Source organism: Arthrobacter sp. ISL-72 (assembly GCF_018613755.1).
In the GTDB taxonomy this organism is placed as follows: Bacteria; Actinomycetota; Actinomycetes; order Actinomycetales; family Micrococcaceae; genus Arthrobacter.
The window spans coordinates 223,491-276,376 of sequence record NZ_JAGGPP010000006.1; the positions used below are offsets into that span (position 1 = coordinate 223,491).

The 52,886-nt window shown below is 66.0% G+C and carries 52 protein-coding genes and 2 pseudogenes (1 of these 54 only partly in view); 39 read left to right on the plus strand and 15 right to left on the minus strand.

The window, feature by feature from the left end:
- The 13 genes from rpsD to nusB all read left to right on the plus strand — a co-directional run.
- Positions 1-451 carry the 3' portion of a 30S ribosomal protein S4 gene (gene rpsD, locus J7I92_RS06400; RefSeq protein ID WP_011692125.1) on the plus strand. The gene continues 176 nt to the left of window position 1, outside the view, so only the last 451 of its 627 coding nucleotides appear in the window; its start codon lies beyond the left edge, outside the window; its stop codon occupies positions 449-451.
- A gap of 145 nt (positions 452-596) precedes the next feature.
- The gene (locus tag J7I92_RS06405; RefSeq protein ID WP_011692124.1) at positions 597-971 is read left to right on the plus strand and encodes a DUF948 domain-containing protein; all 375 of its coding nucleotides are present in this window, start codon (positions 597-599) and stop codon (positions 969-971) included.
- 18 nt (positions 972-989) lie between these two features.
- Complete coding sequence (locus tag J7I92_RS06410) at positions 990-1,220, plus strand: DUF6167 family protein (RefSeq protein WP_251039528.1); 231 nt, start codon at positions 990-992, stop codon at positions 1,218-1,220.
- Between the two features lie 178 nt (positions 1,221-1,398).
- Complete coding sequence (gene alaS / locus J7I92_RS06415) at positions 1,399-4,077, plus strand: alanine--tRNA ligase (RefSeq protein ID WP_214838648.1); 2,679 nt, start codon at positions 1,399-1,401, stop codon at positions 4,075-4,077.
- A gap of 7 nt (positions 4,078-4,084) precedes the next feature.
- Complete coding sequence (gene ruvX, locus J7I92_RS06420; RefSeq protein WP_214838650.1) at positions 4,085-4,684, plus strand: Holliday junction resolvase RuvX; 600 nt, start codon at positions 4,085-4,087, stop codon at positions 4,682-4,684.
- Positions 4,681-6,345, plus strand: coding sequence for an endolytic transglycosylase MltG (gene mltG / locus J7I92_RS06425; protein WP_214838652.1), 1,665 nt, complete (start codon positions 4,681-4,683; stop codon positions 6,343-6,345). Before ruvX ends, mltG begins: the two co-directional genes overlap by 4 nt.
- Positions 6,342-7,202, plus strand: a complete 861-nt coding sequence (locus J7I92_RS06430) for a shikimate dehydrogenase (protein WP_214839065.1) — start codon at positions 6,342-6,344, stop codon at positions 7,200-7,202. Before mltG ends, J7I92_RS06430 begins: the two co-directional genes overlap by 4 nt.
- Before the next feature lie 26 nt (positions 7,203-7,228).
- Positions 7,229-8,428: a chorismate synthase gene (aroC, locus tag J7I92_RS06435; RefSeq protein WP_214838654.1), complete on the plus strand. Its 1,200-nt coding sequence runs from the start codon at positions 7,229-7,231 to the stop codon at positions 8,426-8,428.
- Complete coding sequence (locus J7I92_RS06440; RefSeq protein ID WP_311380177.1) at positions 8,428-9,027, plus strand: shikimate kinase; 600 nt, start codon at positions 8,428-8,430, stop codon at positions 9,025-9,027. Before aroC ends, J7I92_RS06440 begins: the two co-directional genes overlap by 1 nt.
- A complete protein-coding gene (gene aroB / locus J7I92_RS06445; RefSeq protein WP_214838656.1) occupies positions 9,024-10,115 on the plus strand; it encodes a 3-dehydroquinate synthase in 1,092 nt (363 codons plus the stop codon). The genes J7I92_RS06440 and aroB overlap by 4 nt, the downstream gene beginning before the upstream one ends.
- Entirely contained in the window at positions 10,115-10,645 is a 531-nt protein-coding gene (locus J7I92_RS06450; protein ID WP_396020358.1) for a tetratricopeptide repeat protein, read from the plus strand. The genes aroB and J7I92_RS06450 overlap by 1 nt, the downstream gene beginning before the upstream one ends.
- 143 nt (positions 10,646-10,788) lie before the next feature.
- Entirely contained in the window at positions 10,789-11,352 is a 564-nt protein-coding gene (gene efp, locus J7I92_RS06455; protein ID WP_214838658.1) for an elongation factor P, read from the plus strand.
- Positions 11,352-11,762: a transcription antitermination factor NusB gene (nusB, locus tag J7I92_RS06460; protein ID WP_043481810.1), complete on the plus strand. Its 411-nt coding sequence runs from the start codon at positions 11,352-11,354 to the stop codon at positions 11,760-11,762. Before efp ends, nusB begins: the two co-directional genes overlap by 1 nt.
- A 75-nt stretch (positions 11,763-11,837) precedes the next feature.
- Here nusB and J7I92_RS06465 read toward each other — a convergent pair whose 3' ends face one another.
- A complete protein-coding gene (locus J7I92_RS06465; RefSeq protein ID WP_251039529.1) occupies positions 11,838-13,100 on the minus strand; it encodes a PrsW family intramembrane metalloprotease in 1,263 nt (420 codons plus the stop codon).
- 206 nt (positions 13,101-13,306) lie between these two features.
- Here J7I92_RS06465 and pyrR point away from each other — a divergent pair, with 206 nt between their 5' ends.
- From pyrR to metK, 12 genes are all read left to right on the plus strand, one after another.
- A complete protein-coding gene (gene pyrR, locus J7I92_RS06470) occupies positions 13,307-13,891 on the plus strand; it encodes a bifunctional pyr operon transcriptional regulator/uracil phosphoribosyltransferase PyrR (RefSeq protein WP_214838660.1) in 585 nt (194 codons plus the stop codon).
- Entirely contained in the window at positions 13,888-14,916 is a 1,029-nt protein-coding gene (locus J7I92_RS06475) for an aspartate carbamoyltransferase catalytic subunit (RefSeq protein WP_214838661.1), read from the plus strand. The genes pyrR and J7I92_RS06475 overlap by 4 nt, the downstream gene beginning before the upstream one ends.
- Positions 14,916-16,310 (plus strand): dihydroorotase, encoded by a 1,395-nt coding sequence (locus tag J7I92_RS06480; protein WP_214838663.1) that lies wholly within the window; start codon positions 14,916-14,918, stop codon positions 16,308-16,310. Before J7I92_RS06475 ends, J7I92_RS06480 begins: the two co-directional genes overlap by 1 nt.
- Positions 16,310-16,828 (plus strand): hypothetical protein, encoded by a 519-nt coding sequence (locus J7I92_RS06485; RefSeq protein WP_214838666.1) that lies wholly within the window; start codon positions 16,310-16,312, stop codon positions 16,826-16,828. The genes J7I92_RS06480 and J7I92_RS06485 overlap by 1 nt, the downstream gene beginning before the upstream one ends.
- Entirely contained in the window at positions 16,809-18,104 is a 1,296-nt protein-coding gene (gene carA / locus J7I92_RS06490; RefSeq protein WP_214838668.1) for a glutamine-hydrolyzing carbamoyl-phosphate synthase small subunit, read from the plus strand. Before J7I92_RS06485 ends, carA begins: the two co-directional genes overlap by 20 nt.
- A complete protein-coding gene (carB, locus tag J7I92_RS06495; protein WP_214838670.1) occupies positions 18,104-21,403 on the plus strand; it encodes a carbamoyl-phosphate synthase large subunit in 3,300 nt (1,099 codons plus the stop codon). The genes carA and carB overlap by 1 nt, the downstream gene beginning before the upstream one ends.
- Complete coding sequence (pyrF, locus tag J7I92_RS06500; protein ID WP_214838672.1) at positions 21,396-22,262, plus strand: orotidine-5'-phosphate decarboxylase; 867 nt, start codon at positions 21,396-21,398, stop codon at positions 22,260-22,262. Before carB ends, pyrF begins: the two co-directional genes overlap by 8 nt.
- Before the next feature lie 92 nt (positions 22,263-22,354).
- The gene (mihF, locus tag J7I92_RS06505) at positions 22,355-22,705 is read left to right on the plus strand and encodes an integration host factor, actinobacterial type (RefSeq protein WP_214839071.1); all 351 of its coding nucleotides are present in this window, start codon (positions 22,355-22,357) and stop codon (positions 22,703-22,705) included.
- Positions 22,702-23,274 carry a guanylate kinase gene (gene gmk, locus J7I92_RS06510; protein WP_214838674.1) on the plus strand — a complete coding sequence of 191 codons (573 nt, stop codon included), beginning with the start codon at positions 22,702-22,704 and terminating at the stop codon, positions 23,272-23,274. The genes mihF and gmk overlap by 4 nt, the downstream gene beginning before the upstream one ends.
- Before the next feature lie 39 nt (positions 23,275-23,313).
- A complete protein-coding gene (rpoZ, locus tag J7I92_RS06515; protein ID WP_214838676.1) occupies positions 23,314-23,574 on the plus strand; it encodes a DNA-directed RNA polymerase subunit omega in 261 nt (86 codons plus the stop codon).
- Positions 23,575-23,613: 39 nt separating this feature from the next.
- Positions 23,614-24,849 (plus strand): bifunctional phosphopantothenoylcysteine decarboxylase/phosphopantothenate--cysteine ligase CoaBC, encoded by a 1,236-nt coding sequence (coaBC, locus tag J7I92_RS06520; protein ID WP_214838678.1) that lies wholly within the window; start codon positions 23,614-23,616, stop codon positions 24,847-24,849.
- A 79-nt stretch (positions 24,850-24,928) separates the two neighbouring features.
- Complete coding sequence (metK, locus tag J7I92_RS06525) at positions 24,929-26,164, plus strand: methionine adenosyltransferase (RefSeq protein ID WP_214838680.1); 1,236 nt, start codon at positions 24,929-24,931, stop codon at positions 26,162-26,164.
- A gap of 153 nt (positions 26,165-26,317) precedes the next feature.
- On the opposite strand, the gene J7I92_RS23750 is transcribed toward metK, so the two are convergent.
- Positions 26,318-26,470 carry a hypothetical protein gene (locus J7I92_RS23750; RefSeq protein ID WP_251039531.1) on the minus strand — a complete coding sequence of 51 codons (153 nt, stop codon included), beginning with the start codon at positions 26,468-26,470 and terminating at the stop codon, positions 26,318-26,320.
- A 24-nt stretch (positions 26,471-26,494) separates the two neighbouring features.
- Here J7I92_RS23750 and J7I92_RS06530 point away from each other — a divergent pair, with 24 nt between their 5' ends.
- The gene (locus tag J7I92_RS06530) at positions 26,495-28,468 is read left to right on the plus strand and encodes a primosomal protein N' (protein ID WP_311380178.1); all 1,974 of its coding nucleotides are present in this window, start codon (positions 26,495-26,497) and stop codon (positions 28,466-28,468) included.
- A gap of 23 nt (positions 28,469-28,491) precedes the next feature.
- Here J7I92_RS06530 and J7I92_RS06535 read toward each other — a convergent pair whose 3' ends face one another.
- The 4 genes from J7I92_RS06535 to J7I92_RS06550 form a co-directional block, all read right to left on the minus strand.
- Entirely contained in the window at positions 28,492-29,571 is a 1,080-nt protein-coding gene (locus J7I92_RS06535; RefSeq protein ID WP_214838682.1) for a glycosyltransferase family 1 protein, read from the minus strand.
- Complete coding sequence (locus tag J7I92_RS06540) at positions 29,568-30,497, minus strand: alpha/beta fold hydrolase (RefSeq protein ID WP_214838684.1); 930 nt, start codon at positions 30,495-30,497, stop codon at positions 29,568-29,570. Before J7I92_RS06540 ends, J7I92_RS06535 begins: the two co-directional genes overlap by 4 nt.
- 10 nt (positions 30,498-30,507) lie before the next feature.
- Positions 30,508-31,383, minus strand: a complete 876-nt coding sequence (locus J7I92_RS06545) for an aldo/keto reductase (protein WP_214838685.1) — start codon at positions 31,381-31,383, stop codon at positions 30,508-30,510.
- Between the two features lie 94 nt (positions 31,384-31,477).
- The gene (locus tag J7I92_RS06550; protein WP_214838686.1) at positions 31,478-32,440 is read right to left on the minus strand and encodes a sugar-binding transcriptional regulator; all 963 of its coding nucleotides are present in this window, start codon (positions 32,438-32,440) and stop codon (positions 31,478-31,480) included.
- Between the two features lie 125 nt (positions 32,441-32,565).
- Here J7I92_RS06550 and J7I92_RS06555 point away from each other — a divergent pair, with 125 nt between their 5' ends.
- The 8 genes from J7I92_RS06555 to J7I92_RS06590 all read left to right on the plus strand — a co-directional run bounded on the left by J7I92_RS06555 (position 32,566) and on the right by J7I92_RS06590 (position 44,182).
- Positions 32,566-34,365, plus strand: coding sequence for a glycerol-3-phosphate dehydrogenase/oxidase (locus J7I92_RS06555; protein WP_214838687.1), 1,800 nt, complete (start codon positions 32,566-32,568; stop codon positions 34,363-34,365).
- Between the two features lie 157 nt (positions 34,366-34,522).
- Positions 34,523-35,272 carry an MIP/aquaporin family protein gene (locus J7I92_RS06560; protein ID WP_214838688.1) on the plus strand — a complete coding sequence of 250 codons (750 nt, stop codon included), beginning with the start codon at positions 34,523-34,525 and terminating at the stop codon, positions 35,270-35,272.
- Between the two features lie 69 nt (positions 35,273-35,341).
- The gene (gene glpK / locus J7I92_RS06565) at positions 35,342-36,856 is read left to right on the plus strand and encodes a glycerol kinase GlpK (protein ID WP_214838689.1); all 1,515 of its coding nucleotides are present in this window, start codon (positions 35,342-35,344) and stop codon (positions 36,854-36,856) included.
- Between the two features lie 339 nt (positions 36,857-37,195).
- A complete protein-coding gene (gene leuS, locus J7I92_RS06570) occupies positions 37,196-39,727 on the plus strand; it encodes a leucine--tRNA ligase (RefSeq protein WP_214838691.1) in 2,532 nt (843 codons plus the stop codon).
- 67 nt (positions 39,728-39,794) lie between these two features.
- The gene (locus tag J7I92_RS06575) at positions 39,795-40,814 is read left to right on the plus strand and encodes a DegV family protein (protein WP_214839073.1); all 1,020 of its coding nucleotides are present in this window, start codon (positions 39,795-39,797) and stop codon (positions 40,812-40,814) included.
- Positions 40,815-40,898: 84 nt separating this feature from the next.
- Positions 40,899-41,084 (plus strand): hypothetical protein, encoded by a 186-nt coding sequence (locus tag J7I92_RS06580; RefSeq protein ID WP_214838693.1) that lies wholly within the window; start codon positions 40,899-40,901, stop codon positions 41,082-41,084.
- A gap of 106 nt (positions 41,085-41,190) precedes the next feature.
- The gene (locus J7I92_RS06585; RefSeq protein WP_214838694.1) at positions 41,191-42,165 is read left to right on the plus strand and encodes a helix-hairpin-helix domain-containing protein; all 975 of its coding nucleotides are present in this window, start codon (positions 41,191-41,193) and stop codon (positions 42,163-42,165) included.
- Positions 42,166-42,304: 139 nt separating this feature from the next.
- The gene (locus J7I92_RS06590) at positions 42,305-44,182 is read left to right on the plus strand and encodes a ComEC/Rec2 family competence protein (protein ID WP_311380179.1); all 1,878 of its coding nucleotides are present in this window, start codon (positions 42,305-42,307) and stop codon (positions 44,180-44,182) included.
- A 326-nt stretch (positions 44,183-44,508) separates the two neighbouring features.
- Here the strand turns inward: J7I92_RS06590 and J7I92_RS06595 are convergent, their stop codons facing one another.
- The 3 genes from J7I92_RS06595 to J7I92_RS06605 form a co-directional block, all read right to left on the minus strand.
- A complete protein-coding gene (locus tag J7I92_RS06595) occupies positions 44,509-44,883 on the minus strand; it encodes an ATP-binding protein (protein ID WP_251039533.1) in 375 nt (124 codons plus the stop codon).
- Positions 44,876-45,208: an STAS domain-containing protein gene (locus J7I92_RS06600; protein ID WP_214838698.1), complete on the minus strand. Its 333-nt coding sequence runs from the start codon at positions 45,206-45,208 to the stop codon at positions 44,876-44,878. The genes J7I92_RS06595 and J7I92_RS06600 overlap by 8 nt, the downstream gene beginning before the upstream one ends.
- Before the next feature lie 165 nt (positions 45,209-45,373).
- Complete coding sequence (locus J7I92_RS06605) at positions 45,374-46,045, minus strand: hypothetical protein (RefSeq protein ID WP_214838700.1); 672 nt, start codon at positions 46,043-46,045, stop codon at positions 45,374-45,376.
- Between the two features lie 379 nt (positions 46,046-46,424).
- On the opposite strand from J7I92_RS06605, the pseudogene J7I92_RS24520 reads away from it, so the two are divergent.
- Positions 46,425-46,555 (plus strand): annotated as a pseudogene (locus tag J7I92_RS24520) (IS481 family transposase); the annotation flags it as partial.
- 112 nt (positions 46,556-46,667) lie between these two features.
- Here the strand turns inward: J7I92_RS24520 and J7I92_RS06610 are convergent.
- Complete coding sequence (locus J7I92_RS06610; RefSeq protein WP_214838702.1) at positions 46,668-47,075, minus strand: DUF3618 domain-containing protein; 408 nt, start codon at positions 47,073-47,075, stop codon at positions 46,668-46,670.
- Entirely contained in the window at positions 47,072-47,485 is a 414-nt protein-coding gene (locus J7I92_RS06615; protein ID WP_214838704.1) for a phage holin family protein, read from the minus strand. The genes J7I92_RS06610 and J7I92_RS06615 overlap by 4 nt, the downstream gene beginning before the upstream one ends.
- 206 nt (positions 47,486-47,691) lie before the next feature.
- On the opposite strand from J7I92_RS06615, the gene J7I92_RS06620 reads away from it, so the two are divergent.
- Together J7I92_RS06620 and J7I92_RS06625 are read left to right on the plus strand one after the other, a co-directional pair.
- Positions 47,692-47,985 (plus strand): DUF4235 domain-containing protein, encoded by a 294-nt coding sequence (locus J7I92_RS06620; RefSeq protein ID WP_214838707.1) that lies wholly within the window; start codon positions 47,692-47,694, stop codon positions 47,983-47,985.
- 525 nt (positions 47,986-48,510) lie between these two features.
- Positions 48,511-49,335 carry a DUF2382 domain-containing protein gene (locus tag J7I92_RS06625; RefSeq protein WP_214838709.1) on the plus strand — a complete coding sequence of 275 codons (825 nt, stop codon included), beginning with the start codon at positions 48,511-48,513 and terminating at the stop codon, positions 49,333-49,335.
- Between the two features lie 168 nt (positions 49,336-49,503).
- Here the strand turns inward: J7I92_RS06625 and J7I92_RS06630 are convergent, their stop codons facing one another.
- Complete coding sequence (locus tag J7I92_RS06630) at positions 49,504-49,710, minus strand: hypothetical protein (RefSeq protein WP_214838711.1); 207 nt, start codon at positions 49,708-49,710, stop codon at positions 49,504-49,506.
- A 265-nt stretch (positions 49,711-49,975) separates the two neighbouring features.
- Between J7I92_RS06630 and J7I92_RS23755 the strand changes: the two genes are divergently transcribed.
- Together J7I92_RS23755 and J7I92_RS23760 are read left to right on the plus strand one after the other, a co-directional pair.
- On the plus strand, positions 49,976-50,188 hold the full coding sequence (locus tag J7I92_RS23755) for an ATP-binding protein (RefSeq protein WP_251039534.1): 213 nt from the start codon (positions 49,976-49,978) through the stop codon (positions 50,186-50,188).
- 105 nt (positions 50,189-50,293) lie between these two features.
- The gene (locus tag J7I92_RS23760) at positions 50,294-50,737 is read left to right on the plus strand and encodes a hypothetical protein (RefSeq protein WP_251039535.1); all 444 of its coding nucleotides are present in this window, start codon (positions 50,294-50,296) and stop codon (positions 50,735-50,737) included.
- 1,215 nt (positions 50,738-51,952) lie between these two features.
- Here J7I92_RS23760 and J7I92_RS06640 read toward each other — a convergent pair.
- From J7I92_RS06640 to J7I92_RS06650, 3 genes and pseudogenes are all read right to left on the minus strand, one after another.
- Positions 51,953-52,366, minus strand: a complete 414-nt coding sequence (locus J7I92_RS06640; protein WP_214838713.1) for a nuclear transport factor 2 family protein — start codon at positions 52,364-52,366, stop codon at positions 51,953-51,955.
- 118 nt (positions 52,367-52,484) lie between these two features.
- A complete protein-coding gene (locus J7I92_RS06645; RefSeq protein ID WP_214838715.1) occupies positions 52,485-52,691 on the minus strand; it encodes an N-acetyltransferase in 207 nt (68 codons plus the stop codon).
- A 9-nt stretch (positions 52,692-52,700) separates the two neighbouring features.
- Positions 52,701-52,886: pseudogene (locus J7I92_RS06650) on the minus strand (GNAT family N-acetyltransferase); the annotation flags it as partial.

Sequence of the window (52,886 nt, forward strand, 5' to 3'; positions counted from 1 at the left end):
TCTGCGCGCCCAGTACGGCATCCGCGAAGCCCAGATGACCCGTGCCTTCGAAGAAGCACGCCGCACCAAGGGCCTGACCGGTGAAAACCTGATCGAACTGCTCGAAATGCGTCTCGACGCCCTCGTGCTGCGTGCCGGCTTCGCCCGCACCATCGCCCAGGCCCGCCAGCTGGTTGTGCACCGCCACATCCTGGTTGACGGCATCCGCGTTGACCGCCCGTCCTTCCGCGTCGGCGAGGGCCAGCTGGTCCACGTTCACAGCCGCAGCGAAACCATGCCTCCGTTCCAGGTTGCAGCAGCCGGCGCGCACCGCGACGTCCTGCCCCAGGTTCCGGCATACCTGGACGTCAAGCTCGACGCCCTGCAGGCACGCCTGGTTCGCCGCCCGAAGCGCTCCGAGGTTCCCGTAACATGCGAAGAGCAGCTCGTCGTCGAATTCTACGCACGCTAAATAAACGCAGCGTATACAAAGAAGCCCGTGGCAAGCGCCGCGGGCTTCTTTGTATGTAAGGTACTGGGGGGACTTCCGCATTTGCGGCCATGATGCCGCCGCGGAACCCGCAGCAGTCCACGGAATCACAAGGAGATGAACGTCTATGTCTGGTGGCGATATTGCCGGCCTGATCGCAGCAGGGGTGTTTGCACTCCTCGTGCTGCTTCTCGCCGTGCCCATCCTGAAACTCGGACGGGTTTTCGACGAAGTCCGGACATCCATCCGCTCGATCAGCGACGGCGCCACCCCGCTCATGGATGAAGTCACAGCCACGGTTTCCACGACGAACCAGCAGCTGAAAAAGGTCGACGGCATCTCGTCCAACGTCTCCGACGCCTCAGCCAACATTTCCGCGCTTTCGTCCCTCGTGGCCGCAACCGTGGGATCGCCGTTGATCAAGGTGGCAGCCTTCAGCTACGGCGTCCGCTCCGCCCTGTCTGCCCGCAAGAAACCCGCCACCGGCCGCCGCAGCCGCTAACCCAGACGGAGAGCACTCATGAAAAGAATTCTCTGGATGGGGATCGGCGTCGCCATTGGCGTTATCGCCTTCCGCAAAATCAGCGAGGCCCAGTCCGCCCTGGGCCCCGAAGGCCTCAACCGGGCGGTTGGCCGGCTGGCCGACGGCATCTACGACTTCGCGGACGCAGTCCGGGACGGCATGCAGGAGCGGGAAACCGACCTGCGGGCCGCACTTGGCATCGACAGCCAGGATGTTGTGCGGCGTTAGCCGGCACCACCGCACCCCGCAGGCACTCCGCGGCCGCGCGGAAATCGAATCGCCCGCCATGGGGGAGAATTAAAAGGGTTGCCCGGGCTCGCGCCAGGGGGCAGCCACGCGTTGAAGTGCGTGAACTACATGCATCAGAACTACACGCAGTACACCAAGAAGGGTAAGTAACCAGGTTATGAAGTCGCAGGAGATCACCAAGCGCTGGATCGACTTTTTTGTCAGCAAGGGCCACACGGCGGTGCCTTCCGCATCCCTGGTCTCCAGCGACCCCTCCCTGCTGTTCACGGTGGCCGGCATGGTGCCGTTCATTCCGTACCTGACCGCCCGCGAAGAAGCGCCCTACAACCGGGCCACCAGCGTGCAGAAGTGCATCCGCACCGGCGACATCGAAGAAGTCGGCAAGACGGCACGCCATGGCACCTTCTTCCAGATGTGCGGCAACTTCTCCTTCGGCGACTACTTCAAGGAAGACGCCATCAAGTTCGCCTGGGAACTGCTCACCACGGGCGTTGACGACGGCGGCTACGGCCTGCCGCCCGAAAAGCTCTGGGTCACCGTCTACGAAGAGGACGACGATGCCGAGCAGCTGTGGCTGAAGAACACCGGCATGCCTGCCGACCGGATCCAGCGCATGGGCAAGGCGGACAACTACTGGTCCACCGGCCAGCCCGGCCCGGCCGGCCCCTGCTCCGAAATCTACTATGACCGCGGCCCCGGCTACGGCGTAGAAGGCGGGCCCATCGCCGACGAGAACCGCTACGTCGAAATCTGGAACCTCGTGTTCATGCAGTACCAGATCGACAACGTCCGCTCCAAGGTTGACTTTGACATCGTGGGTGAACTGCCCAAGAAGAACATCGACACCGGCCTCGGCATGGAACGCCTGGCGATGATCCTGCAGGGCGTCGAGAACATGTACGAGACCGACCAGGTCCGCCCCGTGATCGACAAGGCAGCGGAGCTGTCCGGTAAGGAGTACACCTCTGCCGAGTCCGACGACGATCCCCACCACACCGACGACGTCCGGATGCGCGTCGTGGCGGACCACATCCGCTCCGCCCTGATGCTGATCGCCGACGGCGTCACCCCCTCCAACGAAGGCCGCGGCTACGTCCTGCGCCGCTTGATCCGGCGCGCAGTGCGCTCGATGCGCCTCCTCGGCGTCGAAAAGGCCTGCCTGCCGGAGCTCTTCCCGGCATCCCGGGACGCGATGAAGGGCGTCTACCCGGTGGTGGAGACCGACTTCGACCGCATCAGCCGCATCGCCTACGCCGAAGAGAAGGCGTTCCTGCGGACCATCGCATCGGGCACGGCCCGCCTCGAGGACGCCGTGAAGGAGTCCAAGGCGGCAGGCCAGCCGCTGTCCGGCGCAGATGCCTTCGCCCTGCACGACACCTACGGGTTCCCGATTGACCTGACGCTGGAAATGGCGGAGGAAGCCGGCCTGAAGGTTGACGAGCCCGAATTCCGGAAGCTCATGCTTGAACAGCGCCAGCGCGCCCAGGCCGACGCCAAGGGCAAGAAGGGCTCGCACGCGGACCTCAGCGCCTTCCAGGAACTGCTGGGTGAAGGCGAGACCGTCTTCACCGGCTACACGGAGCTGTCCGGCGAGTCGAAGGTGCGTGGCATTCTTTCCGGCGGCCGCAAGGTTTCCCAGGCATCCACCGGGGATGAAATCGAGCTTGTGCTCGCGGAGACCCCGTTCTATGCAGAGGCCGGCGGCCAGGCAGCGGACACGGGACTCATCACCGGCGACGGGTTCGTCGTCGAAGTCCTGGACGTCCAGCGCCCCGTCAAGGGACTCAGCGTCCACAAGGCGGTGGTCCGCGAAGGCGAAATCGGGGCGGACTCCCTGGTGCAGGCCGCCGTGGACCGCGAACGGCGCCACTCCGCAGAGCAGGCGCACACCGGCACGCACATCGTGCACGCCGCCCTCCACCAGATCCTCGGCCCGGAGGCGCTGCAGCGCGGTTCGTACAACAAAGCCGGCTACCTTCGCTTCGACTTCGCCTGGGGCGAGGGCCTCAGCGCCGCGACCCGCTCGGAGATCGAAGAAGTATCCAACCTCGCCATCCGCAACAACTTCCAGGTTGAAACCAAGGTCATGGCCCTGGCCGAGGCCAAGGCACTCGGCGCCATGGCGCTGTTCGGCGAGAACTACGGCAACGAGGTCCGAGTCGTGGAGATCGACGGCGCATGGTCCCGTGAGCTCTGCGGCGGCACCCACGTAGCCAACACCTCCCTGATCGGCAGCCTGTCGCTGCTGGGGGATCAGTCCGTCGGTTCGGGAAACCGCCGCGTGGAAGCCTTCGTGGGCATGGAGGCGTTCCGCCACCTCGCCGCAGAGCGCGCCCTGGTCACGGAGCTCACCGAAATGCTGAAGGTGCCGTCGGGCCTGCTGGCAGACCGGATCGCCACCACCCTGACCAAGCTCAAGACGGTCGAGAAGGAACTGGAGCGCCTGCGCAAGGAGCAGCTCACCGCTGCCGCAGCCCAGCTGGCCGGCACCGCCAAGGACGCTGCCGGGGTGAAGGTCATCGCGCACGACGCCGGACAGGTCAGCGGCGCGGACGACCTCCGCGGACTGGCCCTCGACCTCCGCGGCAGGCTTGGCTCAGAGGCCGCCGCCGTGGCAGTGGCCGGTGTCAGCAATGACCGTCCTGTGATCCTGGTTGCCACCAACGAGGAAGCGCGCGCTGCGGGCGTGAAGGCCGGCGCCCTCGTCCGACTCGCTGCCGGAATCCTCGGCGGCGGCGGCGGCGGAAAGGACGACGTCGCCCAGGGCGGCGGCACCGACGCCGCGAAGGTGCCGGCGGCGCTTACCGCCGTCGTGGACGCCATCACGAGGCGATAACCGAACCGTGAATCAATCTGCTGCACCCGACGCCTACCCCCGGGGCACCAAACTGGGGGTGGACGTGGGCACCGTCCGCGTGGGCGTCGCCGTCTGCGATCCCGACGGCATCCTGGCCACACCGCTGAAAACCCTGTCACGGGACGTCAAGAAGAACACGGATGTGCGTGTGCTGGCGGCCCTTGCGGCGGAGCTTGGCGTGGTGCAGATCTTCGTCGGCCTGCCGCGCACCCTCAAAGGGGAAGAGCACGCATCGGCGCGGATGGCTACCGACTACGCGGAACTGCTGGCGGAGGCGGTGGCGAGGCAGGGTTCAACCCTTTCCGTGCGGCTGATTGACGAGCGTTTAAGCACTGTGACAGCGCACCGCAACCTGCATGAAGCTGGCATGAGCAGCCGGAATCACCGTAAGGTAGTGGATCAGGTTGCCGCTGCAGGTATCTTGCAGCATGCGATCGACATGCAAAAAGCCAGGGGAACGGATGTTGGACACCGCGTGTTTGCGGTTTCCCAGCCGGGGCTTTCCGGGGACGCCGCAGCCGAAGAAGCTGGGCAGGCAGTTACCGGAAACAACGTGCAATCTTCAGACGATGGAAGGCTACAGTGAGCCCGGTCAACAGCGGCGAGTCCTTACGCGAAGAAATCAGTGACTCCGGACGACAGCTGACACGCAAGGAAATTCGGGCCAGGGAGAAGTCCCTCGCGACCGAAGGCCATGACGTGGTCCCTCCGCAGGCCTTTGAAACCGGACATCCGCCCGTACAGCCGGCAGTACCCGACGCCGCCCCCGCGATGCCGGCGGAGCCCCCTACCGTCCAGCAGCAGGAAGTCCCCGCGGCTTATGCGGCCCCGGTGCACCACAACGTTCCCGTTGAGCAGGTGGAGCCCGTCCACCACGAAGTTCCGGTCCAGCAGGTGGAGCCGGTCCAGCACGACGTTCCCGTCCAGCACGTGGAGCCGGCGCACCACGAGGTACCCGCGGACGTTGACCTCCACAGCCATCCCGGCAGCCACGATGCGCACGCCGAGCTGCACGGCGGGGCCGGACACCACGATGATGTAGAGCACCATGAGGACGAGGCCCACCATGTCTACGATGACGCCGACGTCTACTTGGCGGGGGATCACCACCCCGAGCACCACTATGACGAACCGGGACACCCGCTGATCGCGGCCGGCTCGACCATGACCGTTGCCCCGGCCAAGTCCAAGAAGGTCCGGCGCCGCCGCCGCTGGCTGGCCCTGCTGCTGACATTGGCGGTCTTCGTCACCGCACTCGTGGTGGGAGCCCAGTTCCTTAAGCCGCTCCTGGGCGGGAATACCGTCGCAGACTTCCCGGGTCCCGGCACGGGCGAGGTCACCGTATCCGTTGAGCCCGGCGAAGGCACCCGTTCCGTCGCCACCAAGCTCGCGGACCAGAAGGTCATCGCCAACCCGGACACGTTCCTGCACGAACTCACCGCTTCCGGCGGCACTGTTGCCCCGGGGCAATTCCAGTTCCGCCAGGAAATGAAGAACTCCGACGCCGTGGCTGTGCTGCTGGGCAAGGCTGACGCCAAAGTGATGTATTTTGCCCTGAGCGCCGGGCTCCGGGTCAATGAATCACTGCAGGCAATAGCCGAGGGATCCGGCATTCCCGTTGCCGAACTCAAGGCGCTCAGCGATGCGCCTGCCCAGTTCGGGCTGCCCGGGAAGGCCAAGAACCTTGAAGGGTACCTGGCCCCCGGCGAGCACCGCTTCCCGCTGGGGACGTCGGCTAAGGAGATCCTCCAGAACCTGGTCACCACCACGGTGGACGAGCTCAAGGCGCAGGGAGTCACCGATCCCGCGAAGCAGTATGACGTCGTCACGGTCGCCAGCATCGTGCAGGCCGAAGGCGGGCAGGCCGAATACGGTGATGTTGCCGGTGCCATCTACAACCGGCTGAAGCCGAACAACACCGAAACGGCCGGCCTGATCCAGTCCGATGCCACCGTGACCTACGGCTTGGGGATCAAGAGCTTCCACATCGACGAGGACCAAAAAGCCGACAAGTCGAACCCGTACAACACGTACGCCAACCAGGGGCTTCCGGTGGGTCCTATTGGATCACCGGGCAAGAACGCCATCGATGCGGCGGCCAAGCCGAAGACCAACGAGTACATGTACTGGGTGACCATCAACCTGGACACAAAGGAGACCAAGTTCTCCAAGACGCTGGCTGAACACAACGTGTATGTCGAGCAGTACAACTCCTGGTGCGCAGCCAACGCGGGACGCTGCACGTGACCTCCAGGGCTGCTGTCCTGGGGCATCCGATCAGTCATTCGAAGTCCCCTGCCCTTCATCGGGCTGCCTATTCCCACCTGGGCGTGGACATTGAATACTCCGCCATCGATGTGACCGTTCCGGACCTTCCAGCCTTCATGGCTGCAGTCCGGGCCGAAGCCGGCTGGCGCGGGCTGTCCGTCACCATGCCGCTCAAGACCGCGATGGTCTCGGAAGTGGACGAAGTCCGCGGAGTGGCCGGCATTCTCGGCGTCGTGAACACTGTCGTGTTCGAGTCCGGGGGGTCCTCCGTTCGCGCGATCGGCTACAACACCGACGTCGCAGGCATCGTCAACGCCGTGCGGCACGCAGGGGTAGCGGCCGCGCCGTCCGCCGTGGTGCTGGGAGGCGGCGGGACCGCTGCCGCAGCGGTCGCCGCGCTTCGGGATCTCGGGGCGCCCTCCGCTGATGTTTTCGTGCGCGACGTCGCACGTGCCGCTGAAGCCCGCGCCGCTTCTGCGGGTGTGGGCCTTCCCGTCCGGGTCCTCCCGCTGGCTGGCGCGGCCGCTGCAGTGGCGGCTGCCGACGTCGTCATTTCCACCCTTCCGCCCCGCGCTGCCGACAGCTTGGCGGACGAGCTAGCCGGCCTCCACACCGCGACGCCTGGGGTCCTGCTTGACGTCGCCTATGACCCCTGGCCAAGCCGGATCGCCTCCGCCTGGCAGGACGGGGGAGGCGCCGTGGTCCCCGGGCTGGAGATGCTGCTGTACCAGGCGGTGGAGCAAGTGAAGTTTTTCAGCGGCCTTGGCGACGACGTCACGGCCGATGTCATAGATGTGATGTGTGACTCAGTCGGGGCACCCCGACGAGTGTTGTAACCGCCCTACGTGGCAGGATGGATTGTATGTTGCGTTGGTTGACTGCCGGTGAATCCCACGGTCCGGCACTGGTCGGAATAATTGAAGGCGTGCCCGCCGGTGTTGAACTCACCAGCGGACAGATCGCCGATGCCCTGGCCCGACGGCGCCTCGGCTATGGCCGTGGTGCCCGGATGAAGTTTGAGCAGGACGTTGTGACCGTCCTTGGCGGAGTGCGCCACGGCATCACCCAGGGCGGCCCGGTGGCCATCCAGGTGGGCAACACCGAATGGCCCAAGTGGGAGCAGATCATGGCTGCCGATCCCGTGGACGCCGAGGTCCTCGCCGACCAGGCACGCAACGCGCCCCTGACCCGGCCACGCCCCGGCCACGCCGACTTCACGGGCATGCAGAAGTACGGCTTCGACGAGGCCCGCCCGGTGCTGGAGCGTGCCAGCGCCCGCGAAACCGCCACCCGTGTTGCCCTGGGCACCGTGGCGGCCCAGTTCCTGAAGCAGTTGGGAATCGAACTTGTCAGCCACACGGTTTCCATCGCCAGTGTTACCGTGCCCGAAGGACGGCCGCTGCCGGTTCCTGCCAACGTGATCGCCCTTGACGCGGATCCCCTCCGCTGCTTCGACCGCGAAACCTCGGATGCCATGGTGGCCGAGGTGGACGCCGCCCACAAGGAGGGCGAAACCCTCGGCGGCGTGGTGGAGGTCCTGGCCTACGGCCTTCCGCCGGGACTCGGCAGCTACGTCCACTGGGACCGCCGCCTGGACTCCCGCCTTGCCGCTGCCCTCATGGGCATCCAGGCCATCAAGGGTGTGGAAGTGGGTGACGGTTTCCTCACCGCCTCGCGCCGGGGCTCCGCGGCGCACGACGAAATCGTCAAGGACTCCGACGGCCGGATCATCCGTACCAGCAACCGGGCCGGCGGCATCGAAGGCGGCATGAGCATCGGTGACGTCCTGCGCGTCCGTGCTGCCATGAAGCCCATTGCCACCGTTCCGCGCGCCCTCAGGACCATCGACGTGAGCACCGGGGAGCCCGCCAAGGCACACCACCAGCGCTCCGATGTCTGTGCCGTCCCCGCTGCGGGCGTGGTGGCCGAGGCCATGGTGGCGCTGGTCCTCGCCGAGGCAGTGGCCGAAAAGTTCGGCGGTGATTCCGTCGCGGAGACGGAACGCAATATCAAGGGTTACCTGGACAACATTCCGGCGTCCCTGGACTCGATCGGCCTGTAGTGCCGGCCAGCAGCAGGAACGGCGCAGCGCCGCGCCGGCCCATCGCGCTCATCGGCCCCATGGCCGTGGGCAAGTCCGCCATCGGAAACCAGCTGGCGCAGCAGCTGGGTGCGGCGTTCGTCGACACCGACGTGGTGATTGTGGAGAACCACGGCACCATTGCGGATATCTTCACCGCTCGTGGCGAGAGTGCTTTCCGGGAGATCGAGGCCCGGACGGTGGCTCGGGCGATTGAAGATGCCCGGCACACCAGTACCGTCATCTCCCTGGGCGGCGGCGCGGTCCTGGACTCGGGCACCCAGCAGCTGTTGGGTCAGTGCACTGTGGTCTACCTGGAGTGCGACGCTGACACCGTGTCGGAGCGCATCGCCAGGAATTCGGGCCGGCCGCTCCTGGCCGGTGATGCCATGGGCCGCTGGCGCGCATTGTTCGTCACACGGCAACCGGTGTATGAACGGCTCGCCGATCTTGTCTTCGATGTCCGCAACGGCTCCGTTGCGGATCTGGGGCACCGGCTGGAAGAGGCGCTGCGTGAATACGCAGCGGCACAGACTGCGGCGGCGGAGCCAGTGGCCGCAACACAGGAAGTTGAAAAGTGAGTAGCGAATCAACCGTCATCAAAGTCACCGGCAAGTCTGCTGCTGACAACTACGACGTCGTTGTGGGCCGCGGCCTGCTCGAACGCCTTCCGGAGCTGCTGGGGGAGCGCGTCAAGCGCGTCCTGGTCATCCACCCGCGGGCCCTCCGGCTTACCGGCGACACTGTCCGCGATGAACTGGCCTCGGCCGGGTTCACTGCGCTGACCGCCGAGATCCCGGACGCCGAAGAAGGCAAGCACATCCAGGTGGCGGCGTTCTGCTGGCAGGTCCTGGGACAAAACGACTTCACCCGGTCCGACGCCGTCGTGGCAGTCGGCGGCGGCGCTGTTACGGACCTGGCAGGATTCGTGGCGGCCACCTGGCTCCGCGGCGTCAAGGTCATCCACATGCCCACCAGCCTGCTTGGCATGGTGGACGCATCAGTCGGCGGAAAGACCGGCATCAACACGGCGGAGGGCAAGAACCTCGTGGGCGCTTTCCACCCGCCTGCTGCCGTGCTCGCCGACCTTGATACGCTCACCACCCTGCCGAAGAACGAGCTGATTTCGGGGATGGCAGAGGTCATCAAATGCGGCTTCATTGCCGATCCCGCCATCCTGGACCTGGTCGAGAAGGATCCGTCCGCAGTTACGGACCCGCAGTCCGCGGTCCTCCGCGAGCTGATCGAACGCGCCATCGCGGTCAAGGCCGAGGTCGTCTCGGAGGACCTCAAGGAGTCCGGGCGGCGCGAAATCCTCAACTACGGGCACACCCTGGGGCACGCGATCGAGCTGGTGGAGCGCTATTCCTGGCGCCACGGCGCGGCCGTATCCGTGGGGATGATGTTCGCTGCCGAACTGGCCCGCAGCGTGGGGCGCCTCAGCGACGGTGACGCCGACCGCCACCGCACCATCCTGGAAACCCTGGGCCTGCCCATCACCTACCGGCGTGACCGCTGGCAGGGCCTCCTGGACGGCATGCGCCGGGACAAGAAGTCCCGCGGCGACCTGCTGCGCTTCGTTGTGCTCGACGGCATTGCCCGGCCTGGCATCCTGGACGTCCCGGACACGTCCCTGTTGTTCGCCGCCTACCAGGAGATTGCCTCTTGATGACCGACGTCATGATTGATTCCATCGGCGGCACCAGCGAGTGGCCGGACGCAGGGTTCCCGGGAATCAAGATCAACCCGGACACCCTGCTGCCGGGGATCGTCAATGAAGAGGCCTGCAGCTCGGCGCTTGAGGCGTCCTCCGATCCGGCGGACCGCATCATGGTCCTGCTGGTGGAGGGCCACGCCGCCGATGCGGCGGAGCTCCTGGCCGAGGCCCGGTACAGCGATCCCGAATCCTTCCGGCTCCGCGCCTTCGAGGCCGAAGTCCTGCGTGTTGCCAGGCGTTTCGACCGGGCCGTTGACCTGTTCCGGCAGCTCCTGGGCGAGGTCCAGGGCACCGAACTGGAAGCACTGGCGCACCAGCACCTGGGGCGTGCGTATTACGCCGCCGGCAACACCGCAGCGGCCGTTGACGAGTTCGCCAAGGCCCTGGACCTGCGGGTGGCAGGGGCCGCGGACGCGGCGCTGATCTACTCATCCACCGTTGCGCTGCAGCGGGCCCGGAACGTCCTGGAAATGGCGTCCTAGGGGCCGTCGCGCGAGCCTGCCGGCATTACCGGTAGAATGGTTCTTGGATTTTTGACAAATACTCGCTGGCGGCCTTTCGGCATGCCCGCCTGACATAACCGGCTGGCGGCTAGAAGCGGTCAGATAGAAACCAGAGGATATCAGTGGCAACCACAAACGACATCAAGAACGGAACCGTGCTGAAGCTTGAGGGCCAGCTCTGGAACATCATCGAGTTCCAGCACGTCAAGCCGGGCAAGGGCGGCGCGTTCGTCCGCACCAAGATGCGCAACGTGATGTCCGGCAAGGTGGTCGACAAGACCTTCAACGCCGGCCTCAAGATCGAGACTGCCACGGTTGACCGCCGCGATTACCAGTACCTCTACCAGGACGGCGCCGACTTCGTGTTCATGGACACCCAGGACTACGACCAGATCACCGTTTCCGGCGCCACCGTGGGCGACGCCACCAACTTCATGCTGGAAAACCAGATGGTCAACATCGCCATCCACGAAGGCACCCCCCTCTACATCGAGCTTCCCCCGAGCGTTGTGCTCGAAATCACCTACACCGAGCCGGGCCTGCAGGGCGACCGCTCCTCGGCAGGCACCAAGCCCGCCACGGTGGAGACCGGCTACGAAATCCAGGTTCCGCTGTTCGTCGAGCAGGGCACCAAAGTCAAGGTCGACACCCGTGACGGCAGCTACCTCGGCCGGGTCAACGACTAGTGAGCGCCCGCGGTAAGGCCCGTAACCGGGCCCTGGATGTTCTCTTTGAGGCGGAGCAGCGCTCCCTCTCTGCTTTTGATGTGCTGCGCTCCCGCCGCGAACAAACCGATCAGATCGTCAACCCCTACACCCTCGAGATCGTTGAAGGCGTGGTGTCCCACCAGGCCGCCATCGACGAATTCCTGGAAACCTACTCGCAGGGGTGGACACTGGAACGCATGCCCTCGGTGGACCGCATCATCCTGCGGATCGGCACCTGGGAACTGCTCTACAACGACGACGTTCCCGACGGCGTGGCAGTCAGCGAGGCGGTTGCCCTGGCCAAGACGCTGTCAACGGACGAGTCGCCGTCGTTCATCAACGGCCTGCTGGGCAGGCTCCAGCAGCTGAAGCCCTCGCTGCTGGCATAGCCGCTGAGGTATTGGCAACGAAAAGGACCGGCATCCGCCTTCTGGCGGGTGCCGGTCCTTTTTCCTTGCCGGCGCTTAGCGCAGCATGGCGTCCCGACGGGCGACGATCTCTGCCAGTTGGTGGTGCTCGTCGAGCTGGTGGACGGGAACGTCGCGGCCGCTGAGGATGCGTTGCCGGATGAAGGCCAGCCGGGTTGCCGCGACCAGGAACGCCTTCATCTGCGGTCCCCGGCCGAACTGCTTCGCCCAGCGCACGGCGGACCGGCGGCCGCTGGCGGTTGCCAGCATCTCCACCTCAGGCGGCGTGAACCACCCGGCGGCGGAATATTCCTGCAGCCGCTGCCGGGTCAGCCGGTTCTCCGCCACCCGCAGCAGCACAATGACGACGACGGCCAGCACGAAGATGGGCACCTGGACCACGATGTACTGAACCAGGAAGTCCCGCCCCATGCTGTTCCACGTGCTGTGCAGGAGCATCGCCGGAACCAGCCCGACGGCAAACGCCACCACGGACATTCCCCGGTGCCAGCGGCGTGCCGCAAAACCGAGGATGGGCCCGGTGGTTCCGGTGAAGATCGCGTGGGCAAACGGGGACATGACACCCCTCAGGAAAAACACGACGGCGAAGTCGGCGCCGGGCGTGCTCGATTCGGCGATGGCCCGCCCGAAGTACAGGATGTTCTCGGTGAAGGCGAAACCGCCGGCAATCGTGAAGGCAAACACCACGCCGTCCACGGGGCCGTCGAAGTGCTTCCGCGCAAGCACCAGGAGAAGCAGCAGGCCCAGGGACTTGGCGAATTCCTCCACCACCGGCGCCTGGACCGTCACGGCGAAGGTCTGATAGTCCATGCCGACCGGCGGCTGGGCGGCCAGGGAAAAGAAGGGCTGGATGAGCATCGTGACCGAGATGGACACCGCGGCACCCCACAGGAAGGCGAACAGCAGCAGGCGCTTCGGTTCGGGTTCCCAGCGGTCAATCACGTACACGGCCAGCAGCACGGCGCCCAGGGGAACAAGCGACGCGATGAACCCGACCACGAAGCCGGTGACTCCCGTGCTGCCCAGAAGGTAGGGGAGGACCAGGAAAAGGCTCGCGAAGGCAAGGAATCCGCCGCCTGCAACGAGTCCGATCACCCCGGCACTGCTGCGGCCGGCAGTAGCGGCAGGTGGAATCACCGTGCTGACGGCACGTGCGGAGTTCGCGGGCGCCGCCAGATAGTGATCCGGCTGGACGTGGCCCAGCCAGGTGGGATTTGCCTGCTGGGGCAAGAGTGGCCGATGCCCGTAGCGGTGACCGGCGGCGGGATCGTGCTGCGGCCAGGGCGCGTTCGATGTCATAGGACTGAGCCTATGTCGCCTCCCGGCAGCTTCCAAGGCGGCGGGAGCGTGGAAAGCCACGGCCTCACCGGCGACGGAGTGTGATGTTAAACGCCCCCATGGCAGCCGGCATCCAGCCGGACCGCGAAAGCCGGTGTGGTAATTTTGAAGAGCAAATGTTCCTTTTTTAATTCCGTCCCGTGAGGCGGGGAAAGGGGAGACGAGCGTTGACATCAGTCACAGAAGCACCGGTTCCGGCCAGGGTTGTGCTCAACTCTGCGGACATTGAACGTGCTCTCACTCGTATCGCCCATGAGATCCTCGAAGCCAACAAAGGTTCCCAGGATCTGGTGCTGCTGGGCATTCCGCGCCGCGGCTATCCGCTGGCGGTCCGCCTTGCCAGGAAAATCGCCGCCGCCGATCCCACCGTGGACGCCGCCGCCATCGTAGGCCAGCTGGACGTCACCATGTTCCGGGACGATCTCTCCCACCAGCCCACGCGGCCCCCGTATCCCACCCAGCTGCCGCGCACCGGCATCGACAACAAGGTGGTGGTCCTGATCGACGACGTCCTCTACTCCGGCAGGACCATCCGTGCAGCCCTGGACGCACTCGTGGACCTGGGCCGCCCGCGCATCGTCCGGCTCGCCGTCATGATCGACCGCGGCCACCGTGAACTGCCCATCCGCGCCGACCACGTCGGCAAGAACCTTCCCACCTCATCCTCCGAGAAGGTCCGGGTCCGGCTCGAAGAAACCGACTCCGTCGACGGCACGCCGGTCAACGAAGTGGTCATCGAGGCAGGCGCATGAAGCACCTCCTTTCCACCGAGGACCTCAGCCTCAGCAACGCCATCCGCATCCTCGACACCGCAGAGGAAATGTCCGCCGTGGGGGACCGGGAAGTCAAGAAGCTCCCCGCCCTCCGCGGGCGCACGGTGGTGAACCTCTTCTTCGAGGATTCCACCCGCACGCGGATCTCGTTCGAAGCGGCAGCAAAGCGGCTCTCCGCGGACGTCATCAACTTCGCCGCCAAAGGATCCTCCGTTTCCAAGGGCGAGTCCCTCAAGGACACGGCCCAGACGCTGGCTGCCATGGGGGCGGACGCCGTCGTCATCCGCCACTGGGCTTCCGGCGCGCCGCACCGGCTGGCCGCCACGGACTGGATCGACGCCGCCGTCATCAACGCCGGCGACGGCACCCATGAACACCCCACCCAGGCACTGCTGGACGCATTCACGATGCGCCGGCACTGGGCCACGCTCAACGGAACCTCGTCGGCCGGCGCAGACCTGAGGGGCATGCGCGTCGCCATCGCGGGAGACGTGCTCCACTCCAGGGTGGCCCGCTCGAATGTCTGGCTGCTCCGCACCCTCGGCGCCGAGGTCACCCTGGTGGCGCCGCCCACCCTGCTGCCCATCGGCGTCGGGCAATGGCCCTGCAGCGTCAGCTACAACATGGACGAAACCCTCGAAAAGGGCGTCGACGCCGTGATGATGCTCCGCGTGCAGGGCGAACGGATGAACGCGTCTTTCTTCCCCACGACACGCGAGTACTCCCGCCGCTGGGGCTTCGACGACAACCGCCTCCGCACCCTCGACCGCCTGGGCCTGAAGGACACCATCATCATGCACCCCGGTCCCATGAACCGCGGCCTGGAAATTTCCTCCGCGGCCGCGGACTCCCACCGGTCCACCGTGCTGGCTCAGGTGCGCAACGGCGTGTCCATCCGGATGGCCGCCCTGTACCTGCTGCTCTCCGGGGACACCCGCGAACCGGCCGCAACCCCGGCCGCCTATTCCACCAACGCCGCCTATTCCACCAAGGAGAGCCACTGATGGCACACGATCACCAGGACGCAGCCACCAGCGGGGCCTACCTCATCCGCGGCGCGGCCATTCTCGGCGGCGCCGCCGAAGACCTCCTGATCCGTGACGGCATCATCGCCGAACGCGGCCAGGACCTGGCGGGCACGGACGCAGCGGAAGGCGCCACCGTCATCGAAGCAGCCGGCCTGGTGGCCCTGCCGGGCATGGTGGACATTCACACGCACCTCCGCGAACCGGGACGCGAGGACGCCGAAACGGTGGAGACCGGCACCCGCGCCGCCGCCCTGGGCGGCTACACCGCCGTGCACGCCATGGCCAACAGCAACCCCGTTGCCGACACCGCCGGCGTCGTGGAGCAGGTGCACAGCCTGGGCCGTGCCGCCGGCTGGGTGGACGTCCGCCCCGTCGGTGCCGTCACCGTCGGCCTGGCGGGCGAGCAGCTGGCCGAACTCGGCGCCATGGCCGACTCCCGCGCCGAAGTCCGCGTCTTCTCCGACGACGGCATCTGCGTGCACGACCCCGTGATCATGCGCCGCGCCCTCGAATACGTCAAGGCGTTCGACGGCGTCGTGGCGCAGCACGCGCAGGAGCCCCGGCTCACCGCCGGCGCGCAGATGAACGAAGGCGACGTCTCCGCCGTACTGGGCCTGACCGGCTGGCCCGCGGTGGCTGAGGAAAGCATCATTGCCCGCGACGTCCTGCTGGCCCAGCACGTCGGCTCCCGGCTGCACGTCTGCCACGTCTCCACGGCAGGTTCGGTGGAAATCATCCGCTGGGCCAAAGCCCGCGGGATCAATGTCACTGCCGAAGTGACGCCCCACCACCTGCTGCTCACCGACGAACTGGTCCGCAGCTACGACCCCGTCTACAAGGTCAACCCGCCGCTGCGCACTGACTCCGATGTCCAGGCACTGCGCGCCGCCCTGGCCGACGGCACCATCGACGTCGTCGGCACCGACCACGCCCCGCACCCCAGCGAGCACAAGGAATGCGAATGGGCGCAGGCGGCCATGGGCATGACGGGACTCGAAACGGCGCTGTCCGTGGTCCAGGACACCATGATCGAAACCGGCCTGATGGGCTGGGAAGACTTCGCCCGGGTCACGTCCACCGATCCCGCGGCTATCGGCCGGGTGGCGGACCAGGGACGTCCGCTGGAGGCCGGCGAGCCCGCCAACGTCACACTGGTGGACCCGGCTGCGCGCTGGACCGTGGACCCTTCTAAGATGGCAACCATGGGCCGTAACTCTCCGTTCGCCGGAAGGGAACTCCCGGGCAAGGTCGTGGCGACGTTCTTCAAGGGCCACCCCACCGTCCTGAACGGCGAACTCAACACGCCGTACCGGCACCCGGCCTACAGGGAAACAACCGGGCCCGCCACAGCCCCCGCCGGCGGGTACTGATGGACAAAATATTCCCCGGACTCGCCATGCTGGCGATCATCGCGGTGGTGTTCGTGCTGCTCTTCATCGGGTGGCGGAACCGCCTGAGGCGCCAGTCCGACGTCGAACAGCTCCCTGCCCTACCGGCGGAACTTAGCCTGCCGCTGGCCTCCGCCGACGGCCAGTACGTCGCCACCACCACGGCCGGCGACTGGCTGGACCGGATCGCCGTCCAGGGCCTGGGAATCCGCACCACCGCGGAACTCACCGTCCACCCTGAAGGCGTGCTGTTCGAGCGTTCCGGCGCCGGCCCGGTCTTCATTCCGGCGGACAGGCTCACCGGGGTCCGCCAGGACAGCGGCATGGCCGGGAAGTTCGTCGAAAAGGACGGGCTCCTGGTAATCAGCTGGACACTGGGAAACCGTGAACTGGACACCGGCTTCCGGACCCGGCGCGCCGACGACAAACCGGCCGTCCTCAAAGCCTTTCAAGAATTGATCTCCGCAGCCCCTCAGGCAGATGCCGATAGTGGAAAGTAACAACGTGACAGAGACAGAAGTGACAGCAAACGCAGGTACCGCACCTGAAGCCCAGATTTCCACCCCGGCAGTGCTGGTGCTCGAGGACGGCCGCATGTTCCGCGGCAGCAGCTACGGCGCCACCGGCACCGCCCTGGGCGAGGCGGTCTTCGCCACCGGCATGACCGGCTACCAGGAGACCATCACCGATCCCTCCTACGCCCGCCAGCTGGTGGTCCAGACCGCCCCGCATATCGGCAACACCGGCGTCAACGGCGAGGACGCCGAATCCCGCCGCATCTGGGTGGCCGGCTACATCGTCCGCGACGCCGCCCGCCGCCCGTCCAACTGGCGCTCGGAGCGTCCCCTGGACGAGGAACTGGTCAAGCAGGGCATCGTCGGAATCCAGGGTGTGGACACCCGCGCCATCACCCGCCACCTGCGCGAGCACAAGACCATGCGCGCCGGCATCTTCTCCGGCGAGTCCGCCCAGGCCTCGGACAAGGAACTGCTCGACGCCGTGCTGGCCAGCGCCCCGATGGAAGGCTCCCGCCTGGCTGAGGAAGTCAGCGTCGAGGAGTCCTACATCGTGGAGCCCAAGGACTGGGGCTGGGACGGCGAGCCGCGATTCAGCATCGCCGCGATCGACCTCGGCATCAAGCGGATGACACCCATCCGCTTCGCCGAGCGCGGAGTCCGCGTCCACGTCCTGCCCGCCACGGCCACCCTGGCGGACGTCAAGGCCGTGAACCCGGACGGTTTCTTTATGTCCAACGGCCCCGGCGACCCCGCCACCGCCGACAACCAGGTCCAGCTGCTCCGCTCGGTGCTGGATGAGAAGCTGCCGTACTTCGGCATCTGCTTCGGCAACCAGATCCTCGGCCGCGCCCTGGGCTTCGGAACGTACAAGCTCCGCTACGGACACCGCGGCATCAACCAGCCCGTCATGGACCGCCGCACCGGCAAGGTGGAAATCACCTCGCAGAACCACGGCTTTGCCGTGGACGCTCCGCTCGACGGCGCCACCCAGGCTCCCGAGGAGCGGTACGGCCGCGTCGAGGTCAGCCACGTCAGCCTGAACGACGACGTCGTGGAAGGCCTCTCCTGCCTGGACATCCCCGCCTTCTCGGTGCAGTACCACCCGGAAGCCGCCTCCGGGCCGCATGACGCCGCCTACCTTTTCGACCGCTTCATCGAGCTGATGGAGGGCACCCGGGACGGCCGCACGGCCAACCTGTCGGAGAAGCCCGCAGACGTTCAGACCACCACCGATTCCAAGACTGAGGACAAGAAGTAATGCCCAAGAGAACTGACCTTAAGAGCGTCCTGGTCATTGGTTCCGGCCCCATCGTGATCGGCCAGGCCGCCGAGTTCGACTACTCCGGCACCCAGGCTCTCCGCGTCCTCAAGGACGAAGGCCTGCGCGTTATCCTGGTCAACTCCAACCCGGCCACCATCATGACGGACCCCGAGTTCGCCGATGCCACCTACGTGGAGCCCATCACCCCCGAGGTGGTGGAGAAGATCATCGCCAAGGAACGCCCTGACGCGGTCCTGCCCACCCTGGGCGGCCAGACGGCCCTCAACACCGCCATCGCGCTGGACAAGAACGGCGTGCTGGAAAAGTACAACGTGGAGCTGATCGGTGCGAACATCGCCGCGATCGAACTCGGCGAAGACCGGGAGAAGTTCAAGGGCGTCGTGGAGCGCTGCGGTGCGGAGTCCGCCCGCAGCCACATCATCCACAGCATGGATGAAGCGCTGAAGGCCGCCGTCGACCTGGGCTACCCCATGGTGGTCCGCCCGTCCTTCACCATGGGCGGTCTCGGTTCCGGCCTGGCGTACAACGAGGACGACCTGCGCCGGATCGTGGGCCAGGGCCTGCAGTACAGCCCCACCAGCGAGGTGCTGCTCGAAGAGAGCATCCTCGGCTGGAAGGAATACGAGCTCGAAATGATGCGGGACAAGAACGACAACGTGGTGGTTGTCTGCTCCATCGAGAACTTCGACCCCGTGGGCGTCCACACCGGCGACTCCATCACGGTGGCTCCCGCCCTGACCCTGACCGACCGCGAATACCAGCGCCTGCGCGACATCTCCATCGCGGTCATCCGCGAAGTGGGCGTGGACACCGGCGGCTGCAACATCCAGTTCGCCGTCGAGCCGGACACGGGCCGCGTCGTCGTGATCGAAATGAACCCCCGCGTCTCCCGGTCCTCGGCGCTGGCCTCCAAGGCTACCGGCTTCGCCATCGCCAAGATCGCCACCAAGCTGTCCCTGGGCTACACGCTGGATGAGATCCCCAACGACATCACCCAGAAGACCCCGGCGTCCTTCGAGCCGACACTCGACTACGTCGTGGTCAAGGTTCCGCGCTTCGCGTTCGAGAAGTTCCCGGCAGCCGACCCCACGCTGACCACCACCATGAAGTCGGTGGGCGAGGCCATGGCCATGGGCCGTAACTTCACCGAGGCCCTGCAGAAGGCGCTGCGCTCCCTCGAGCAGAAGGGCTCGCAGCTGGACTTCAGCCACGTCCCGGAATACGAAGTCGCCGAGCTCATCGAAAAGGCCAAGCGGCCCACCACCGAGCGCCTGCACCAGGTGCAGCGCGCCCTCCTCGGCGGCGCCACCGTGGACCAGCTCTTCGAGGCCACCAAGATCGATCCCTGGTACCTGGACCAGCTGCAGCTGCTCAACGAGATCTCCCAGGAGATCCGCAAGTCCACCGCCCTGACCCAGGAAATGCTGCAGCGCGCCAAGCGCCACGGCTTCTCCGATGAGCAGATCGGAGCGCTCACGAACAACCCGGAGGCCGTGGTGCGCGGCGTCCGCCAGGCCCTGGGGATCCGTCCGGTCTACAAGACGGTGGACACCTGCGCAGCGGAATTCGCCGCCTACACCCCGTACCACTACTCCTCGTACGACGAGGAGGACGAGGTGGCGCTGCACGCCAAGCCGTCCGTGATCATCCTGGGTTCGGGCCCGAACCGCATCGGCCAGGGCATTGAGTTCGATTACTCCTGCGTCCACGCCTCGATGGCGCTCCGCAAGGCCGGCTACGAGACCGTTATGGTCAACTGCAACCCGGAAACCGTCTCCACCGACTATGACGTCTCCACCCGCCTCTACTTCGAGCCGCTGACCCTTGAGGATGTCCTCGAAGTCATCGCTGCTGAAGAGCGCACCGGCGGCGTCATGGGCGTTTTCGTCCAGCTCGGCGGCCAGACCCCGCTCAAGCTGGCCCAGCAGCTGGCCGACGCCGGTGTGCCGATCCTGGGCACGTCACCGGAAGCGATCGACCTCGCCGAGCACCGCGGCGCATTCTCGCGCGTGCTGGACGAAGCCGGGCTGATTTCGCCCAAGAACGGCACCGCAGTGTCCTTCGAGGACGCGAAGAAGATCGCCGACGAAATCGGCTACCCCGTCCTGGTCCGCCCGTCCTACGTGCTGGGCGGCCGCGGCATGGAGATCGTCTACGACGAAGCCAACCTCTCCCGCTACATCGCCAACGCGACGGAAATCACCACCGAACATCCCGTGCTGATCGACCGCTTCCTGGAGGACGCCGTCGAGATCGACGTCGACGCCCTCTACGACGGAACCGAGATGTACCTCGGCGGCATTATGGAGCACATCGAAGAGGCCGGCATCCACTCCGGCGACTCCGCGTGCGTGCTGCCTCCCATCACGCTCGGCAACAACGTGATCGAACGGGTCCGGACCGCCACCCTGGCCATCGCCGAGGGCGTGGGCGTCCGCGGGCTCATCAACATCCAGTTCGCCCTGGCGTCCGACGTCCTGTACGTCCTTGAAGCCAACCCGCGCGCGTCCCGCACGGTGCCGTTCGTCTCCAAGGCCACCGGCGTGCAGATGGCCAAGGCCGCGGCGCTGATCGGCACCGGCGTGACCATCAACCAGCTCCGCAGCGCCTACAAGATGCTGCCGGAAACCGGCGACGGCTCCAACCTGCCGTTCGACGCACCGGTCTCGGTCAAGGAAGCCGTGCTGCCGTTCAGCCGCTTCCGCACGCCGGAAGGCAAGGTTGTGGACTCCCTCCTCGGCCCGGAAATGCGCTCCACCGGCGAGGTCATGGGCATCGACAAGCACTTCGACACGGCCTTCGCGAAGAGCCAGGCGGCCGCCAACAACGCGCTGCCCACCGAAGGGAAGATCTTCGTGTCCGTGGCCAACCGGGACAAGCGCTCGGTGATCATGGGCGTGAAGCGCCTTTCGGACCTCGGCTTCGAGATCGTCTCCACCGGCGGCACTGCCGATGTCCTGCGCCGCAACGGCATCCAGGCCACCCCGGTCCGCAAGGTCGCCGAGGGCAGCAGCGCCGAGGGTGAAGGCACCATTGCCGACCTCATCATCGCCGGCGAGATCGACATGGTCTTCAACACGCCGTCCGGCGGCGAAGCCCGCATCGACGGCTACGAACTGCGCGCCGCGGCAACCTCCATCGGCATCCCCTGCATCACCACGGTGGCCGAGTTCAACGCCGCCGTCCAGGCCATCGAGGCGCAGCGCACCTATGAGTGGTCCGTCACCAGCCTGCAGGAGCACGCCGAGAACCTGAAGGCCCTGCAGAATGGCTGAGCCTGAAGCAGCACCCACGGCCGGCCGGGAGCCGTTCGGCTCCCGGCTCAGCCGGGCCATGGCCCACCGCGGTCCGCTGTGCGTCGGCATTGACCCGCACCCGGGACTCCTGAAGGCCTGGGGACTAAACGACGACGCCGCCGGCCTGGAGCGTTTCTCGCTGACCGTCGTCGAGGCGGTGGGTTCGCTCGCTGCCGCCGTGAAGCCGCAGGTGGCCCTGTACGAGCGGCACGGCTCCGCGGGAATTGCCGTGCTGGAACGCACGCTTGCATCGGCGGCCGACGCCGGTGTCCTGACCATTGCCGACGCCAAGCGCGGCGACATCGGTTCCACCATGGCGGCGTACGCGGACGCGTGGCTCCGGGACGGCTCGTCGCTGGCCGCGGATTCCGTGACCTTGAGCCCGTACCTTGGCTTCGAGTCCCTGCGCCCTGCCCTGGACCTTGCTGCCGAGTACGGCCGCGGCGTTTTTGTCCTGGCGCTCACGTCCAATCCGGAAGGCGCCTCCGTCCAGCACGTGGGCGGCGTCGACTCCGTCGCCCGGCGGATCGTAGAGGCGGCAGCAGGCGAGAACAGCCGGTACCCTGGTGCCCTGGGCTCCGTGGGCCTGGTGGTCGGCGCGACGGTGGGCGGGGCCCTGCAGGACCTGCAGCTGGACCTGGCAGCGGTGCGCGGAATCATCCTCGCACCAGGGCTCGGTGCCCAGGGAGCCACGGCCGCGGACCTGAAGGAAACGTTCGGCTCCGCCTATGCCCAGGTCCTTGGTACGTCGAGCCGCGACATCCTCTCAGCCGGTCCCGCCGTAGGCGCACTGCGGGACGCGGCGCGGCGCACCCTGGAACCGCTGCTGGCCCGCTGATCCATTGATTTCTGCGCCAGGCTAGGGGTAGGTTCAGGATGACTCCAACGGCCGTTGCCTTGGATCAGGGTGACGATTCGGGGGTGACTGAAGTGAGTTTGCGGCCCCTGACGGAGCAGGAACGCGCGGAAGCTTTGGGGAAGGCGGCGGCGGCCAGGGCCGCACGCGCCGAGGCCAAGGAGCAGCTGAAGTCCGGGACCCTGTCCGTCGCTGACCTGATCAGTTCCGGCGACGGAGATTCCGCCATGGCGCGAATGAAGGTTTCCGAGATGCTCGAAGCCCTGCCCGGAATTGGCCGGGTCAGGGCTGCGGCCATCATGGACGAACTCGGTATTGCCGCGTCCCGGAGGCTGCGGGGACTCGGCATTCACCAGCGCCGGGCGCTGGTAGATTTTATGAACGAGAATCACGTCCATCCGAATAACGCCAAAAGGAATATGTGAGCAAGAAACCGGGACTGACAGTCCTCGCCGGTCCGACGGCTGTTGGTAAAGGCACCGTGTCCACCTACATCCGGGACAACTACCCCGAAGTCTGGCTTTCCGTCTCAGCAACCACCCGCCCGCCGCGTCCTGGTGAGACGGACGGGGTTCACTACTTTTTCAAGTCCGCCACAGAGTTCGACGCGCTGGTGGCCGACGGGGAGCTGCTGGAGTGGGCCGTGGTCCATGGCCGGAACCGCTACGGCACGCTCCGCAGCACCGTTGACGCCGCCATCGCAGACGGCCGGTCCGTGCTGCTGGAGATCGACCTGCAGGGTGCGCGCCAGGTCAAGCAGGCCGTTCCGGACGCGCAGTTCGTCTTCCTGGCCCCGCCCAGCTGGGAGGAAATGGTCCGCCGCCTGGTGGGCCGCGGCACGGAAAGCGCGGAGGAACAGCAGCAAAGACTGGAAACCGCTAAACTAGAACTTGCCGCTGAGCCGGAGTTCGATCACACCGTCATCAATGATGACGTTCGACGCGCAGCGGACGAGCTTGTTTCACTCATGGGGCTCACCCCGCACCCGCACTAGCCGCCGGGTCGGATCGGCCCGTTAGAATTTGGAGAATTCGTGTCCACGAACCTTGAAGGCATCATCAACCCGCCGATCGACGAGCTGCTGACGGCAGCTGATTCCAAGTACGGCTTGGTGATCTTCGGTGCCAAGCGTGCACGTCAGATCAACGCATACTACGCCCAGCTGCACGAGGGCCTGTTCGAATACGTTGGCCCGCTGGTCGACACCAAGCTGAACGAGAAGTCGCTGTCCATCGCCCTGCGCGAGATCAACGAAGGCAAGCTCGTTTCCACGCCGATCGAACCTGCAGAGTAGATCTCAGCAAAATACAGACTGCCTGTTGACGGAGGTCACGTGCGCATAGTCCTCGGAGTCGGGGGAGGGATTGCCGCCTACAAGGTGGCATCGCTCCTCCGGCTTTTTACTGAAGCCGGGCATAACGTCACGGTGATTCCCACGGAGGCTGCCAACCGCTTTGTCGGGGTGGCAACCTGGGAGGCCCTTTCCGGTAATCCGGTCAGCAACAGCGTCTTCGCCGACGTCCCGTCCGTCAACCATGTCCGCCTGGGGCATGAGGCAGATCTCATTGTTGTGGCTCCGGCGACGGCGGACCTTCTGGCCCGCGCGGCCGGCGGCCACGCCGACGACCTCCTGACCAACACCCTCCTGATGGCCAGCGGGCCGGTGCTGATGGCACCGGCCATGCACACCGAAATGTGGCGGCACGCCGCCACCCAGGCGAACGTGGAGACGCTGCGCAGCCGGGGCATTACGGTCCTCGAACCCGCCAGCGGACGGCTCACCGGATCCGACTCCGGCCCCGGCCGGCTGCCCGAGCCGGAGGCCATTTTCGACGCCGCCATGGCCCTGATGCAGGACACCGGCGTTCCGGCGCAGCTGCCGCTGGCCGGGCGGACCGTCACGGTCAGCGCCGGCGGCACGAGGGAACCCCTGGATCCGGTCCGGTTCCTCGGCAACCGCTCGTCGGGGAAGCAGGGGGTCGCGCTTGCGGTGGCCGCGCGCGATGCCGGGGCGAGCGTCCGGCTGATTGCCGCCCACATGGAAGTGCCTGCGCCCGCCGGCGTCGAGGTGGTCCACGTGGAAACAGCGCTGCAGCTCCGGGAAGCGGCGCTGCGCGCGGCAGCCGATTCCGACGTCGTGATCATGGCAGCCGCCGTGGCGGACTTCCGGCCCGCGGACGTTTCGGATACCAAGATCAAGAAGCGTGACGGGACCGCGGATCCTGTCATCAGCCTGCTGCGCAACCCGGACATCCTGCAGGAGCTTGTGGAAGTCCGCGGGGCGCACAAGCCCGGGCAGCTGATCGTGGGTTTTGCGGCTGAAACCGGCGACGCGCACGGGGACGTCCTCGCCTACGCCGAAGCCAAGCTGCGGCGGAAGGGCTGTGACCTCCTGGTGGTCAACCATGTGGGCGAGGGCCTGGTGTTCGGCCAGGACCGGAATTCCGTGATCATCCTCTCGCGCCTCGGCTCCGAACCACAGGCAGCGTCCGGTTCTAAGGATGATGTTGCGGCCGCCGTCATTGACCGCATCAGCTCCGAGCTGAGCCGCGTTTCTCCACGAGCGTGACAGGCCGCCTGCGCAAGGCCTCCTTAGCAGGGGGACACATGCCGCGGCCCGAACGATTCCCAACCAGTAAGGTAGTTGAGTGACTTTACCGCTGCACATTCCCGCATCCCACGGCGCCACGCCGCCCTCCCTTCGGCTCTTCACGTCGGAGTCCGTGACCGAAGGCCATCCGGACAAGATCTGCGACCAGATCAGTGATGCGATCCTGGATGCCCTGCTCGACAAGGACCCGGAGTCCCGCGTGGCCGTCGAGACGCTGGCCACCACCGGCCTGGTGCACGTGGCGGGCGAAGTCACCACCGACGCCTACGTGGAGATCCCGCAGATTGTGCGCGAAACCATCCTCGGGATCGGGTACGACTCCTCGGCCAACGGTTTCGACGGTGCCCGCTGCGGCGTCTCCGTGTCCATCGGCCAGCAGTCCAACGACATCGCCGGCGGCGTGTTCAATTCCCTGGAAGCCCGCGAGGGCCGCCAGGAAGACGACTACGACCTCCAGGGCGCCGGCGACCAGGGCCTGATGTTCGGTTACGCCAGCGACGAGACGCCCTCCTACATGCCGGTGCCGATCTGGATCGCGCACCGCCTCTCCGAGCGGCTCACCGAAGTCCGCAAGAACGGCGAGCTCCCGTACCTCCGCCCGGACGGCAAGACCCAGGCCACCATCGGTTACGACGGCGACCGCCCGGTTTCGGTTGAAACCATCGTGATCTCCAGCCAGCACGCCGAAGGCGCCAGCCTCGAGCAGCTGCGGGCCGACCTCGCTACGCACGTGATCGATCCGGTGCTGGCAGCAGCCAACCTGGACATCTCACGCACCCGCAACATCCTCAACCCCGCCGGTGCCTTTGTAATCGGAGGTCCGGTGGGCGACGCCGGCCTGACCGGGCGCAAGATCATCGTGGACACTTACGGCGGCATGGCACGCCACGGCGGCGGTGCGTTCTCCGGCAAGGACCCGTCGAAGGTGGACCGCTCCGCAGCGTACGCCATGCGGTGGGTGGCCAAGAACGTCGTGGCCGCCGGACTCGCCAAGCGGGCCGAAATCCAGATCGCCTACGCCATCGGCCAGGCCCGTCCCGTCGGCACCTACGTGGAGACCTTCGGCACGGAAACTGTGGACCCGGCGCGGATCAGCGAGGCCATTTCGGAAATCTTCGACCTGCGTCCGCGCGCCATCATCGACGCACTGGACCTCAAGCGCCCGATCTACGCCAAAACCGCAGCGCACGGACACTTCGGCCGCGACGATCCCGATTTCACCTGGGAACGGCTGGACCGGGTGGACGACCTCAAGGCATTCTTCAACGCCTGAGAAGCGCCACCGGACCGCGCCGCTTGTGGGGAATGCGGGTGTGGAATACGCGTGTGGAATAAATGTCAGCGCCACGTGTTTGGCTGTAGCAGGGTCACCGTCCGGGCGGCCCTGCTACAGTGTTTTTGCTGATCGGAGGTTGGTCCCATCGCTTCACTCCCTGGCGGCGGATCCGCCACCGACGAGCCGCTCCAGCTCTCGCTCCTCCAAGGGTTCCCGGCGGGACGCCCGCAGTCTCCCGCCGGTCCCGCCCTGGCCTCCGCGCTGCCCGTCGCCCGGGTCCTCATCGAGTCGTCGCTGCCCCATCTGGACAGGCCCTTCGACTACAGCGTGCCGGCCACCCTTGACGAGGCAGCCCAGCCGGGCGCCCGCGTCAAGGTCAAGTTCAACGGCCAGGAGCTCGGCGGCTACCTCCTGGACCGGATAGCCGAATCCGATGCCGGGCACACCCTCGTGCCGCTCCACAAGGTGGTCTCACCCGTACGCGTGCTCACGCCGGCGCTGGCCGAACTCGCCGGCAAAGTGGCTGCCCGCTATGCCGGCACGGTCAGCGACGTGCTGCGTGTTGCCGTCCCGCCGCGGGTCGCCAGGCTCGAGAAGGAGCTGACCGCGGACGGCATCCTCGCTGCAAACCCTCCTGCCGCCGGCGCGGAGGCCGAGAAGCCGGAGCCGCATGAAACCCTTGTTCCTTCCACTACTGGTATCTGGTCGCGTTACGCCAACGGGGCCGCCTTCCTCAAGCACCTTGGCGCCGGTGAGTCGCCGCGGGCCGTGCTCAGCGCGCTGCAGGGCTTTGGGCCGGACGGCTGGCCTGCGCTTCTTGCCGGTGCCGTGGCAGCGGTCCGTGCGTCCGGCCGCGGCGCGGTTGTGGTGGTTCCCGATTACCGCGACCTGGACCGTGTTGAGGAGGCTCTGGCAGGCCTGCTGCCGCGGGAGGACATCGCCCGGCTCGCCGCCGACGACGGCCCGACGCCGCGCTACCGCAGTTACCTGCGGCTGCTCACCGGCAGCGCCGGGGTTGCCGTGGGCACGCGCTCGGCGGCGTACGCCCCGGTGCACAACCTGGGTCTTGTGGTGTGCTGGGACGACGGCGATGACCTCCACATCGAGCAGCGGTCGCCCTACGCCCACACCCGCGAGGTCCTGCTCCTGCGCGCCGAACAGGAAGGCGCGGCCTGCCTGCTCGCTGCCCACACACGCAGCACGGAACTGCAGCGGCTCGTGGAGTCCGGCTGGGCCAGGCCGGTGGAAGCCGGCCGTCCGGAGGTCCGCCGGACAGTTCCCCGCGTGGTGAACACCGCGGACAGCTTTGAACAGGAACGCGACCCGCTGGCCCGGATCGCCAGGCTGCCCGGTGCTGCCTGGCGTGCCGCCAAGGAAGGCCTGGAGCGCGGCCCGGTCCTGGTCCAAGTGGCCCGTTCCGGCTATGCGCCCTCGCTTGTCTGCGATTCGTGCCGGGAACCGGCCGGGTGCCCTGCCTGCAGCGGTCCCCTGGCTGTTGCCGGCGCCGCCGGCAGTTCTGCCGTGCCGCAGTGCCGCTGGTGTTCGGCTCCCGCGCCGGCGTGGCGCTGCAGCCATTGCAGCAGCCCTCGGCTGCGGCGTGCCGCCACCGGTGTGCTGCGTACCGCGGAGGAACTGGGCCGGGCCTTTCCGGGGAAGCCCGTCGTCACGTCGTCGGGCGACCAGGTCAAAGCCAGCGTGCCGGACACTCAAGCCCTCGTGGTCGCCACCGTGGGAGCTGAGCCGGTGGCGGCCGGCGGATATGCGGCGGCACTGCTGCTGGACGGCGACTCGCTGCTGCGCCGCGAAAACCTCCGCGCAGGGGAGGACGCCGTCCGGCGCTGGTTCAACGCCGCGGCACTGGTCAAGCCGGCGCCGGAGGGCGGCCTGGTGGTCATCACCGCCGATGACACGGCCGGGGTGGGCGCACTGCTCCGCTGGGACGCCGGTGGGTATGCCCGGCGCGAACTCTCACTTCGGAAGGAGCTCCAGCTGCCCCCGGCGGTTAGGATCGCCTCGGTAACCGGCGGCCGGACCGCCGTCGGACACTTTACGGACGCAATTGAACAGCAGCTGGCGAGGCAGGGCATGTCCCTCCGCGCCGCCGGGCCGGCACCGCTGCTGCTGACCGACGCCCGCGCAGCCCGCGGCGAGGCCGGCGAAGATGTCCGGACACTGCTGTTCATTCCGTATGCGCAGGCTGCGGAGGCGACGCGCGTCATGCGGGCCGTCAAGGCAGCTGCGGCGGCGCGGCGCAGCGATGATCCCGTCCAATTGCGGCTCGACGGCGTGGACGTGCTGTAGCTGACGGTTCCCGCGGGCCGGGGCTAGCGCCGGTTATTGATGCGGGCGGCCTCTTCGGCCAGCTGCACCAGCTGGCGCGCCGAATGGTCCCAGCTGAATTCCGCCGCCCGTTCCGCGGAACGCCGTGACTGTGCCTGCCACACTTCAGGTTCCTCAAGCTTGCGGACGGCCGCGGCAAACTCGGAGGGAGAATCCGGGTGCACATAGCTCACGGCGTCGTGCCCTACTTCCCGGAAAATGGGGGTGTCGCTGGCGATGACGGGCGTGCCGTGTGACATCGCCTCCACCAGCGGCAGGCCGTAGCCCTCCGCACGGGACAGACTGATCAGGGCAGTGGTGCGGGCCAGCAGCTCCTCGTACTCGGCGTCCGTGACACCGTTGTGGAAGACGACGTTGGCGCCCGGAGGGACCAACGCCTCCAGCTCGGCCCGGCGCTGCGGCGTGATGCGGCTCAGCAGGTGCAGTGTCATGTCGGGAAGTTCGGCCATGCCCAGGACCATGGTTTCCACGTTTTTGTACGGCATGAAGGAGCCCATGTACAACAAGGTCCTGTCCGCGCCCGCTTCGGGGTCCCGCGGCGTGTGTCCGTGCTGCGGTGCGTTGCCGACGATCCGCACGGGCCGTTTGGTGAGCCTGTACTTGGCGATCAGCGCCTCGGTGGTGTGGCTGATCGTGGCCACGACGTCCGCCCGGTTCAGGAGCATCCGCTGCGGCCAGTAGGCCTTGTGGTAAAGGCGCCACAGCAGCCTTACCGGTGCGGGCAGGAAGCCCGGCGGCGCCGGGTGCTCGTAGTAGATGAGATCGTGAAGGGTCAGCACCAGCCCGTATTTGCGGCCGAACGTTCCCATGGTCTGCATCGGGCACACCACAACGTCGGCACCCAGTTTATTGACCTTGGCGGCCACGAACAGCTCGGCGGGGGAGAGCGGGCTGTTGATGAGCGTGTAGGGCACATCCGGGAGAAGGGCCAGCTGCCGGGGGTCGCTGATGAGCATCGACACGTCGGCGATCTTGGCCGTGGCGGCGATAAGGCTGGCACCGTACCTGCTGATGCCGTCGTGGTGGTCCAGGCGGGTGAAGCGGGCGTCGATAATGATTTTCACGCGGGATGGTCCTTCAGGAAGCGTCTGATGAAATCGGCTGCCAGTTCGGGGGTCTCGTAATGGATCAGGTGCCCGACGCCGGGAATGACCTCGAGCGTGCCGTCCGGCAGCAGTGCCGCCAGTTTGTGCTGGTCCGGGAGCATCGCGATCTCGTCCTTCTCCCCGGCAATCAGCAGCACCGGCAGGGCCAGGTCCCGGGCCACTTCGGAAACGTTGCTGCCGACGGAAGCCTTGAAGGACGCCAGCAGGCTGTCCCGGTTGGCGAAGGCGGAGAAATAGGCGTTGTGCTGACCGTGGATGAAACGCAGCAGCTGCTTGTCCCGGGTCTTGGCCATGGCCATGCTCATGACCCTGACAATGAGCCGGCTGCGAAGCAGGGAAAGCCCCAGGGCCCGGGGGAGCCGGGCGGCGGCTTCGTAGTAGAGGATGGCCAGTTTCGTCATGATGCCCTTGGGGCCCTCGAGCGCCGGCGCGGCGATGGGGTTGATCAGGATGAGCGGGAAGACGGCGCCGGGGTTGGCCGCTACGAAGTGGCTGACAATGATGGATCCGAAGGAATGCCCCAGCAGGACGGTTTCGGGGCCCAGTCCCAAGGCCGCCATGAAGTCGCTGATGAACTGCCCGTAGCGCGTGACGCTGTGCTCACTGCCCGCAAAGGCATCGGAGCTGCCGAAGCCGGGGAGGTCGGGCATGATGAGCCGCATTTCGGGCAGCTGGTCGGCCACCCGGAGCAGGCCGTGGTGGTCGCCGCGGAAGCCGTGGACCACCAGGATGGTCCTGGTCTCAGCCGTGACCCGCACCGGCTCGTAGACCCAGTAGTCCACGTTGCAGCCCTGCAGGTCCACGTTGCCGGCCCGTGTCCTGGCGTCGAGCTGCCCGCTGAAGAGAGGCGGAGCCTGCGCGGGCCCCGTAACAACTTGTTCCATGGGTTGATTCCTAATTGACGTGGTCCGGGTGGGATCCGGTGCGGCGGCCGCGCTCGAGGGAGGCCAGGGCGGCCATATCTGTGTCGCTCAATGTGAAGCCGAAGACGTCCAGGTTCTGCCGGAGGCGGGCGTAGGAGCTCGCCTTCGGGATGACGATGTTGCCCAGCTGCAGGTGCCATCTCAGGATGATCTGGGCGGCGGTCCGGTGGTGCTCGGCAGCGAGCGCCAGTACCACCGGATCCTCCAGCACGTGGCCCCGGCCCAGCGGGCTCCAGGCCTCGGTGCGGATGCCAAGCCGGGCGTGCATCTCCCGGAGCTCGTCCTGCTGAAGCCAGGGGTGGAGTTCCACCTGGTTCACGGCCGGGACCACTTCGGCGCCGTCCAGCAGGCGTTCGAGGTGGGCGGGCTGGAAATTCGACACGCCGATGGCGCGGATCCTGCCCTCGCGGTAGAGGGTTTCCATGGCCCGGTAGCTTTCGGTGAAGAGCCCGCGCCTGGCACAGGGCCAGTGGATGAGGTACAGGTCAATGTATTCCATGCCCAGATTGGACATGGACGTGGCGAAGGCCCGCATGGTGGCATCGTAGCCGTGGTCGTCGTTCCACACTTTGGTGGTGACGAAGAGGTCTTCGCGGGAAAGCGGCGGGGCTGCTTCGCCGGAACCGCCGCCGGGTCCGCCGCCCGCATAGCCGGACAACGCGCCGATGGCCTTTCCCACCCCGGTTTCGTTTCCGTACATCGCCGCCGTGTCGAAGTGCCGGTAGCCGGCTTCAAGGGCCATGGTCACAAGGCCGGCTGCGTCGGCCGGAGGAACCTTGTAGAGCCCGAAGCCCAGCTGGTCGATCAGCACACCGTTGTTGAGGCTAAGCCGGGGCGAGGTTTTCATAGCACTGACTCTACCGACTCTGCCCCGTCCCCTCTTCGGGGACAGGCCGGAGCGGGAGGCCGAGTGCAGGCCGGCAGGGCGGTTGCGGCGGGCTTCAGGAGAGCCCGTCGAAATCGACCAGCCGGCGCGCGGTGGCCTCATCCAGGATGAGGTCCGTGGCCAGTCCCGCGGCGAGCGCGCCGCGCAGTCCGTTGATCTTGGAGGCCCCGGACACCACACAGATCCTGCGGCGGACCAGCCGCAGCTGTGCCAGGGCCGGACCCGTGGATCTTTCGTTGAGTGTGATGCCGTCCGAGGAACCGTCGCCGCGGAAGAACACTGTGGCGACGTCGCCCACCACATCCGAGCTGGCCAAAATGCTCAGGTCGTTTTCGTCGAGGTAGCCGCCGGCATAGACATGGCTGGGATAGTCGGCGTCCACCGACCCGACGCCGAAGATCGCAATGCTCATGCGGGACTGGAGTTCGAGGATCCGCTGGACGCTGCGTTCATTCCACATGGCCGTTTTGGTGGCCGCATGGTCGAAGAAAGCCGGAACCGGAAACTGCTCAACACGCGCACCGTACGCACTGCCGAACCGGCGCATGATGTCGCTGGCGTAAGTGATGCCCGTGGTCTGCATGTTTCCCGCGCCGTTGAGCTGGACGATCACGCTGTCGTGGGTGATCTTGCGGGTGAGGTGCCGGCTGACGGCGCTGAGCGTGGATCCCCAGGCGACGCCAATGATGGCGTTGGAGTCAACCAGGGGTCCGATGGTGCGTGCAGCCTGCATGGCCACTCTGTCAAGGGTTTCCGCTTCATTGAGGGTGTCCACGACCGGTACGACGTGGACATCCACCCTGTATTGGGCGCGGATCATGTGTTCGAGTTCGGGCCCGGTATCGAGCGGATTGCGGATCTGGATCTGCACCAGCCCGCTCTCCCGGGCAGCCGAAAGAAGCCGGGAAACCGTGGATCTTGAGGTCCGCAGCTCCCTGGCTATGGCGTCCATGGTGAGGTCCTGCAGGTAATACAGTTGTGCAGCCCTGAGGGCTTCTGAGTGGCGTGAGCGCGGCATTCTTCTTCCGTTCTGCACGTTTGTGCATAGTGCTTGACTCCATTTTCCATTACTCCAAACAATAGTGATGAACGGCGCCGCGCTGTGATGCGCGCCGCACAGGACCAACCCCCAAGGGAGCAGATTTGGGAACCCACGATTCATCCCGCCATCCGACCCATAGCCTTCAGCGTGATTCGGTACAGAGGCTGCGCCAGCGGCCCCGCGCCCAGGTCCTGATCATTGGCGGCGGCATCAACGGAGTAGGCACATTCCGGGATCTGGCACTGCAGGGTGTGGATGTGACGCTGGTCGAACGGGGTGACTACTGCCAGGGTGCCAGCGGTGCATCGTCGCACATGATCCACGGTGGAATCCGGTACCTGGAGAACGGTGAGTTCCGCCTGGTCCAGGAGTCCGTCGTCGAACGCAACCGGCTACTGCGCATCGCCCCCCACTACGTCAAACCGCTCCAGACCACTATCCCCATCTTCAGCACCTTCTCGGGTGTCCTTTCCGCGCCGCTGCGGTTCCTGACCCACAAGCAGCAGGGCAAGCCGAAGGAACGCGGTGCTTTCCTGATCAAGCTGGGCCTGAGCATGTACGATTTCTTCTCCCGTGACGGCGGCACGGTGCCGCGCCACCAGTTCCGCGGCCGGAAGCGCGCCCTCGCCGAGCTTCCGCGGCTGCACCCAGGCATCAAATACGCAGCCACCTACTTCGACGCCTCGGTCCATAACCCCGAGCGGCTCACCCTGGATGTGCTGCAGGACGGCGAGAAGGCCGGAATGAGCGGCCCCAGCGATGCGCGGGCCAGCAACTACCTTTCGCTGGTATCGATGGGCGAAGGTGCAGGCAGCGCAACCGGCGGCAGCACCGTCCAGCTACGCGATGAACTCACCGGCGAGGTGTTCGACTTCACCGCTGACGTCATCGTCAACACCACCGGCGCTTGGGTGGACCTGACCAACCGGGCCATGGGGGCCGCGTCCGCTTTCATGGGCGGCACCAAAGGCTCGCACGTCGTGCTGGACCACCCGGAGCTCCTCAAAGCCTGCAGCGGCCGTGAAATCTTTTTTGAACACACTGACGGACGGATCGTCCTCATCTATCCGATGGGTGACCGCGTCCTGGTGGGCACCACGGACGTAGAGGCGGACATGGCCGAGGACGCCGTCTGCACGGACGCCGAGATTGACTACTTCTTCGACCTGATCGGCCACGTCTTCCCGCAGATCGCCGTCAACCGGGACCAAATTGTGTACACCTTCTCCGGGGTGCGGCCGCTGCCGAAGCATGACGCGACGCAGCCGGGCTTCGTCAGCCGGGATTACCGGATTGAGCGCCGTCCCGCGGCGGCCGGCGGCCCGGGAACGGGAGCCGGCAGCGCCGCCGTCGTACTCAGCCTGGTGGGCGGCAAATGGACCACTTTCCGGGCGCTGGCCGAACACCTGACAAACGATGTGCTCAAGGAACTGGGCCTGGAGCGGAAAGTCTCGACGGCGAAACTCGCCATCGGCGGCGGCGCCGGTTTCCCGGACAGCCAGGCCGGCGTTGAGCAGTGGATCAAGGCGCACATGTCCGCCGGCCGCGACGCCGACCGGATCTCCGGTCTGCTGACCCGCTACGGAACCCGCGCCGAAGAGGTTCTTGGCTTCCTCGACGCAGGCCCGGACAGGCTGCTGCGTTCCACCCGCGAACTCAGTGTCCGCGAGCTTGAATTCATGGCGCAAAGGGAGCAGGTCGGGCACCTTGTCGACGTCCTCATCCGCCGCACATCACTGGCCTTCCGCGGCCTGGTGACCGGTGAACTCCTTAATGAGGCGGCGGATGTGCTTGCCGGTCCGCTGGGCTGGAACGCCGCCGCCAAGGCCGCCGAAATCCACTACGCGCAGGAGGTGCTGGAGCGCTTCCACCGCGTCCAGGTCCACAGCCTGGTCGCGTAAAAGGCTTGTGTGCCCCGGCGGGAGCCCGGGCGCAAGGGCTGCGCGGTTTGCCAAGGAGCAGCCGGCGCAGCAGCCGACCGGCATCGCACCATAGGTGCCGGCCCCACGGCCCTTCAAATTCGCGAAGGGCCGAAAACAGAAAATAGAGGAGTCAAAGATGTCTCTTGGAATTGTTTTTCTTTCCGAAGTATTCGGAACCGCAATGCTGACCCTGCTGGGTTGCGGCGTTGTGGCCAACGTCGCGCTCAAAGGCACCAAGGGCAACAACGGCGGATTCCTGATGGTCACGTGGGGATGGGGCATCGCGGTCTTCTCCGGTGTCTATGTGGCCGCCCAGTCGGGCGCACATTTGAACCCCGCCGTCACCCTGGGCCTGCTGGTCAACGGCAAGACGGAATATGCTCCCGGCGTGAGTGTCGATTTCGCGTCCACGCTCACCTACTTCGGCGGCGAATTCCTCGGCGCGTTCCTGGGCGCCGTCGTGATGTGGCTGGCCCACAAGCAGCACTTTGATGTCGAACCGGAACCTGCCAGCAAGCTGGCTGTCTTTTCCACCGGTCCTGCCATCCGCTCCACGCCGTGGAACCTGATCACCGAGATCATCGGCACGTTCGTGCTGGTCTTCGTCATCCTGACGTTCGGCGGCACCCCTTCCGGCCTGGGCCCGCTCGCGGTGGCCCTGCTGGTTGTCGGCATCGGCGTATCGCTCGGCGGGCCTACCGGCTACGCCATCAACCCTGCCCGTGACCTCGGCCCCCGCATCGCCCACGCACTGCTCCCCATCAAGGGCAAGGGCTCCAGCGACTGGAGCTACTCCTGGGTCCCGGTTGTCGGCCCGCTGGTTGGCGGAACCCTGGCCGGCGCTGTTGCAGCAGTGGTGCCGATCATTGCCAACGCCGCCTCCTGATCCCGGCCGCCCGTCACCTCAGCAAACACTCAGACACCCACACAAGAGACAACAGACAAGGACGTCAACATGAACCAGTACGTAATCGCCATCGACCAGGGCACCACCAGCACGCGGGCGATCGTCTTCGACCACAGCGGCAGCATCGTCTCCTCAGGCCAGATGGAACACGAGCAGATCTTCCCGCAGGCCGGCTGGGTGGAGCACGACCCCGCCGAAATCTGGGACAACACCCGGGAAGTCATTGCCTCTGCCCTGTCCAAGGCGAACCTGACCCGTCACGACATTGCCGCCGTCGGCATCACCAACCAGCGCGAAACAGCCGTCGTCTGGGACAAGACCACGGGCAAGGCCATCTACAACGCCATCGTCTGGCAGGACACCCGGACCCAGAGCATCGTGGATGAACTGGCCAGGGACGGCGGCCCGGAGCGTTTCAAGCAGAAGGTGGGCCTCCCGCTGGCCACCTACTTCTCCGGCACCAAGATCAAATGGATCCTGGACAACGTGGAGGGTGCACGCGCCAAAGCGGAAGCCGGTGACCTGGTCTTCGGCAACACCGACTGCTGGGTGCTGTGGAACCTCACCGGCGGGGTGGACGGCGGCGTCCACGTCACCGACGTCACCAACGCCTCCCGCACCATGTTCATGGACCTGGAGACTCTGTCCTGGGACCAGGACATCCTGGACGCCTTCGGGGTCCCGGCCTCCATGATGCCCGCCATCAGGTCCTCCTCCGAGGTCTACGGCACCGTCCACACCTCGCAGCTGCTGCGGGAAACGCCGGTTTCGGGCATCCTCGGAGACCAGCAGGCGGCCACGTTCGGCCAGGCGGCGTTCGAGGCCGGGGAAGCCAAGAACACCTACGGAACGGGCTGCTTCCTGATCTTCAACACCGGCGAGGAAATCGTCCACTCGAAGAACGGGCTCCTCACCACCGTCGGCTACAAGCTGGGGGATGAGGCCACGCACTATGCGCTGGAGGGATCCATCGCGGTCACCGGATCCCTCATCCAGTGGCTGCGGGACAACCTCGGCATGATCAGCAGCGCCCCGGAGGTGGAGACGCTCGCGGCGGCGGTCAAGGACAACGGCGGCGTCTACATCGTGCCCGCGTTCTCGGGATTGTTCGCGCCGTACTGGCGCTCCGATGCCCGCGGCGCAATTGTGGGCCTGACCCGGTTCGTGAACAAGAACCACATTGCCCGCGCGGCGCTGGAAGCCACCGCTTTCCAGACCCGAGAGGTGCTTGACGCCGTCAACGCCGACTCCGGCGTTCCGCTGACGGAGTTGAAGGTCGACGGCGGCATGGTCGCCAATGACGCACTGATGCAGTTCCAGGCAGACATCCTTGGTGTTCCGGTGATCCGCCCGAAGGTTGTGGAGACCACTGCCCTCGGTGCTGCCTACGCCGCCGGCCTGGCCGTCGGGTTCTGGAAGGACCTGGGGGAGTGCTCGGCCAACTGGTCCGAGGACAAGCGCTGGGAGCCGCAGCTGGACCAGGCTGAGCAGGACCGTCAGCTGCGCCTCTGGCGGAAGGCCGTCACGAAGTCCATGGACTGGGTCGACGAGGACGTGAGGTAGCCTGACCTGTCGATGATGGCAGCCGCACCTGCCCACCACACCCGGGCGAGGTGCGGCTGCCCATCAACTCATCCGTCAGCTATTTAGCCGCCCGTGGCGACTTACGTTCAGCCGGTGGTGCGCGTGCGCTAAAGTAGTTCTATGCGTGCGATCCTTCTGCTTAGCTAGCCGCCCGGTATCCCGGAACCAACTCGGATTACCGCGCGGCCGCCCCTCCATGTCGAGGGGCTTTTGTGTGTCTGGAGCCCTCCGGGGCCGGCAGCAGGGGATTAGGGGGCCGGGGCGGAACAGCAACGCCCGGGCCGTACGAAAAGCGGTACAGAACAGAAGAGGGCAGCAGTGAGCGTTCAGCCGGAGACAGAGACCGGAACAGCAGCAGTCGCGACGGATGGGCCCGAGGAGGGAACCTACAGTTTCGCCGCGATGGAGGCCAAGTGGCCGCAGGTGTGGGAAGACCTCAAGGTGTTCACCCCCAACGACGACGGCTCGCGTGAGCGCCGCTACGTGCTCGACATGTTCCCCTACCCCTCGGGCGACCTGCACATGGGCCACGCGGAAGCGTTTGCCATGGGCGACGTCGTCGCGCGTTACCTTCGGCAGAAGGGCTACGACGTCCTGCACCCGATCGGCTGGGACTCCTTCGGCCTGCCCGCGGAGAACGCCGCCATCAAGCGCAACGCGCACCCGAGCGAGTGGACCTACGCGAACATCGATACCCAGGCGGCGTCCTTCAAGCGATACGCGATCTCCGCCGACTGGTCGCGGCGCCTGCACACCTCGGACCCGGGGTACTACCGCTGGACCCAGTGGCTCTTTAAGCGCTTCTACGAGCGCGGCCTGGCGTACCGCAAGGATTCCCCGGTCAACTGGTGCCCCAAGGACCAGACGGTGCTGGCCAACGAGCAGGTGGTCAACGGGGCCTGCGAACGCTGCGGCACCGCCGTCACCAAGAAGTCCCTGAACCAGTGGTACTTCAAGATCACCGAGTACGCCGACCGGCTGCTGGATGACATGGACGAACTGCGCGGCCGCTGGCCCGAACGCGTCCTGGCCATGCAGAAGAACTGGATCGGCCGGTCCGAAGGCGCCCACGTCAACTTCGTCATCGAGGCCGATGGCGGCAAGCCCGCCAAGGACGTCACCGTCTTCACCACCCGCCCGGACACCCTGTACGGCGCTACCTTCTTCGTCGTCGCAGCCGATGCCCCGCTGGCCGTCGAACTGGTGACCGACGAGCACGCCGCTGCCCTGGACGCGTACCGCGAACAGGTCAAGGCACTGACCGAAATCGAACGTCAGTCCACGGAGCGGGAAAAGACCGGTGTCTTCACCGGCCGCTACGCCGTCAACCCGCTGAACGGCGAAAAGCTGCCGGTCTGGGCAGCGGACTACGTGCTGGCTGACTACGGCACCGGCGCCATCATGGCCGTCCCGGCGCATGACCAGCGCGACCTCGACTTCGCCAGGACCTTCGACCTGCCGGTCCGTGCGGTGCTGGATACCGGCGAGGATGATCCCGCGGTTTCCGGCAAGGCGACGGCGGGGGAGGGCACCCTGATCAACTCCGGCGCCCTGAACGGCCTGCCGAAGGCCGAGGCGATCCCGGCCGCCATTTCCATGCTGGAGAAGCAGGGCACAGGCGAAAAGTTCGTCAACTTCCGCCTCCGCGACTGGCTGCTCAGCCGCCAGCGGTTCTGGGGCACGCCCATCCCGATCATCCACTGCCCGGCCTGTGGCGAGGTTCCCGTTCCCGACGAGCAGCTGCCGGTCACTCTGCCGGCCGACCTGCGCGGTGAAGACCTGTCCCCGAAGGGCACGTCCCCGCTGGCCGCCGCCGAAGCCTGGGTCAACGTGGAGTGCCCCAACTGCCACGGGCCCGCCAAGCGCGACACCGACACCATGGACACGTTCGTTGATTCGTCCTGGTACTTCCTGCGGTTCGTCTCGCCGCAGTTCACCGAGGGTCCCTTCGACCCGGCGAAGATCAACGAGTGGATGCCTGTGGGGCAGTACGTGGGCGGCGTGGAGCACGCCATCCTGCACCTGCTGTACGCACGGTTCTTCACCAAGGTCATCCACGACCTGGGCATGATCGACGCCGACGAGCCGTTCAGCGCCCTGCTTAACCAGGGCCAGGTGCTCAACGGCGGCAAAGCCATGAGCAAGTCCTTGGGCAATGGTGTTGACCTCGGTGAGCAGCTGGACAAATACGGCGTCGACGCCGTTCGGCTCACCATGATCTTCGCCTCCCCGCCGGAAGACGATGTCGACTGGGCGGACGTTTCGCCGTCGGGCTCCGCGAAGTTCCTGGCCCGTGCCTGGCGGCTGGCGCAGGACGTCACCAGCGCTCCCGGCGCGGACGCCGCAGCGGGCGACCGTGCGCTCCGGTCCGTCACGCACCGCACCATTGCCGACGCCGCGGCGCTGCTGGACAACAACAAGTTCAACGTGGTGGTCGCCAAGCTGATGGAGCTGGTCAACGCAACCCGCAAAACTATCGACGCAGCCGCCGGCCCCGGCGCCGCTGATCCCGCCGTGCGTGAAGCGGCGGAAGCCATTGCCGTCATCCTGAGCCTCTTCGCGCCCTACACGGCCGAGGACATGTGGAACGTCCTGGGGCATCCCGCGTCGGTGGCGAACGCCGGGTGGCCGGCGCATGACGAAGCGCTGCTGGTGCAGGAAACCGTGACCGCCGTGGTCCAGGTCCAGGGCAAGGTCCGCGACCGCCTCGAAGTCTCTCCGGAGATTGGCGAGGACGAGCTGCGCGAACTGGCACTCGCTTCGGAGAACGTCCAGCGGGCCCTCGACGGACGCGGCATCCGCACGGTCATCGTGCGTGCCCCTAAACTGGTCAACATCGTCCCGGCCTAGCAGGGACACCGGCCGCCGGCCACACCGGCGGCCGGCTTGACGCTTGACCGGACACCAGGGGGACGCCGTGAACGACCGGGAGCCGGCCGGCTGGCCATGGCTGAGGGAGCAGCTCGAGCGCCTGCGGCAGTCTTCCCGAACGGGAGCTGCATCCGGTGCTGCCGTGGAGGCCACGGCGCCGTCCGCCGTCGTCCGCACCGCGGTGGTCACCGACTCCGCCGCCGCCCTGCCCGCTGACTGGGTGAAGGACTTCGCCGCGGACGGCCGGCTGACAGTGGTTCCCATGCCCGTGATGGTGGGCGAGGAGATCTACGGCGAGGGCGAAGACGACATCACTGACACCATCGCCGTGGCATTGGCCACCGGGCTGGCGGTGAAGACGTCCCGGCCCTCGCCCGGCCAGTTCGAGCAGGCGTACCTCGCTGCCCTGCGGCACGGGTTCGAAGCGGTGGTGTCCCTGCATATCTCAGGAGCCCTTTCCGGCACGGCCGACGCCGCCCGGCTGGCGGCATCCCGCGTGGGCATCCCCGTGGAAGTGGTCGATTCCAAATCCGTGGGCATGGCCCTGGGCATGGCAGTGCAAAGCGCCGTTGTGGCCGCCGCGGACGGGCGCGGGGCTGCGGAAGTGCGCGCCTTCGCCGAAGAGCGGCTGGCACGCACCAAAGTGTACTTTTACGTTCCCAGCCTGGAGCAGCTGCGCCGCGGCGGCCGCATTGGGGCGGCTGCCTCGATGTGGGGAACCATGTTCGCCATCAAGCCGATCCTTGCGGTGGATGGCGGGAAGATCGTTCCGCTGGAAAAGGTCAGGTCAGCGGCAAGGGCCGTCGCGCGCCTTGAGGAAATCGTCGTCTCCGACGCCGGCGCGCGGCCGGCCGGGCAGGCACGGCTGGCGGTCCACCACTTCGGCAACCCCGGCGAAGCAGCGGAACTCGCCGCCCGGCTGTCGGCCTCGCTCCCGGAGGTGCCCGCGGCGCAGATCAGTTCGCTGCCGGCGGTGCTCGCCGCACACGCCGGACTCGGGGTGCTTGCAGTGATCGTGGGCGAGAGCAGCACTCCGCGGACGGATGCGGCGCCGGCAGGCAGCTGAACCGGCTGCCGGGCGCAGGGCAGGGACCACTGGTTACCGGGCCGTGCTGGTAGTACAGTCTCCCCACCGACCAAGGAGGCTCCCATGTCAATGCAGGTCCACCACGTTGCACAGTTCGACAAGGACGTGTCGGAAGAAGTGACGCAGTGGTTGAAGTATCTCAAGGGCCAGGTGACGCACGTCCAGTTCCTCACCACGACAGTTCCCGACCCCAAAGCCCCGGAGAGCTGGCGCGTCCAGTACGAGGCCTACATCACCTACCAGAAATAGCCTGCCACTGCAGACTGCGGGCGCTGCAGATAGCCAGCGTGCTCCGGCTTTCCACATACGGCGACTCCGCCTGTCTGTTCTCCGTTGGTTCTCCTAGCGTGGGGGTATGTCACGCCGGAACGCCGAAGCGCGCAGGCCCGCCGGAGCCACCAGCGCACGGCGGCGCCTGACGGCCTCCCTGGGAGATTCGGGAAACGGCCAAGCGGGTGACGATCCGGTGAACGGCAACGTAAACCTGCCGGGCCTTTTGGCGCAGGGCACCGGAGCTGCCGGCCGGGAGCCGTTCATGTACGACGGCGGGTCAAAGTACGACGGCGGGCCTAACGACGACGGCGCGGCGCAACGGGCAGGGGGATCGGCCGAGGCATTCGCGGGTGGCGGGATGCACGGACCCACGAAGCTCAGGTGGCGTACCGGGGTTCGGGTCGCGGTACTGCTGGGCATGCTGAGTCTTCTGCTGGGCGGCTGGTTCTGGTGGGACGTCGCCAGCAGCCGTCCGCACGTGGTCCCGCTAAGCGATGTCAGCACTCCGGAGGCCAGCGGAAGGGTGGAAGAGGACGGTTCCTCCTCGTCGGGCGGGCAGGCCCCGGGCGCTGCATCCGGCGCGAAGATCGTGGTCCACGTGGCGGGGGCGGTGAACAAGGCCGGCGTTGTGGAGCTGCCGGAAGGCAGCCGGATCCATGAGGCGATCGGCGCGGCGGGTGGAGGCGCTCCCGGGGCGGACCTGAACCGGCTGAACCTTGCCGCGGTCCTCGCCGACGGCCAGAAGATCCACGTTCCGCAGCTTGGCGAGCCTGTGGATGGCCCCGGCGCGGAACCTGTCGACGGTGCAGGCGGTTCGGGCGGTGCCGGACAAGGCGGCGGACCAGACGGTGCCGGACCGGGCGGCACCGTCGACCTTAATTCAGCCACAGCGGAGGAACTGGGGGTACTGCCGCGAGTGGGTCCCGTCCTGGCCCAGCGCATCGTGGACTGGCGGAAGGAGCATGGACGGTTCAGCACTGTTGAGGAACTCGACGCCGTGGACGGCGTGGGCCCCAAGATGCTGGAGACGCTGCTGCCACTCGTGCGGGTTTCCTGAGATGGGCAGCCGCTGGCAGCGTTTTGTCGACGCCGCTGTAAGCGGGGACTCCCACGGCCTGCCTCCGGCTGGACCGGGGGACTCCAGGCCCGCGCGGCCCGCCCCATCGGCTGCCCGCTCGGCCGGGATCAGGAGCTTCGTGCCGCAAACAGCCGCCGGCCTGATGGGCTTCCTGGCGGCACTCCTCCTTCCGGATCAGGCCGAGAGTGCACAGGGAGCGCGGAAAGCCGCTACCACCGCAGCCGGGGACAGGCCCAGCCGCCGGACCGACCTGCGGCTGGCACCCTCTGCCCTCCTCGCCTGGGCGGCTGCTGTTGCAGGCGTCTGGCTGCCGTTGCCGGCACTGGGTGTCTTGATCGGGGCCCTGCTCCTAGGGGCAGCGGCGCTGGTTGCTGCGGGCCGCCGTCGCAGGTTCCACACGCCACCAGGTAGACAAGTGCACCGCACCTTCCTGACGACACTAACGATTGCTTTGCTGCTGGCCGCCGCCGTCGCGTCGCACTCCGCGGTGGCTGCGTCACAGAAGCACGACGGGCCCGTGGCAGACGCGGTAACGGCTCGTTCCGCCGTGGTGGTTCAGGGTGAGGTCTCCGGTCCACCGCGCCAGCTCAAAGCTCCGGGCCGTTCCGGGGCAGACCGTTGGGCGGTCCCGGCCACTGCGTCTGAGATCATCGCCAACGGCGCCCTGATCAGGGCCGACGCCCAGCTGCTGATACTGGGCGGCGGGGACTGGGGGCACGTGGTTCCCGGGCAGCGGATCCGTACCACCGGGAAGATGAGGCCGGCGGAAGAAGGCCAGGCACATGCGGCGATCCTCTCGGCGTCCACGGGTCCGGCAACCACTGTCGTGCCGTCACCTTGGCTGGAGGGGCCCGGTTCCCTGCGCAGGGAATTTGCTGCCGCGGCAGACTGGATCGGCGGTGACGCCCGCGGACTGCTTCCGGGTATGGTCACGGGGGACACCAGCCTCCTCGATGAACAGCTGGAGGCTGCCATGAAGACCGTCGGGATGACCCACTTGACGGCAGTGAGCGGCGCGAACTGCAGCCTAATCCTAGGTGCACTGTTGCTTGCCGCCCGCTCGCTGCGCCTGGCCAGGTTTCCGGCCGCAGCCGTCGCCCTCGCCGGCCTCGGCTTGTTCGTCCTCATGGTTGGGCCGGACGCCAGCGTCCTCAGGGCATCGCTGATGGGCGCGGTTGCTGTCGCGTCCCTGGCAGGCGGCCGGTCAGGCCGCGGATTAAGTTTCCTTTGCCTGGCCGTGATCGCCCTGCTGCTCGCCGAGCCGGAACTGGGCGTCAGCTTCGGGTTCCTGCTCTCGGTCCTCGCCACGCTGGGGATTATTGTGCTGGGCCGGTCCGTAATGGCTTGGTTTCCCTCGAGCGTGCCACGCTGGCTGGCGGCAGCTGTTGCCGTTCCCCTGTCAGCCCAGCTGCTGTGCGGTCCTGTCATCGTGGTGCTGCAGCCACAGTTCTCCACCTACTCGCTGCTGGCCAACGTCCTCGTTGCCCCGCTCGTAGCGCCCGTGACCATCCTAGGCACGGCTGCCGTGGCGCTGCTGCCCCTCGTGCCTTGGCTGTCGGCGGTGCTGATCGGCGTGGCGGGCTTCTTTGCAGGCGTGGTGGCGGCCGTCGCCAGGTTCACTGCCGGTCTGCCCGGTGCCGCGCCGCCCTGGCCCGAGGGCGTGTTTGGGTTGCTGACCATGCTGCTGTTCTCCGTTGTGACATTGCTGTCCGTGTGGATGGCCGCCCATCCCGCCGGCACCATCAAACTGGTTCTCGCCGCGCACGCCCGTACAGCCCGGTTCCTTGACCGGCTACCGGAGGCGGAGTTCCGCCCCGTGCGCTTCCGGGGCCAGGGGAGACTTAGAGTCTGCGATCTCCGGTTTGGGGCCGCCTCACGCGGGGTGCCTACCCCGGCAAACGAGGAGACTGAGAGAGTGTCCGCTTGCCGATCCTTATCCGGACCCACGCTGCAGCGAATCGGTCCCGTTCAGCGTTCCGGCATACGCGACACCTAAACCGCCATTCTGAACCGTGAAAAAACCCGCCATTCTCGGTTACAGTCATACCCAATATCCATGCCCGCACCATACCGAAAAGCTGCCCCTGTGACAGGTGCTCGTGACGGGAGTTGTGGGATAACTTACGGGACGCCCATGTGACGCGGCATTCCGCTTATTAGAACGTCGTCTGGACGGAATTTCCGAAGTCGTCTGCACAACTCCCGGGCGACGCGATGATGGGCTCGAGCGTTTCCCTTTGGGCACGGTTCCATACCGCGGTTCCTTAGGACATCGGCGTCGAATTTCGGATCAAGATCCAGGTGTTTGTTGCAGCCTGACGCTCAAAACGTCACTGTGGTGACCAGGGCCTCGATCAGGGCAAGGCCACGGCCTGACTCGGAGTCGTCGTCGGACACGCTTAGCCCGGGCGGGGAGGCGAAGGGTTCCTTGGCGTTGAAGGCGCTCACGCGGGCCACTAGGCGGGTGGGCCATACACTAGTCTCTACGCCCAGCTCTACGGGAACTTCGCCGACGGGTTCGGTGTGCTGTCCGATGTTGGAGGCCGCTTCGATCACTGCCGTTGTGATTGTCATGCGGTCCATCTCGGGGACGAAGCCAGCGTCCTCCCACAGCGAGTCCAGTTCTGTGTGTACGGCCTCGATGGCTTCCGGGACGGACGCACCCCGGTAGTGGCGACGGTCCAGCATCTCAGTCATGGCCAAACGCTGCTTCCGCGGTGGGGTAGGGCGTGAGCACCCAGCCCATGTTGGTCAGCTCAAGGACCATCCTGACCTGGGGTTGCACGCCGGAAATACGAAGGTCGCCGCCGGCCTGGCGGGCGGCCTTGGGGCAGCCGATGAGGGCGCCGAGCCCGGAGGAATCTATGAACATCGTCTCCTCGAGGTTGACTACCACCCTGTTTGAGCCGGGGGCCACCACTTCGGCTACCACTTCGCGCAGCTTTGGGGCGGCCATCATATTCAGTCGACCCGAGCCTTTGACCTCCGTGTAGGAGTCCTTCAACTCGTAGTTGAACTGCATCGGTTCCTCTCTTCCGGGACAAACCCTTTTACCTGACGGCCCCTGAACAGGACGCTCATGAGCCACCATCGTTTTGGATGCTGTTCGTTTCGGTGGCCACGAATCGGCAGGGCGATCCACAGGCCTGCCAGTTCTGGGAGCCTAGCCAGCGCCCTGCAACATAATTCAGTTCCTCTGGGCCTGTCCAGCCGTAGCGCCCCCCGAAGCCACGCCCGGGTTGACCTCTTTGCCTGTGGCCGTCTCGAGGATCAGTCCATGTGCCGGCACATACCAGAACAGGCCACCCGGGCTTAATCCACCGCCGAAATAGGTGCGGTCCCCGTATGAGGAGTCGACCGATGACAGAACGGAGCCGTCAGCGGCCTCGAAGGCGATCCGGTCAGGCGCCGCCCCCACTGCCCAGATGTCTTCGCTGACATCGAGCACGCCTGCGCCGCGCTGTGCGGGACGCGGATCTTCGTCGGCGGCCCACCGCCATACCCAGACCTCTTCACTTGCGCTACTACCCGCCAAGTCCATGGCGGTTGCGTAATAAACGGTGACGTCGTCCACGGCGGCGAGGACCACGGTGCGCTCCGGTGAAACCTGAATGCGTGCGCGGGCGAGCACTTCGCCTGTGCTTGGTTGCACCACGACGATGTCTCCCCGGTGCCCGTCCGTCGTCTCGACCCACGAGACGACGTCGTGGCTCGGGTTTCCCACTATGTCGCGGAACTCACCCCAGTACCTGCCCACCTTGGTGGCGTTGGGCTCCCGCCATGGCTGCTGCCCGATCTCCTTCGTATCGTGCTCCCAGCTCTGCCAAACGATTTTCGACGTGTCGGCGTCGACGTACACGACACCCGTCTCAGCCTCCGTGAACGACGCGACTCGAAGAGGCGACGGCCATCTGCTTTCCCCCGCGTACGGGATTCCTGCATTCGTGTAGTACTGCACATCAGGGCCCCACGCCTGGCGCGGTGGAGCGGATGATATGAGTCCCGAAGACTGCGGCGAGGGAGGGATGAACCGGGGGCCGAGTGATTCGCATTCGGCGTCTCATACGTGCACGCACTCAGCAGGAGTGTCATCACCATGCCGACGATGAACGCCGCTACCCGCTTACGCCCAGGTTCGATGAGCGCAGACGCCGCCCCGCTTTTCAGATACCCGAGGCCTCCTCACATCACGGCCATTTTCCCACCCAGTCGACGCCGCGTCGAGGTGTCCCGGGGCGGACTGCGATCCGCTGACCGGAATGCACATCCGCACCTCTGCGTACTGCCTGCGGAACCGGTCCATCTGGACGTGAAGAAGCTGGGCCGTATTCTGGACGACGGCCGCTGGCGGGGCAGGGCGCAGCACTGCTGGTAGAGGTGTGACGACGTCCTGACGGGCGGGATCGCCTGTTCTTGAATCCAGCGGGGCCGTGACAGATCACGGGCAACTGCTGGAGACGGTTCCTCCGATCGGTGCTGAGTCAGGGGGTTAACGCCTCGCTTGCGCCCGTTCTCCCGCGCAGGCTGCGCCAGATGATGATGGTGATAAGCGCCCCGGCGACGGCGCATGCTCCGGTAATCAGGGCCTGGCTCTGCTGCTGGTTTTCCGCTCGGTAGGTTTTGGCCTGCCGGGCAAGACGGTCCAGCCGGGCCTGGCCGGACGCCACCGCCCCGGCGGCCTGTTCCTTGCCCGACGCGAGCCTGCTCGTGGCCTGGTTTTTCAGGGCGCCGGCTTTCTTCTTGGCCTGTGCCTTGACGTCCAGTTTCGCGGTGAGGGCTTCGACGGTTTCGCCGAGCTCTTCGCGGGTCTGTTCGATGTCATGCTTGATGTCTTCGATCCCGGCGTCCTTGGACGGTTCCGGGTTGGGAGGGGTGACGGAGGTGCTCATTGATGTCTGTGCTCCTTGACCTCTTGAATGTCACGCTTGATACTGTCGAGGGCGGCTTCCGGCGCCGGCGGGCCCACCTGTTTGACTTCCTTCCTGCCGATCAGCGCCGCGATCCCGGCGGCGACCAGCAGCACCACGGAAACGATCAGGGCACTGACCCAGGCGGGAAGGACCAGGGAGAGGGCCAGAATCGCCGTCGTGATCAGGCCCGCGACACCAAAGAATGCCAGAAGCCCGGCGCCGCCGAAAAGACCGGCCCCGCGCCCGGCGTGCCGGCCCTTCTCCTTCAGCTCGGCCTGGGCAAGCCGCAACTCGTCACGGACCAGCCGCGAGGTCTGCCGGGACAGCTCGGTGATCAGCTCCGCGACCGGACGGTCATCGGAGGCGTTGGCTTTTCCCGCGTCATCCATCGGTATTCCTCACCGTGCGATTCGTTAGCCCTACCAGTGCTGGTGCTGCATAAGGTCGAATGTAGCTCTGATGGGCGCCGCTGTCACGGGGCGGGAAATGATCAGCCGGCTACGGGTTATGCCGCTGGGGCGTTTGGAGTAGTTTTGGAAGTCACCGGGGCGAAGGTGCCCACGGTGTCCGGCCCCTGTTGCACCCGAGGGATGTCATGGCTCACAAACCCACCAGCAAACCAGCGAAAATCCTGTACCGGCCGGTCGGGCTGGCCTCAGGCGTGATCGGCGGCGTCGTCGCCGGCCAGGTTTTTAAACAGGTATGGAAACACGCGGCCCCCGGGGACCGGGATGAAGCCCCCAAATCCCTCTCCACCGGCTACGCCTTAAAAGAAATCCTTATCGCCGCCGCCATCCAAGGCGCTATCTTCGCCGTGGTTAAGGCGGTCCTGGACCGCGGCGGCGCGCGGCTCTTCGAGCGCTGGACCGGAGAATGGCCCGGCGAGTGAACACCGGCTTTCCGCCAGGGCCCCAGACCGTAACAGGGCGGGTCACGCACCCAAATTGGTAGCCGGGGCTTCCCCGGAGCAGCCGCGTGGACCGGCCACGAAGGGCCTCCGAAGTCCTTCTTCGGCTCCCGGCCCAGTCTCAGTCCAGGATGGGCTGACTCCTGCAGATCACCGGCTTATTGGCCTGGGTGCCTGGAGCCTGCGTCCAAAACGCCCGTACAAGTCGCCGGTAAACTGATAAGTATGCTTGCTTTTAAGGGGGGTGGCGTGCCTACGCTGGTGGAGGAGAATCCGGCTTTGTCCCGATTGAGGATCCGTGGTTTCGCCCTACGCCTGAGGCTAGCAGGGAAGGAGCCAATCAGGTCCCCGGCGGGAGTGATGGAATCCCGTCCCTGGGCCGTGCTCTTCCTGGCCATCGCAGGCTGACGATCCGGTCAACCTAATGGGCGACCTGATGGGCGACGCTGAAATTGAACAAGCCATCCCACAATCCAGAATCCACCATTCTATTTCTAAGGAGTCATCATGATCACCAACGAACATATCGATGCCCTTCTCGGCGGCAGGGGAGATGTGCTGGGCACCGACGGGGAGAAGATCGGCGGCGTCGGGCAGGTCTACGCCGACGATGACACCGGTCAGCCGAAATGGGTCACCGTGAAGACCGGCCTGTTCGGCACCCGGGAGTCCTTCGTGCCGCTGGAAGGTGCCCGGATGCAGGGCGATGACCTCGTCGTGGCCTACAGCAAGGACCAGATCCAAGACGCCCCGGGCGTTGATCCCGACGGGCATCTGGACCCGGCCGAGGAAGACCGGCTCTACCGGCATTACCAACTCGGCGGCGGCCAGCGCACCTACACCGACGCCACGACCGGCACCCGCGATGAGACCATCGGCACCCGAAGCGATGCCATGGCCACCGACAGGGACACGGCGGCAGGGACCATGGCCAGGGACACCTCGGGTGGCACTGCCGATGATGCGATGACCCGCTCGGAGGAACGCCTGCGCGTCGGCACCGAGAAACAAGCTACCGGGCGGGCGCGGCTGCGCAAGTACATCACTACCGAAAATGTCACCCAGACCGTCCCGGTCAGCCGGGAGGAAGTCCGGATCGAACGCGAACCGATCACCGACGCCAACCGCGACGAGGCCCTGAGCGGCCCGGACCTCACCGAGAGCGAACACGAAGTGACCCTGCAGGAGGAACGCCCCGTCGTCGAGAAGGAAACCGTCCCCGTCGAACGGGTCCGCCTGGACAAGGAATCCGTCACCGATGAGGAAACCGTCAACGAAGAAGTCCGCAAGGAACAAATCGACACCGAGCGCACGGACGACACCCGCCGCTAGCCGTACTGAGCCAGGACGTGAAGACCTCTTAAGTTTGGTGGCTACCACGCACATCCAAAGACCGGGAGGTCTTCATGGCCCGGGTACCCGCGGCGCCGGTCCGACGCGTCATCACCGACAGCGCTCGGGCTCGATGGGCGGCGCCCCGGCCCCTCACTGCTGGTCAGGCTAAAGCCCGAGTCCCCCGAGTGTGTCGCCGAATCCGCCCGGAAGCTTGCCCAGCAGGTCCGCGGGGTTGATGCCGAGCTTGGACAGCAACCCGGCGTGCTGGTCGGTGTCGACCTGGTCCGGCAGTTCGGTTTCGGCTTGTGCGGCCTTGTCATTGTCGCCCTTGGACCTGAGGAACTCGAGGATCTGGGACTTATCGATCTGCATGGTCTTCTCCTTTGCCGGTTTTCCAGAACTGCTAAGTGCTCTTATTACCTTTCCGGAAAGAGGCCTCCTGAGCAAGTACGGGCCCGGCGTCCCTGCGGCATGACGTCGCCGCGCAGCACGGGTCCTCGCTCCTTTTGATCGGGGCCCAGCTTGTCCTGGCCGCTCTGCCTGCCTATCTCTAATTCGATAAAAAAATACTCACCGATATAGAGAATTCCTTATACTGACCCCTACTCATCTATCGACTGCACGTGTGGATTCCGACATGAACCCCTTCGCCCCCGGCTCAGGCCTCAAGCCCCCTGCGCTGGAGGGACGTGAAGCAGAAATAGAAGCGTTTGACCGCCTGATTGTCAGGACCAAGCGCCAAGCCGCCGAGCGGGGAATGCTCCTGTCCGGGCTCCGGGGTGTGGGAAAGACCGTTCTACTCAACAACTTCGCCGCTCAGGCAGAGCTGCACGACTGGTTCGTGTGCTGACAGAAGCCCAGCCCTCTCCGGACGGACGGAAGGCAACACGGCAAAAACTGGCCCGTGCGATAGAAGCCGGGACGAGAAGACTGCTTCGGCATCTTCATCGACGAAATGCAGGACCTGGACGACGAGCTTCTGGGGGCGCTGATTTCGGTCCAGCACCTGGCCGGACAGAAAGCCTGGCCGTTCTTCATCATCGGGGCAGGGCTGCCCAACCTGCCCGGAAAACTGAGTGCCACGAGGACATACTCCGAACGACTCTTTGACTACCGCACCATCGGAGCCCTCGACCACGCTTCGGCAGCTGACGCCATCAGCCTTCCCATGAACCGGCTGGGTGCGCACCTGGAGACAGATGCCCTTCGGGCCCTCGTCACCGCAGCAGACGGGCATCCCTTCTTCCTGCAGGCCTACGGCAAGGCCGTTTGGGACGTATCCTCCAGCAAAACCCACGACGAAGCCTCATCCACCGCCCAGGTCGCATCACGGCTTAGCCGGGCAGCGAACCAACTGACCGTCGCCCGATCCAGCCTCATCTCCAAAGGCCTCATCTAGGCCCCGGATCACGGAGCCGTCCGCTTCACCGTTCCCGGCATGTCCGGCTTCATCAGCCGCCAGTTCGACGAGTAACCGTTCGGGACTCACCGGAACCGTCCGCAACCCCTGCAGGCCGTTCCAGTTCCAAGGAAGTGGGACACCCTACTGCGACCAGAAAGAGTGTGCTGTAGGGGATCCCTTCATCGGGCACTTCACCGGACAGGTTTTAGGGGACATTGCGATGGCCATAGCGGCAACGGCGCAGGTGGCTGCTAAAGGCGTCCGCTGGGGGGACCGGTTCCGCTACAAACCAGCCAGCTCGTTGAAGAGATTTGTGAATCGCAGCTGTATTTGGCGTTGTTCTGTCAGCACTATGTGGCGGGTCCAGCTCATGCTCAGTGCTTTCCACGGCCGCGGCCATCGCGATCGCGGGTGTCCGGCAAGAGTGCCCCGTAGAAACGTAAATCGCGGGCCACGCGCCCCACCGACTGTTGTCCACGCCACAGCTCTCGGTCTACTCTACGTACTTACGCCACACCTCTCGTCTATTGGCAGCGAGAGCATCGATAACGTCGTACTTGGACCGGGCAGCCTCAACGACTCCAAGTGCCCGGCCAATTTCCTGACACCCCGCTCCAGCGGCGATTGACCCACGGATCGCCTCACCAAGGGCCTTGTCCATAGCCATTGAGGCGCGGCAACATTCGCGAAGATCTTCCAGCGGGTTTTGCCCCCAAGGGCCGCGCTGCCGGAGGCGAAGCCGGTCTCCGTGCCCTGATAGGCGAACTCGCCGAACCTGCGTCAACATGGCGGCTACACCTTCCCTTTGAGCCAATTTACTTCATCATAAGTCGCATGGACGGGCGGCGTGCCAGAGCACCAGATGCCGTTAACCCTGTCTCCCTCAAGGCACTTCTCATAGGAAACATCGAGACCAGTTCGGCGCGTTCGAACTTGAACCACAGGGATGAACGCCACGGCAGGGCGAAATTACAACCCGCCGTTCCAAGCTGTGAAAGGCCGCCATTCCCAGGGCGGTCAAAGCAAATCCTAGGCGACACAACCGTCCCGTTAGCCGGTCGAATGTGACACATAGCGGTGCATTGGGTCGCAGGAGAGCCGACACTGCTCGAGGGTACGGGCCCCTTCCGGGTGCCCGGAGCTCCCTGGATCACCTGAGGTGCGCCAGGTACTGTTCCGTTGGGTCCTGGGGTCCGGCGCGCGATCGGGGCCTTACCTGCTCCCCTTAGTCATACGGTTGATCTGCGCATCAATTCCACCGGCGTCGCGCACAATCTCCGTATAGATCCGACCCGAGCGGAATCTGCCGTCTGTGACCTGAAAGATGTTGACCCCCACGAACTCCAGGAGCGTGCAATCCCGGCGTGTTCCACGCATCCTCCACTCCATCCAAACATAATCGCCGTCCGCCACAGTCCGGGATATGTTCGCAGTGGGATCAGGCAGGTCGCTAAAAAGCATGCTGAAATTTCGCCGGACCGAGTCCTGCCCCTGCACGGATTCCCCGCGGCGTGCGGGCGTTTCGTCAACATACGCGGCGTCGAAGCAATTCACGGCCGCTTCCAGGTCATCCGCTGACAGGGACGTGATCCACCGTTGCGCCACCGCCTCCGGATCGCTACTCATGCACTCAATCGTGGAGGTTCACAAAAAAGTTGGCAACATAACGCGCGGCGCTTTTCACCGGCCGAGCCGCCTGAACATCCGGAACCTGGCGGAAGGAGGCAACACCGCTCCCGCGGCGCTATGGCAGTTGGATTAGACCGGCATTGGTGGGGCGGAAACCGCACGAATCGAAGTAGAAACTCTCCGGATGATCGTCGAAGTCAACATGAAGCCATTCGCAGCCCGCCTCCCTTGATTGCTCGGTGGCTACTGAGAGGAGTTTTTTCCCGATGCCCTGCCGCCGCGCACTGCGTGCCGCCAGTGTGTCTTCGATGAACGCGTGCACTTGACCGTCCTAGATCACGTTGACGAAGCCCACGAGGCCTTGGTCGTCGCGCGCTGTGACCCACCCCAGACTCAGCCGCGAGAGAACATCAGTCCAATCGACTTCAACCAATGCATGATCAAAGCCTTCTGCGTGCAGTTCGTTGATTTCTTCATTCCGAACCATTCCGCGCCATTCAAATGCGATCGTCATGCT

Coding starts and splice junctions, on each gene's coding strand:
- J7I92_RS06580 (WP_214838693.1), top strand. CDS start 40,899: ATGTCAATGCAGGTCCACCACGTTGCACAGTTCGACAAGGACGTGTCG.
- J7I92_RS06540 (WP_214838684.1), bottom strand. CDS start 30,497: ATGGAACAAGTTGTTACGGGGCCCGCGCAGGCTCCGCCTCTCTTCAGC.
- J7I92_RS06585 (WP_214838694.1), top strand. CDS start 41,191: ATGTCACGCCGGAACGCCGAAGCGCGCAGGCCCGCCGGAGCCACCAGC.
- J7I92_RS06545 (WP_214838685.1), bottom strand. CDS start 31,383: ATGAAAACCTCGCCCCGGCTTAGCCTCAACAACGGTGTGCTGATCGAC.
- carB (WP_214838670.1), top strand. CDS start 18,104: ATGCCCAAGAGAACTGACCTTAAGAGCGTCCTGGTCATTGGTTCCGGC.
- J7I92_RS06600 (WP_214838698.1), bottom strand. CDS start 45,208: ATGCAGTTCAACTACGAGTTGAAGGACTCCTACACGGAGGTCAAAGGC.
- J7I92_RS06560 (WP_214838688.1), top strand. CDS start 34,523: ATGTCTCTTGGAATTGTTTTTCTTTCCGAAGTATTCGGAACCGCAATG.
- J7I92_RS06640 (WP_214838713.1), bottom strand. CDS start 52,366: ATGAGTAGCGATCCGGAGGCGGTGGCGCAACGGTGGATCACGTCCCTG.
- J7I92_RS06480 (WP_214838663.1), top strand. CDS start 14,916: ATGGCACACGATCACCAGGACGCAGCCACCAGCGGGGCCTACCTCATC.
- J7I92_RS06450 (WP_396020358.1), top strand. CDS start 10,115: ATGACCGACGTCATGATTGATTCCATCGGCGGCACCAGCGAGTGGCCG.
- J7I92_RS06485 (WP_214838666.1), top strand. CDS start 16,310: ATGGACAAAATATTCCCCGGACTCGCCATGCTGGCGATCATCGCGGTG.
- J7I92_RS06610 (WP_214838702.1), bottom strand. CDS start 47,075: ATGAGCACCTCCGTCACCCCTCCCAACCCGGAACCGTCCAAGGACGCC.
- J7I92_RS06550 (WP_214838686.1), bottom strand. CDS start 32,440: ATGCCGCGCTCACGCCACTCAGAAGCCCTCAGGGCTGCACAACTGTAT.
- J7I92_RS06410 (WP_251039528.1), top strand. CDS start 990: ATGAAAAGAATTCTCTGGATGGGGATCGGCGTCGCCATTGGCGTTATC.
- alaS (WP_214838648.1), top strand. CDS start 1,399: ATGAAGTCGCAGGAGATCACCAAGCGCTGGATCGACTTTTTTGTCAGC.
- glpK (WP_214838689.1), top strand. CDS start 35,342: ATGAACCAGTACGTAATCGCCATCGACCAGGGCACCACCAGCACGCGG.
- pyrF (WP_214838672.1), top strand. CDS start 21,396: ATGGCTGAGCCTGAAGCAGCACCCACGGCCGGCCGGGAGCCGTTCGGC.
- aroC (WP_214838654.1), top strand. CDS start 7,229: ATGTTGCGTTGGTTGACTGCCGGTGAATCCCACGGTCCGGCACTGGTC.
- J7I92_RS06465 (WP_251039529.1), bottom strand. CDS start 13,100: ATGACATCGAACGCGCCCTGGCCGCAGCACGATCCCGCCGCCGGTCAC.
- carA (WP_214838668.1), top strand. CDS start 16,809: ATGCCGATAGTGGAAAGTAACAACGTGACAGAGACAGAAGTGACAGCA.
- J7I92_RS06595 (WP_251039533.1), bottom strand. CDS start 44,883: ATGACTGAGATGCTGGACCGTCGCCACTACCGGGGTGCGTCCGTCCCG.
- J7I92_RS23755 (WP_251039534.1), top strand. CDS start 49,976: ATGAACCCCTTCGCCCCCGGCTCAGGCCTCAAGCCCCCTGCGCTGGAG.
- J7I92_RS06615 (WP_214838704.1), bottom strand. CDS start 47,485: ATGGATGACGCGGGAAAAGCCAACGCCTCCGATGACCGTCCGGTCGCG.
- J7I92_RS23750 (WP_251039531.1), bottom strand. CDS start 26,470: ATGGGGCAGCGACGACTCGATGAGGACCCGGGCGACGGGCAGCGCGGA.
- J7I92_RS06620 (WP_214838707.1), top strand. CDS start 47,692: ATGGCTCACAAACCCACCAGCAAACCAGCGAAAATCCTGTACCGGCCG.
- J7I92_RS06630 (WP_214838711.1), bottom strand. CDS start 49,710: ATGCAGATCGATAAGTCCCAGATCCTCGAGTTCCTCAGGTCCAAGGGC.
- J7I92_RS23760 (WP_251039535.1), top strand. CDS start 50,294: ATGCAGGACCTGGACGACGAGCTTCTGGGGGCGCTGATTTCGGTCCAG.
- J7I92_RS06475 (WP_214838661.1), top strand. CDS start 13,888: ATGAAGCACCTCCTTTCCACCGAGGACCTCAGCCTCAGCAACGCCATC.
- J7I92_RS06405 (WP_011692124.1), top strand. CDS start 597: ATGTCTGGTGGCGATATTGCCGGCCTGATCGCAGCAGGGGTGTTTGCA.
- J7I92_RS06625 (WP_214838709.1), top strand. CDS start 48,511: ATGATCACCAACGAACATATCGATGCCCTTCTCGGCGGCAGGGGAGAT.